Origin of the sequence: Pseudomonas sp. GX19020 (assembly GCF_023371075.1) — a bacterium.
Classification (GTDB): Bacteria; Pseudomonadota; Alphaproteobacteria; order Rhodobacterales; family Rhodobacteraceae; genus Pseudogemmobacter.
Window position 1 is genome coordinate 1 of sequence record NZ_JAMCCR010000008.1, and the last position, 57,040, is coordinate 57,040.

Below are 57,040 nucleotides of genomic sequence, written 5' to 3' on the forward strand. Positions count from 1 at the left end.
CCGCGGGTTCGGCGAGGCCGAATTCCGCCAGATCTCGCGCTGGATCGTCGAAGTGGTTGATGGGCTCGCCGCCAATGGCGAAGACGGCAACGGGGAGGTCGAGGCCAAAGTGAAGGCCGAGGTTCAGGCGCTCTGCGACAGGTTCCCGCTTTACCCGACACTCTGACCAGATCCGAAAATCAAAAAAGCGCCGGGTTTCCCGGCGCTTTTTTTATCGTGATATGAGGTCTAACTGAGGTCAGGCGCGACCGACTTGCAGGTTCGCCGCAACCGGGCGTCCGGTATAGGTGCGATCATCCACCCGGATCACTACGGTACCATCCGCGTTCTGGCTGACCATCAAACCCTGCACCGAAATGCAGCTGCCGATTGAGATTGTGCGCAACATTCCTAACCTTCTCCCCCACAGGAATTTAATTAAGTTTCACTCAACATGATCATTTTTGAAACAGAAAAGTTAAAGAAGCGGAAACAAAAATGGCAGAAAAATGACGATTGCTGCGCAACCGCTCACAACCAGTCGCGCAAAATCGGGATCAGGGGCAGATCAGCAGGCGGCATCGGGTAGTCACGCAGCCTGTCAGGCGCAACCCAGGCGAGAACCTGGCCCTCGCGCGCCACCGGAATACCATCCCATTTGCGGCAGGCGAAAAGTGGCATCAACAGGTGGAAATCATCATAGCTGTGGCTGGCGAAGGTCAGCGGCGCAAGGCAGCTTTTCCAGGTATCAATGCCGATTTCCTCTTTCAGCTCGCGGATCAGGCAGGCCTCCGGGGTCTCCCCCGGTTCGACCTTGCCGCCGGGAAATTCCCACAACCCGGCAAGGCTTTTGCCTGGTGGGCGCTGTGCAAGCAGGATGCGCCCATCGGCGTCAATCAGGGCGACGGCGGAAACGAGAAGGGTTTTCATGCAGGTCTCGGTCTGGCCGGGGCCGGGGGCGCTGCCCCCGGACCCCCGGGATATTTACGGACAGAAAATGGTCAGGAACGATAATCGGCGTTGATCGAGACATAGCGGTCGGTCAGATCGCAGGTCCAGACCGTGCGCCTCGCGCGGCCCATGCCGAGGCCGACATCAATCACCAGCTCCTGGCCCTTCATATAGCTTGCCCCGGCGTCTTCGCTGTAGCCCGGTGATTTCCAGCCCTTTTCCGCCACAAGGATGTCTCCGAAACGGATGGTAAGCCGATCACGCTCGGCCTGGGCGCCGGATTTACCGACCGCCATTACGATGCGGCCCCAGTTCGGATCCTCGCCGGCAACCGCGGTTTTCACCAGCGGCGAATTTGCGATGGCGAAGGCCACCTTTGCCGCATCCGCATCAGTTGCGGCGCCAGAGACCCGCACCTCGATCAGCTTGGTCGCGCCCTCGCCGTCGCGCACGACCTGAAGCGCGAGATCCTGCATCACCTGCGCCAGCGCGGCCTCGAATGCCTTGAGCACTGCGCCTTTCAGCGGCGCGGCCTCTGACTGGCCGGTCGCGGCGACCAGCAGCGTGTCAGAGGTCGAGGTATCACTGTCGACGGTGATCGAGTTGAAACTGCCATCGACATGGCGCGAGACCAGTTTCTGCAGGTTCGTCTGGCTGATTTTCGCATCGGTAAAGATATAGACCAGCATCGTCGCCATATCGGGCGCGATCATACCCGAGCCCTTGGCGATGCCGGCGATATGGATCGGACCGCCTTCGCCTTCGATCGTCGCGGTGGCACCTTTTGGGAAGGTGTCGGTGGTCATGATCGCCTGGGCGGCACCTTCAATCGCGGCCTCGGTCAGCCCCCCTGTGAGGTCACCGATCACGGCGGTAATCTTTTCCGCCGGCAGCGGCTCGCCGATCACGCCGGTCGAGGAAGAGAACACACGCGTGGCCGGGATGCCGAGCGCTTTCGCGACAGCCCCGGTCACATCCGCCACCGCCTTATCGCCGACCTTGCCGGTGAAAGCGTTGGAATTGCCCGAGTTCACGATGATCGCCGCACCGATGCCGGGCGCCGCCTTCAGGGCCAGCTTCGCCTCGCAATCCCGCACACAGCCCGAACGGGTGGTCGAACGGGTGAAGGCCCCGGCCATCACCGTACCCGGAGCAAGCCGCACCAGCATCACATCCTTGCGATTGCGATACTTGATCCCGGCCCCGATCGAGGCAAATTCCGCCCCCCGGATCACTGGCAGTGCCGGAAAACTGGCCGGAGCCAGCGGCGACACCGGATGCGCGGCCTTATGGACCACCGCCGCGACCTCGTTCAGCGCGCCCGAGGCCGCGCCGGACACCGCTTCGGTCACGCGGTCTTTCAGCTTACGCACCTTCTTCTTCAGGTTCTTCGCTTCGGCTTTCCAGTCAGTCTTTGCCATTTTATCCCCCCGCCGCTCAGTCAATCAGAGCGTTGTTCTTCAAAAGAGCCGGATCAATGCCTTCACCCGGCTTTGTGATCGTCGCCGCGCCGGTCAGCTCTGTGATCTTCGCCGCGATGGCACGTTCCTCGACTTCGCCCGCGAGCACATCGCGCACCTCATCCAGCGTCGGCGCCGGGCGGTCGCGGCTTTCATGAACCAGGATCAGGTGCCAGCCGAAATCGCTCTGCACCGGATCGGTCACTTTGCCGGGGGTCGCAGCCGCCACCCCATCCGCGAAGGGCTTCACCATGCGGTTCAGCGTGAACCAGCCCAGCTCGCCCCCCTGCTCTCCCGACCCCGGGTCATTCGATGCTTCCTTCGCGAGGGCCGCGAAATCCGCACCGCCATCCAGTTCGGCCTTCAGCTCCTTCGCCTCGGCCTCGGTCTCAACCAGGATATGCGCCGCACTGTATTCTTTTTGTGGCACGTAATCTGCGTATTTCTCATCCCAGGCCTTTTGCAGGGCAGCATCCGTCACCGCCGCACTGGCCACGTCTGAAATCACAAGACCCGAGAAATAGCCGCGCTCGGTATTGATGATCACCGCCTTATCGCGCGGACTTTTCTGGCTATGGGCCTGGGCCAGGGCCTCCTGCTGGATCAGTTGTTCCAGAATGCCATTGAAGAGAACGTCATCGGCGAGGCTCAGATACTGGTCGGGCAGGCTTTCCCGCAGGGCGATCATCTGGCCAAGGGTGATCTCGGTCCCGTTCACGGTTGCGACCACGGTCGCGGCGGTTTCCCCCTCTGCCAGGGCCGGCCCGTTCGCAAGCCCGGTCGCGAGCCCGGCGAAAGCGGCGGCCACCCAGAAAACGGCAGCCCCCAGACGCTTTTCTATGGCCATTTCAGCTTCTCCCGATCTGCCGCAGAGCCTGCGAACGTTGACTATGATCCTTGCAGCCCTTACATCGCGACAGTCGCGTGATCGGGGCACAAATACGGACCTACCCGGCTTTTCTATGGAAGGCGTTAAGGGCGGGCAAGTCACAGCCTCACGAGATCACGCAGGAACGACCGCACGGAGAGATCATGCTGGGTCTGGGAACGCTCGCGAAAAAGGTCTTTGGCACCGCCAATGACCGCAAGGTCAGGGCCACTCGGTCGCTGGTCGCCAAAATCAACGCGCTCGAGCCGGAATTTGCCGCGCTGAGCGATGAGGGCCTTGTCGCGAAGACCCGGGAATTTCAAAAGCGCGTGCAGGACGGCGGCGAAAGCCTCGACGATATCCTGCCCGAAGCTTTCGCGAATTGCCGCGAAGGGGCGAAACGTTCGCTGGGGCTGCGCGCCTTTGATGTGCAGCTGATGGGCGGGATCTTCCTGCATCAGGGCAATATCGCCGAGATGCGGACCGGTGAAGGCAAGACGCTTGTCGCGGCTTTCCCGGCCTATCTCAATGCCCTGACTGGCAAGGGCGTGCATGTCGTGACAGTGAACGACTATCTCGCGAAACGCGACGCTGACACTATCGGCAAGGTTCATGCCAAACTCGGCCTGACGACCGGCGTGATTTACCCCTGGCAGCCCGACCCGGAAAAGCGCGCCGCCTATGCTGCCGATGTCACCTATGCGACCAATAACGAACTCGGCTTCGACTACCTTCGCGACAATATGAAGGGCTCGATTGAAGAGATGATGCAGCGCGGCCATAATTTCGCGATTGTGGACGAGGTCGACTCGATCCTGATCGACGAAGCCCGCACCCCGCTGATCATCTCAGGGCCGAGCCAGGATCGCAGCGACCTTTATCTCTCGGTCGACCGGCTGATCCCTTCGCTGGTCGAGGAGGATTTCACCCTCGACGAAAAAGCCCGCAACGTCACCTATACCGAAGCCGGCAACGACCATATCGAGGAACTTTTGCGTGAAGCGGGCGTGCTGCCGGAAGGCCAGCACCTTTTCGCACCGGAATCGACCTCGATCGTTCACCATATGAACCAGGCGCTGCGCGCCCATAAGATGTTCCACCGCGACCAGCAATATATCGTCCGTGACGATGAAATCGTGCTGATCGACGAATTCACCGGCCGCATGATGAAGGGCCGCCGGTTGTCGGACGGCCTGCATCAGTCCATCGAGGCGAAAGAGGGCGTGACGATTCAGCCCGAAAACGTGACCCTCGCCTCGGTGACGTTCCAGAATTATTTCCGCCTTTACAACAAGCTGGCCGGCATGACCGGCACCGCCGCGACCGAGGCCGAAGAATTCATGCAGATCTACGGGCTGGGCGTGGTCGAAGTGCCCACGAACCGCCCCGTGGCGCGCAAGGACGAACACGATCAGGTCTACCGCACCGCGCGCGAAAAGTTCCTCGGCATTGTCGAGACAATCCGCGAGGCGCATGAGATCGGTCAGCCGCTGCTGGTCGGCACGACGTCTATCGAGAAATCCGAAGAGCTTTCGGCCATGCTGAAAGCCGAAGGCATCGCACATAACGTGCTGAATGCCCGCCAGCATGAGCAGGAGGCGAAGATCGTCGCCGATGCCGGCCGTCTGGGTGCGGTGACGATTGCGACCAATATGGCCGGGCGCGGCACCGATATTCAGCTTGGCGGCAATGTCGAGATGAAGGTGATCGAAGAGCTCGACGCCAATCCGGATGCGGATCCGGTGGCGCTGCGCGCCAGGATCGAAGCAGAACATGCCGATGAAAAGGCCAAGGTGCTCGATGCCGGTGGTCTCTTTGTCCTCGCCACCGAACGCCATGAATCGCGCCGGATCGACAACCAGCTGCGCGGCCGTTCGGGTCGCCAGGGTGACCCGGGGAGATCATCGTTCTTCCTGTCGCTAGAAGATGACCTGATGCGGATCTTCGGGTCCGAACGGCTCGACAAGATCCTCTCGACGCTGGGGATGAAGGAAGGCGAGGCGATTGTTCACCCCTGGGTCAATAAATCGCTGGAAAAAGCCCAGGCGAAAGTCGAAGGCCGCAATTTTGACGTGCGCAAGTCGCTCCTGCGGTTTGACGACGTGATGAATGACCAGCGCAAGGCCGTGTTCAGCCAGCGCCAGGACATCCTCAGGGCCGAACATGTCTCGGAAATCGCCGAGGATATGCGCCATCACGTGATCGACGACATGGTCGACGAATTCATGCCGCCGAAAACCTATCCCGACGCCTGGAACCTTGAGGGCCTGCGCGAAGCCGGCCGCCAGCGGCTGAACATGGATATGCCCATCGAGACATGGGCCGCCGAAGAAGGTGTCGATCAGGCCGCGATGGCCGAGCGCATCATCGAACATTCCGACCGCTATATGGCGGAAAAGCTTGAGGCTTTTGGCGCCACAACCATGGTGCAGATCGAAAAGCAGGTGCTGTTGCAGGCAATCGACGGGAAATGGCGCGATCATCTCCTGCGGCTGGAACATCTGCGGTCGGTGATTCATTTCCGCCAATATGCGCAGCGCGACCCGCTGAATGAGTATAAGACCGAAGCCTTCCAGCTGTTCGAGACGATGCTCGGCAGCCTGCGTCTGCAGGTGACGGAACAGCTGTCGCGCATCCGCCCGCTCTCGAAAGAAGAGCAGGAGTCGATGATGGCGCAATTGCTGGCGCAGCAACAGGCCGCCGCCGGGATCGAGGTCGGGCCGGCCACTGCGCCTGCAGACCCCGCGCCCGCCGAACCTGCGCCGGCAGTGCCGCTTGCGTCAGGCTTTGACGAATCGGACCCCTCCAGCTGGGGCAATCCGGGCCGCAATGATCCCTGCCCCTGCGGCTCAGGCGAGAAATTCAAACATTGCCACGGCAAACTGGTCTGAAAATCCGGAGAAAATAGTATGTAAGGGGCGGCATTAACCGCCCCTTTTCAATTCGGTGTTTCCCTGATGGGAAACATTCCACAGGCTCGCCACGGGATTGCCGCGATCTCTTGCGATACTGGCACCAATGCGGGCGATTCCGGGTATGCTGACTATGGGTACGAAACGCACTATACTGCGCGTGACGATGGTTCTGTTCCTTGCTCTGGGGGCGGGGCATCTTGTGCAGAGCATGCATAAGAACCAGCCCGGGGAGATGGCAAAGTCCGGCGCGCTTGGCGGGCTGCAACAAGTCGTCGCCGGGGCAGAGCACAGGGCCCGACCGAAATCAGGGGCCGGGGCGCGCGCTGCTGAGACGGTAATCCATCCGCCGCTAATCCAGGATGAACCCCTCGCTGTTCCGGCCCGACCTGAGCGCCGCGATGATCAGTCCGCGCTGCCCCCTGGCAAAGACAGATTTGCAGATATTGCCCCCCGCGCGCTCTGAGCGCTGTCACACCTGCTGGCATCTGACATATCTAGGCGCTTGGCCTGACTCGCCTATGGCCGGTTCTCGCCATTAAGGTGTTGAAGAATCCGGTAGCGCAGCGGAAAATGGCGCTGCTGAACTAATCCCGGTGGGAAAAGATGCTAACGCGGCCAGGCGCGGCGATTTTCTTCGCTTTGCTGTTTTTCCTGTCTCAGTCGCCTGTCGTGCAGCCCGCCCAGGCGCAGGATATCACGCTGACCTCGCGTGAGGGGAATATCGTCCTGCCCGGCAGCCTGCAGGGCTATGATGGCGAGTTTTACCGGATCGAAACCGCCTGGGGGCTTCTGACCGTCGATGGCCAGGGCGTGATCTGCGAGGGTCCGGCCTGTCCGGATCTGACCACGCCACATGCCGATATCCGCGTCGTCGGCGCCCCGGATGCCGGGGCACGGCTGTTGCCTGGCCTTTTCAGCAGTTTTGCCGCCGTGCGCGGTTTGGCCTTTCGCGAAGTGACGCCGCAGAATGGTGCCGCATGGGCGGCGCAGATCTACAAGGCACAGGATGATACCGTCCTTGCTGATGTCTCTTTCTCGCCGATGCTGCCGGGCCCGGCCCAGGCAGCGCTGGCAAGTGGCGCCGCTGAAATGGAGCTCTCCGCCTCGCCCTCGCGTGCTTCGGGCGCGAGACCGATTGCGCTGGATGCCCTTGTGCCGGTGATGGCGCCGGGCAATCCGACGCCGAAAATCTCAACCGTAAATCTGGCGAAAGTTCTCGCCGGTCAGCTGAAGAACTGGCGCGACCTCGGCGGGCCGGATATGCCGATCGTCCTTCACGCACTGGCGCCGGATACCGATATGACGCGCGCATTGTCGGAACGGCTCGGTGCGCCGATAAAGGCCGATATAGTTCACCCCGATATGCAGCACCTCGCCGAGGCGGTGGCAAAAGATCCCTGGGCGCTGGCAATCACCGGACGTGCCGAGATGGCCCCGGCGATTCCCGCACCGCTTGTTGACAGCTGTGGCTTTCCCCTGCTGCCATTGCCGATTTCTGTCAAAGCCGAGGACTATCCCCTGGCCTTGCCGCAATTCCTGATCCCCGCCCCGCGTCGTATTCCGGTCTTCGCGCGCGAGTTTCTGGAGTTCACCGCCACCCCCCGCGCCGGCCATGTTGTGTCTGCGGCCGGCTTTATCGACCGCTCTGTCGAAGCCGCACCGATGACCCAGGACGGTCTGCGGCTGATCAATGCGATCCTTGGCGCCGGCGATGACGTGACGCTTGGTGATCTGAAACGGCTGGCCGAAGTGATGAATGGTGCAGACCGGCTGTCGCTGACCTTCCGGTTTGAAGAAAACACCTCCATTCTGGATGCGACCAGCCAGGAGAACCTGGCCCAGCTGGCGCGGATGATCGCGTCCGAGAGCTTTCCTTCCAAAACGCTGATTCTTGCCGGCTTTTCTGACGGCAAGGGCGAAGCGAGTGCCAATAAAGCACTTTCGGCAGAACGTGCCGAACGGGTGGCTCAGGATCTGGCCGATCTCGCACCGGATCTTCGGGCCGATCAGATCCCGGTGACCGAGGGCTTTGGCGAGGCGCTGCCGATGGCCTGCGACGAGACCGTCATTGGCCGCCGGCTGAACCGCCGTGTCGAAGTGTGGATCGTGCCGAATTTCACGCCGGAACCGCTCTGATCAGAGATAGCCCAACGAGCGGAAGCTCATTTCCCTTCCCTTGCCGATTACCAGGTGGTCGTGAAGCGTGATGTTCAGCGTGCGACAGGCATCCTGAACCTGAAGGGTCATGGTCACATCGGAATCCGAGGGCGTCGGATCGCCCGACGGGTGGTTATGGACCAGGATCAGCGCCGAGGCGTTCAGTTCCAGCGCCCGTTTCACAACCTCGCGCGGATAGACCGGAACGTGATCGACTGTGCCCCTCGCCTGTTCCTCATCTGCGATCAGCACATTCTTGCGGTCGAGAAACAGGATGCGGAACTGTTCGGTCTCGCGATGCGCCATGACCGTATGACAATAATCCAGCAGCGCATCCCAGGAAGAGAGCACTGGCTGGTTGATCACCCGCGCCCGCATCATCCTCTGCGCCGCCGCACCGACGATATGCAGGTCCAGCGCCACCGCCTCGCCAACACCCTTCACCTGCATCAGCCGGACCAGCGGCGCGCTCACCACCCGGTTAAAATCACCAAAGGTCTCAAGCAGCAGGCGCGCCAGCGGCTTTACATCCTGGCGGGGAATCGCCCGGAACAAGAGCAGCTCCAGCAATTCATAATCCGGCATCGCCGCCGCCCCGCCTTCGAGAAAACGGGTGCGCAACCTTCGGCGGTGGTCCTGGATATAGCTCGGAAGCCGCCCGCCAGGCGCAATTGCCACAGGCGTCGCAAGGGCCTCATCCCCGAAGGGAAGGAAGGGCGGCAGGGGTGATTCTGCGAAGGAATGATGCTGAGCCATGCCAGCAGATTGCGCCCGACTGGTTTAGAAAGACTTAATACCACAGTTAAACACAGAAATGTCCACAGCCGCATGCGGGCAACAAAAAGGCCGGCCCCGCATGCGGAACCGGCCCCAATATAGCCAGGACTGAACAGGTCAGCCCTTCATCCCATCCCAGAAGCCTTTGACTTTCGAGAAGAAATTTGACCCCTCCGGGTTATTTTCTTCTGATAGCTTCTCGAATTCGGTCAGCAGTTCTTTCTGGCGCGAGGTCAGATTGACCGGCGTTTCGACCCGCAGCTCGATCACCATATCGCCGACCCCGCCACCGCGCAGCGCCGGCATGCCCTTGCCCCGCAGTCGCATCTGTTTCCCGGATTGCGCCCCGGCGGGCACCTTCACCCGGCTCCGTCCGCCATCGATGGTCGGCACTTCGACCTCGCCGCCAAGCGCGGCGCGGGCCATGGAAATCGGCACCGGGAAGAAAAGATGCACGCTGTCGCGCTGGAAGAGTGCGTGCTCCTTCACCTCGATAAAGATGTAAAGATCGCCCGACGGCCCGCCGCGCAGCCCTGCCTCACCCTCTCCCGCGAGCCGGATACGGGTGCCGGTTTCGACGCCTGCCGGGATATTCACCGAAAGCTGGCGGTCTTTCTCAAGCCGCCCTGCCCCGTGGCAGTTCTTGCAGGGGTTCTTGATGATCTGACCGGTGCCCGAGCAGTTCGGACAGGTGCGCTCGACGGTGAAAAAGCCCTGCTGCGCCCGTACCTTGCCCATGCCCGAACAGGTCGGGCAGGTCTGCGGCTCGGCGCCGCCTTCGGCCCCCGACCCATGACAGATATCGCATTGCACCGAGCCCGGCACCGAGATCGTCTTATGAACGCCCTTCCAGGCCTCCTCCAGCGACACCCGCAGATTATAGCGCAGATCCGAGCCGCGCTGCGCCCGTTGCCGGCCGCCACCGCCGCCGCCCTGGCCACGCCCGCCCATGAAATCGCCAAAGAGGTCCTCGAACACATCCGAGAACGCGCTGGCGAAATCGCCCTGCTGATTAAAGCCGCCGCGCTGGCCGCCGCCACCCATGCCGCCCTCGAAAGCCGCATGACCAAAGCGGTCATAGGCGGCCTTCTTTTCGGCATCCTTCAGCACGTCATAGGCCTCGTTCGCCTCTTTGAACTGAGCCTCGGCCTCGGGATTGTCAGAGTTGCGGTCGGGATGAAGCTCTTTCGCCTTCTGGCGATAGGCTTTCTTCAACTCATCGGCGCTGGCCCCGCGGGATACCCCGAGAACCTCGTAGTAGTCGCGTTTTGCCATAGCAAAAGCCCTCTCCTGACCGGCGAAGGGCGACCCATTGGGCCGCCCCCGTTTCCGGTCAAATCGGAATTACTTCCGCTTGTTGTCGCCAAGATCCTCGAAGTCGGCATCGACGATGGTGTCATCATCAACCGGCCGCGCCGCATCTCCGTCATCGTCGCTGGCCTCGCCGGCCTGCGCCTTATAGATCGCTTCGCCAAGCCGCATCGCGGCCTCGGTGAGGTTCTGGATCCCGGATTTGATCTTGCCGGCATCTTCGCCTTTCAGCGCCTCTTCCAGCGGGACCATAGCGAATTCAATCGCCTCAACCGTCGACGGATCGACTTTTTCGCCGTGATCCTTCAGCGATTTCTTCGTGGAATCGAGCAGGCTTTCACCCTGATTCTTCGCTTCGACCAGTTCACGCCGTGCCTTATCGGCATCGGCATTGGCCTCGGCGTCGCGGACCATTTTCTCGATATCCTCATCCGACAGACCGCCCGAGGCCTGGATGGTGATCTTGTGCTCGCGATTGGTGCCCTTGTCTTTCGCCGACACCGACACGATGCCGTTGGCGTCGATGTCAAAGGTCACCTCGATCTGCGGCACGCCGCGCGGTGCGGGCGGGATCTGTTCCAGGTTGAACTGGCCGAGGATCTTGTTATCCGCAGCCATTTCACGCTCGCCCTGGAAGACGCGGATCGTCACGGCCGACTGGTTGTCCTCAGCGGTCGAGAAGACCTGCGATTTCTTGGTCGGGATCGTGGTGTTGCGGTCGATCAGGCGGGTGAATACCCCGCCCAGCGTCTCGATACCCAGCGAAAGCGGGGTCACGTCGAGCAGAACCACGTCTTTCACGTCGCCCTGCAACACGCCGGCCTGAACGGCTGCGCCCATCGCCACGACTTCGTCCGGGTTCACGCCTTTATGCGGCTCTTTGCCGAAGAACTTGGTGACCTCTTCGATCACGCGCGGCATCCGGGTCATACCGCCGACCAGAACCACTTCGTCGATATCGTCCTTGGAGAGACCGGCATCTTTCAGCGCGGCCGCACAGGGCTTCATCGACTTGACGATCAGATCGCCGACAAGGCTTTCCAGTTTCGCGCGGGTCAGCTTGACCACCAGGTGGAGCGGCTGGCCGGTGTTCTTGTCCATCGAGATGAACGGCTGGTTGATCTCGGTCTGGCTTGCGCTCGACAGCTCGATCTTGGCCTTTTCAGCCGCCTCTTTCAGGCGCTGCAGGGCCATTTTATCCAGCGTCAGATCGACGCCGTTGTCCTTTTTGAACTCATCGGCCAGATACTGGACGATGCGCATGTCGAAATCTTCGCCACCAAGGAAGGTGTCGCCATTGGTCGATTTGACCTCGAAGAGGCCGTCATCAATTTCCAGAATGGTGATATCGAAGGTACCGCCGCCAAGGTCATAGACCGCGATGGTCTTGGTCTCTTTCTTGTCGAGACCATAAGCCAGCGCCGCAGCGGTCGGCTCGTTGATGATGCGCAGCACTTCGAGGCCAGCGATCTTGCCGGCGTCTTTGGTGGCCTGACGCTGAGCGTCGTTGAAATAGGCGGGAACCGTGATCACGGCCTGGGTGACGGTTTCACCGAGGTAGGATTCAGCGGTTTCCTTCATCTTCTGCAGGATGAAGGCAGAGATCTGCGAGGGCGAATATTTCTCGCCGCGCACTTCGACCCAGGCGTCGCCATTGCCGCTGTCGACAATATCATAGGAGACGAGCTTCTTGTCTTTTTCGACTTCGGCATCGCCGATGCGGCGGCCGATCAGACGCTTCACCGCAAAAACGGTGTTCGAGGCATTGGTCACAGCCTGGCGCTTGGCGGCCTGGCCGACCAGACGCTCGGTCTCGGTGAAGCCGACGATGGACGGGGTGGTGCGTGCGCCTTCCGCGTTTTCGATGACGCGCGGTTGCGAGCCATCCATGATGGCGACGCAGGAGTTGGTGGTGCCGAGGTCGATACCGATGACTTTGGCCATATTTGTATCCCTTTCTTCAGGCGATCTCCCCTGTCGCTGCCCGGAAACTTCGGCACAGGATCAGGGTTATGGATTGGAATGGGTGACGCATCACCCTTTGACTGGCCGTATATAGGCAGGGGCAATTCCGCCTGCAACGGGACATGGGCGGAGTCGGCCGCGATTTTTCACGATCCTGTGCCTGATCTGCACGCAATCGGGCGCCTCGCAGGGCAAGGTTCAGCGCATGTCAAGGGTGCAGCAGCCCTGAAAGGCCCGCCCCTCGCCCTTCGTTTGCCGCGCGACAAAGGCTTCGAAGCCGTAAACCCGGTCGGACATACCGTCGGAACAGGTGCCGCGCGTGACGGTCAGGCTGAAGATTTCGGTCGCCCCGCTTGCGGCTCTTCCGGCAAGGGTCACGAACCAGACCATCTCTCCCGAAGGCGTGGCAAAACGGGGCTCGGACAGATCCAGCGCAGACAGAACCACAAGGGATTGCGGCCTGTCCTCCGGTGCGGCCCATGCGCCGCTTTGCGTGCCTGTCCCGGCGCCGCTGTTCAGGCTCCAGAACGGTTCCGTGCCGTGACAGAGGAAGGGGCGCGGCGCGCTGCCGGTCGCCACCGGAAGCGGGCGCAGATAGCGCATCGCAACCCAGCCATTGCCCTCAGCGGTGCCGACCTGGCCCCAGGCACCGCTCTCACTCAGCCGGATCACCTCGACCCCTTCGGTGTCGGGCGCGATGGTGCCGAGGATCGCCGCCCCTGCCTCGGGCGCGGCCCGGATATTCAGCTCATCATCAGCGGCCACACCCTCAACAGAATAGAGCGCGGGAAGGGTCTCGGCCTGCAAAACCGCACCCGGAGCCAGCGCAATAATGGCCAGGACGGCAACGGCGAGACCCGTGAGACAGCGTCGGATCACCGGCGTTTCCCCCAGCTGGCCGAGGCATATTTGCGGGTGAAGAACTGGCCCATCAGCCCGATCATCAGACAGACCAACACCGCCCAGATCGGATATTCGATATTGGTATAGCGCGGTTGATAATTCAGGAAAATATCGCCACGCGCCTGGTCAATCGTGTGATAGAGCGGGTTCCAGTCGAACTTGCTGCGCAGCCAGGCCGAGGCCTGATTGGCCACGAACATCTTGCCCGAGGCGATCATATTCGCGCGCTGATAGATCGTCGACAGGATGCCCACCAGATCCGGCTGCCAGGGCTTTGCGGCATAAAAGATCAGACCAATCGCCGCACCCGAGGCCCAGGACAGGATGAACATTCCCATAGTGCCGATCGGGTCGAAGATTGTGATCGGCTGCATCACCGCATGATAGACGAACAGGATGACCCCGGCCGCGAATGTCTGCTTATACAGCGCGGCCAGCGCGGCCGAGACCACTGCGATGATCGGGTTCATCGGCGCATGCATCATCATCGCCGAGGCCGGGCTGTCGGCCGCTGCCACGGCGCCAAGCGCTTTCACATGGGTCAGGAACATGAAGACGCCCGACATCACGTAAAGGATGAAATCGCCGCGCAGCGCAAGGCGTCGCATCCCCAGCAGATCGAACATCACCACAAACAGCACCAGCACCAGCACCGCCTGCAGCACATTCATCACCAAAGCGACCACCGCATTGGAATGCGAGCCGCGCAGCTGGCGCACGGTGGCGTGGTAGATCACCTCGATAAGCTCGAAGCCGGTCCGCATATGCGAGATCCGTTGCGCCTCTGGTCGGAACATGGATGATGCCCTTGCTGCCTCTGGCCGTCGCGCCGTGTCTCGGTACCGAACCGCGGGCAGCGCCCCCTGCGGTTGGCCGACTATCCCCTGGAAAAGCGTCTGAAACGGGGCAGTTCCTGGAATTCTGGCAGCGATTGCTTGCCGATCCCTTTCCGCGCGAAGATAAAGGGCTGCAAACCCTGTGGCAACAGGCGCCATTTCGCGCCCCATCAGACCCGACCGGAGCATTTCATGGACTTTGACCGCCTCGTCACCGTCATCCGCCGCCTCGCGCTCGAGGCCGGGGACCGGATCATGGAAGTCTATAACGGCCCGGATTTCGAGGTTAAGGCCAAGGGCGATTCGAGCCCGGTGACCGAGGCCGACGAGGCCGCCGATGCACTGATCTCGGCCGGGTTGCGCGCGGAGTTTCCGGACCTGGTGCTGATCACTGAAGAACAGGCCGCGAGCCATGCGCTGTCCGCCTCGACCTTCCTGATCGTCGATCCGCTGGACGGGACCAAGGAATTCGTGCAGCGCCGCGGGGATTTCACCGTCAATATCGCTTATGTCGAGAATGGCGTGCCGCGCCATGGTGTCGTCTATGCGCCCGCAAAGGAACGGCTTTTCTATACTCTGGCCGATGGCACCGCCGTCGAGGAGGCCGGGCCCTTCGACAAAACCCGGCCCGGCGCGCTGACGCCGCTGCGGGTCAATGCGGCGCCGGATAACGGCGCGCTGATGGTTGTAGCCTCGAAATCGCACCGCGATGCGGCAACGGATGCTTACATCGGTCGCTATGCGGTCAGAGATTCGAAAAGCGCCGGTTCCAGCCTGAAATTCTGCCTGGTCGCGACAGGTGAGGCAGATCTTTATCCGCGCCTGGGACGTACCATGGAATGGGACACTGCCGCAGGGGATGCCGTGCTGCGCGGGGCCGGCGGCGAGGTGCTGCATTTCGACAGCCACGCCCCCCTGACCTATGGCAAACCCGGCTGGGACAATCCTTTCTTCATTGCCCGCGCGCCCGGGGTCTCTCTGAAATTTCCGTACTGACCCGCATTGCCTGAGATTTGCGCAATTCAACCTGAGGCAGAATTCTCCACACGCTTTCGCGCTGTACTTTAGCAGAATCTCGCCTAGAAACACGTTGGCGCCAAATTCAGGACAAATTGTTCTGGGAAGAGCTCAAATTGAGGTGCAAATGCTGCGCCGGAATAAACACGAGTGCGATCATGAAGCCCCAAAAAGTCACTAAAGCCGTCTTCCCTGTCGCTGGCCTCGGTACCCGTTTCCTGCCTGCCACCAAGTCGGTGCCAAAAGAGATTATGACCCTCGTCGACCGCCCGCTGATCCAATATGCGATCGACGAAGCGCGGGCCGCAGGGATTACAGAGTTCATTTTCGTGACCTCGCGCGGGAAATCCGCGCTCGAGGATTATTTCGACCGCGCCCCCGAGCTTGAGAGCGAGCTGAACCGCAAGGGCAAGACCGAGCTGCTGAAGGTGCTGGAAGACACCAATATGGATTCCGGCGCCATCGCTTATGTCCGCCAGAACCGCCCGCTTGGCCTTGGTCACGCCGTCTGGTGTGCCCGCCGCCTGATCGGCGATGAGCCTTTCGCCGTGCTTCTGCCCGATGACGTGATCGCGGCAGAGCAATCCTGCCTCGCGCAGATGGTCGAGGCCTATCAGGAAACCGGCGGCAATATGGTTGCGGCGATGGAAGTCCCGCCGGAGAAAGCATCGTCCTATGGCATGCTCGATATTGCCGAAGACCGTGGCTCTATCGTGCGGGCGAAGGGGATGGTCGAGAAGCCGAAGGCCGAGGATGCACCCTCGAACCTCGCGGTGATCGGACGTTACATCCTTGACCCGAAAGTGCTGCACAACCTGCATGAAACCAAGCTTGGCACCGGCGGCGAGATCCAGCTGACCGATGCCATCGCGGAAGAGGCGGGCTGGGGCGGTACCGGGGTTTACGGCTACCGCTTCCGGGGCATGCGCTATGACTGCGGCTCGAAAGCGGGCTTCCTGCAGGCAACCGTGGCTTTCGGCATGTCGCGCCCCGATCTGCGTGATGAGTTCACCGCCTACCTCAATGACATGCTGGTGCAGCTGAAAGCGGCTGAGTAACCTCATGACGGCGGGCGCAGCCCCCCGCCTGACATATGCGATCGGCGAATTGCCGGCCGCTGAAGACAGCCGCCAGAGCCTTATCGGGGCCTGGCGGTTGCGCAACCGGCGCCGCATCTTGCTGGCGCGCGCGCTGCGCAAAAGGCGCGAGCTGACCCGCCTGGCCGACCGCACCGGTGCGATCCGAAAAGGTGCCATCCTCTGTGCGATGGTGGTCAGGAACGAGGCGGCGCGGCTGCCCTGGTTTCTGGCGCATCACCGCCGGCTCGGCGTGGATCATTTCCTGATTATAGACAATGCCAGCACGGATGGCAGCGAAGCCCTGCTGCGCGACCAGCCGGATGTCTCGCTCTGGTCCACCGCCGGCTCTTACCGCAAATCTCGCTTTGGTCTGGACTGGCTGAACTGGGTGCTGATGCGGCACGGGAATGGCCATTGGTGCCTCGTGCTCGATGCCGATGAGCTGCTGGTCTACCCCTGGCACGAGACCCGGCCTCTGCCCGCGCTGACCGCCTGGCTCGAAGGCAAGGGCCACCGGTCGATGCCCGCGATGATGCTGGATCTCTACCCCGAAGACCGGCTGGGAGAGCGGCCCTATATCCCCGGCACCGACCCGCTTGACCTGTTGCAATGGTTTGATTCCGGCAATTACAGCCTCCAGGTGCAACAGCCGCTGCGCAGCCTCTGGATCCAGGGGGGCCCCCGCGCGCGGACGTTCTTCGCCGATGATCCCCGCCGTGCGCCAACCCTGAACAAGATCCCGCTGGTGAAATGGTCCTGGCGCTATGCCTGGCATAACTCGACCCATTCACTGCTGCCGGCGCCCCTTAATCATGTCTTCGACGAAACCGGAGGCGAGATGACCTCGGGCGTTTTGCTCCACACCAAATTCCTGCCTGAAATCATTGAAAAATCCGGCGAGGAGAAAGAGCGCCGCCAGCATTTCGCCGATCCCACCCGCTTTGGCAGCTATTATGACGGGCTGATCGCCGCGCCACTGCTGAAGAGCGCGCAATCGCGCCGCTATACCGGCTGGCGGCAGCTGGAAGCGCTTGGCCTCCTGTCACGCGGGGGCTGGGTATGAACCATTGCCCGCGACCATCTTTCAGCCTGGTGAAATGTTTACTTTGTGACGGCATTTCTCTAGCTATCAACACAGCAATTTCCATAATGGAAACAATGCCAGAAGACAAAAGCAAGGCTATGGTGCCGGTTCATGTAAAACGCAGCCCGGGCCGTCAAGGTGCGGGACGAATACAGGCCCGACGCCCGGCGTTCGGGGGCAGCCCTGCCGGCTGCGACCGGAGGCCCGCATGAGCCTGACCGGATCCTACCGCCTGCGCCTGCGCCGCAAGCGGCTGATCGGCCGCGCGATGTTGCGAGGCCGCGAGCTGCGCCCGATCGCGCTGCGCACGGATGCGGTCCGCGGCGGCGCCGTCCTGCTTTTCTGCACGCTGAGAAACGAGCGGGTCCGCCTGCCCTGGTTTCTGAGCTACTACCGCGATCTCGGCGTCAGCCATTTCTTTTTCGTGGATAATGACAGCGACGATGGCAGCCGCGACTATCTCGCGAGCCAGCCGGATGTCTCGCTCTGGACCACGAAGGCAAGCTATAAGAACAGCCGTTTCGGGATGGACTGGATCACCGCGCTGCTGCGACGCTACGGTCATGGCCACTGGTGTCTGACCGTCGATGTCGATGAATTCCTGATCTACCCGTTTTGCGAGACGCGGCCCCTGCGCGCGCTGACCGACTGGCTCGACACCAGCGGTATCCGCGCCTTTTCGGCGATGTTGCTGGATATGTATCCCAAAGGCCCGGTCCAGGATCAGCCCTACCGCGAGGGCCAGAACCCGTTCGAGATCGCGGAATGGTTCGATTCCGGCAATTATACGATCAGCCGCAACTGGGGCTATGGCAATCTCTGGATCCAGGGCGGCCCGCGGGCGCGCACCTTCTTTGCCGGCAATCCGCGCGCTGCACCGGCGCTGAACAAGGTGCCGCTGGTGCGCTGGCACAAAAGCTATGCCTATATCAGCTCGACCCATATGCTGCTGCCGCGCGGGCTGAACCTCGCTTTTGACGAATGGGGAGGGGAAAAGGCCTCTGGCTGCCTTCTTCACGCCAAGTTCCTGGATACATTTGCAGCCAAGGCGCAGGAAGAGATGGCGCGCGGCGAACATTATGCCGACAGTCGTGAATACAAGGCCTATCTGGAGGGGCTGAAGGATCAGCCCGATTTCTGGTGCAAATGGAGCGAGAAATACATCAACTGGCGCCAGCTGGAGATTCTGGGCCTCATGTCCAAGGGGAACTGGGCATGAGCACCGGAAAAAGCAGCACGGGGAAAAGCAGCACGGGGCAGAACAGTCTGGGCTTTGTTATGCTCTGCCATACCGCGCTGCACCGCGCGGCCCAGGTGGCGCGCTACTGGGCAGAACGCGACTGCCCGGTGGTGATCCATGTCGACCGCTCGACCCCGGATGCCAAATTCGACTTCCTGCGCGATGCGCTTAAGGATCTGGAAAACATCCGCTTTTCGCCGCGCCATATCTGCGAATGGGGCACCTGGGGGATTGTGGCCGCCACGCAGGAGGCCAGCGAGCTGATGCTGAAGGATTTCCCCGAGGTGCGCCATGTCTGCCTCGTGTCGGGATCCTGCCTGCCGCTGCGCCCGATCGAAGAACTGCGCGACTATCTCGACGCCCGCCCGCGCACCGATTTTATCGAAAGTGTCACCACCGCGGATGTCGGCTGGACGGTCGGCGGCCTGAATGCCGAACGGTTCACGCTGCGCTTTCCGTTCTCCTGGCGCAAGAATCGCTGGCTTTTTGACACCTATGTCGAGCTGCAGCGCCGGCTGAAAGTACGGCGCAGAATGCCGCTGAACCTTGTGCCGCATCTGGGCAGCCAATGGTGGTGCCTGACCCGCCAGACGCTTTCGGCAATCCTGGAAAGCCCCGACCGCGCCAGCTATGACACCTATTTCCGCCGCGTCTGGATCCCGGATGAAAGCTATTTCCAGTCGCTGGTGCGGCTGTTTTCCACCAGCGTCGAAAGCCGCTCACTGACCCTGTCGAAATTCGATTTCCAGGGCAAACCGCATGTTTTCTATGATGATCACCTGCAGCTCCTGCGCCGCTCGGATTGCTTTATCGCGCGCAAGATCTGGCCACAGGCAAACCGGCTCTATAACACATTCCTGCATCCCGACGCCGCCAGCCAGCCCCGGGCCGAACCCAATCCCGGCAAGATCGACCGGCTTTTCGCCAAAGCGGTAGAGCGCCGCACCATGGGCCGCGCCGGGCTTTACATGCAGTCGCGCTTTCCCAATCGCGAACAGTCAAACGGCCGGACCGCCGCAGCCTATTCGGTGTTTGAGGGCTTTTCCGAACTGTTCGAGGATTTCGACACCTGGCTTTCCCGGGTCTCGGGCACCAGGGTCCATGGCCATCTCTTCGCGCCCGAAGGTGTCGAATTCGCCGGCGGCGAGGTAATCTATAACGGTTCGCTGAGCAATTCCGCGCGGCTGCGCGACTACAACCCGCGCAGTTTTCTGACCAGCCTGATCTGGAACACCAGGGGCGAACGGCAATGTTTCCAGTTCAGCCCGCGTGACAGCCAGAAGATCATCCCTTTTATCGCCGGCGATCCCCATGCGCAGATTTCGGTCGTTTCCGGCGCGTTCTCGGTGCCCCTGTTCCACTCCAATCTGAATTTCAGCGAGATCAGGGCCGAAGCGGCGCGGCTTCAGCGCATCGAGGCCGAACTGCTGACCCTGTTGCGCGCGCCCGATGTGAAGGCGCGCGTCCGGGTCTGGAACCTCGCGGAATTCGTCGAGAACCCGATGGAACCGCTGCAGATGATCGTTGATGAAATCAGCCCGCGTTCGCTCCGGCGCCTGACCGAGGTGCCACGCCTCAGGGATCTGACCGGCTTTGGCCGGTTCCTGCAAAACCTGCGCAACCAGGGGATGAAGCCCGAACTGATGGGCGATTTCCCCGCCGGCGGCGAGATCCCCGGCCCCGGCAACCGCCGTCCGCGCCCCTATCTGGTGAAGTGACCGTCCATGTCTGACACAGCAGCGGCGGGGCCGCGCTTTACCTCATTCGTCATGCTGGCCGAGATGCGGACCGGCTCGAATTTCCTCGAGGCCAATCTGAACGCGCTCGACGGCGTCACCTGCCTTGGCGAAATGTTCAACCCGCGCTTCATCGGCGGCTCAAAGCGGCAAGAGGGCTTTGGCTATGATATGGAGGCGCGCGAGAAAGATCCGCTGGGCCTGTTGCATGCCATGCGTGACCAGACCCCGGGGCTTTCGGGCTTTCGCTATTTCCACGATCACGACCAGCGCATCCTGCCCGCCGTGATGGAAGATCCGGCCTGCGCCAAGATCATCCTGACCCGCAACCCGCTGGAAAGCTACATTTCCTGGCAGATTGCCCGCGCGACCGAGCAATGGCGGCTGACCAATGTGAAGAACCTGAAAACCGCCCGTGCCGAATTTGATCCGGCCGGGTTTGAGGCCCATCTGGAAAATGTGCAGGATTTCCAGATCCGCCTGATGCATATGCTGCAGGTCTCGGGCCAGACGGCATTTTTTATCGATTATGAGGATATCCAGGATCTTGATGTCCTGAACGGGCTGGCAGCCTGGCTGGGCGTCAGCGCCCGACTTGAGGCGGTTGACGCATCGCTGGTCAAACAAAATCCCGGCGCAATGTCCGACAAGGTGACCAATCCGCAGGTGATGGAAGAGGCACTGTCGCGGCTGGACCGTTTCAACCTCGCGCGGACGCCGAATTTCGAACCCCGCCGCAGCGCAGCCGTCCCGTCTTACATCGCCTCTGACCAGAGCCGCCTGCTTTACATGCCGGTCAAGGGCGGGCCGGTGGCCGAAGTGACGGCCTGGCTTGCGGCACTTGGCGATGTGACAGGCGAATTCACCCGCAAATCGCTGCGCGACTGGGAATTGGCGCATCCCGGAAATCTCAGCTTTACAGTGCTGCGTCATCCGCTGCGGCGCGCCCATACCGCTTTTACCGACCTGATCGTCTCGGGCCGTCTGAAAGAACACCGCAATGCGCTGGTCCGTGCCCATCATGCCGAACTGCCGCCCAGGGGCCAGGATTTCGCCGATACTGACAGCCACCGCGCGGCCTTCCTGGCGTTTCTGCGTTATGCGAAACTCTCGCTGAGCGGCCAGACCAGCCAGCGCGTCGATCCGCACTGGGCGAGCCAGACCGCTATTTTGCAGGGCTTTGCCGCTATTCGCAGCCCCGATCTGGTGATCCGCGAAGAGCGGCTCTCTGCCGGCCTCGCGCATCTCGGGGCGGAACTAGGGTTCAGATCGCCCCCCGTTGCCATCGCCCCCGAACCCACAGGTGCACTCGAAAACATCTGGTGCGAAGAGCTGGAAACCGCCGCGCAAGACGCCTGGCCAAGGGATTATTCCGCATTTGGCTTCGGCCGCTGGAAGGTCTGAGGCTTCTGCATCTGACACCGCCGGATGATGTGCCTGAGATGCCGGCGCAAAAGGATTGCCGCAGTTGACCGGGACCGGGTGGAGGATTAGTTCCATCTGGCATCCGTGTGAAAGTGACCCAATTGGCTATTCATCTGCATCAGAACGACCTGCCCGACGGGCTCGACCTTGGCGCGGTCGTCGCTATCGACACCGAAACCATGGGGCTTGATCCGCGCCGCGACCGGCTGTGCGTGGTGCAGCTTTCGGATGGCAAGGGGGACGCGCATCTGGTGCAGATCGCGCGCGGCCAGACTTCGGCCCCCAATCTGGAACGGCTGCTGACCGATCCGGCGGTGCTCAAGCTCTTTCATTTTGGCCGGTTCGACATTGCCGCCATGAAGCGCGCTTTTGGCGTCACCACCGCGCCGGTCTGGTGCACCAAGATCGCCTCCAAGCTGATCCGCACCTATACCGACCGTCACGGGCTGAAATACCTGCTTGCCGATCTGGTTGGTGTCGATGTGTCGAAACAGCAGCAGACCTCGGACTGGGGCTCGGAGCAGCTGACCGAGGCGCAAAAGGAATATGCGGCGTCGGATGTGCTTTACCTGCACCGGTTGAAAGCAGCGCTGGAAGAGAAGCTGATCCGCGAGGACCGTCTGGCGCTGGCGGAAAAGCTCTTTGCCTTCCTGCCGGTGCGGGCTGAAATGGATCTGCTGGGCTGGGATGATCTGAATGACATCTTCCACCATTGATCCGGCCGCCCTGCTGGCCACCGGCCAGCGGGTGATCCGGCGCGAAGCCGGGGCGCTTGACACTCTGGCCGCGTCGCTCGGCCAGAGCTTTACTGATGCGGTCGCGCTGATCCTGAAGGCACGCGGGCGCGTTGTCGTCTCGGGCATGGGGAAATCGGGCCATATCGGCAAGAAGCTGGCCGCGACTTTTGCCTCGACCGGCACGCCGGCGCAATTCGTGCATCCGGCCGAGGCCAGCCATGGCGATCTTGGCATGATTGCCGAAGGCGATGTCCTTCTGATGCTGTCGAATTCCGGCGAGACGCCGGAGCTTGCCGATATGCTGGCCCATGCGCGCCGCTTTGGCATTCCGCTGATCGGCATTGCGGGCCGCGAGGGTTCGACGCTGCTGCGCGAGGCCGATGTGGCGATCCTGTTGCCCACTGTGCCTGAGGCCTGTGAGACCGGCATCGTTCCGACCACCTCGACCACGATGACGCTGGCACTTGGCGATGCGCTGGCGATTGCGCTGATGGAACACCGCCGGTTCACCCCCGAACATTTCCGCACCTTTCACCCGGGCGGCAAGCTGGGGGCGCGGCTGCTCAGGGTGCGTGATCTGATGCATCGCGACCCGCCGCTGATTGCGCCCGACACACCGATGTCTGACGCGCTGATTTCCATGACCCGCGCGGGCTTTGGCGTGGTTGGCGTGGCCGGTGCCGACCGGCATCTGCAGGGCATCATCACCGATGGCGACCTTCGGCGGCATATGGACGGGCTTTTGAGCCTCAGCGCCGGTGAGGTGATGACCGCCCGCCCGCTGACCATCGCGCCCGAGACCCTGGCGGTCGAGGCGCTTGGCCTGATGAATGAGCGCAAAATCACCTGTCTGATGGTGACCGACCCGACCGGGCTGGCGGAGGGGACCCTGCATATCCATGATTGCCTGCGCGCAGGCGTGGCCTGAAACCGGAGGACGGATGCCAAGGCTCGACCGACATTCCCGGCTGGTCGGCTGGCTGAAAGTGGCGCTGCCGCTTTCGGCGCTGGCGCTCTTGTCGACGCTGTTCCTGCTGGCCGACCGCATCGATCCGACCGCCGCGATCCGCTATGCCGAAGTTGATGTCGAAGATCTCGTGCGTGACCCCCGGATGACCGCGCCGACCTATGCCGGCACCACCTCGGATGGCAGCGCCATCACCATGACCGCCAGTGCGGCGCGACCCGCCAATGGCACCCGCACCGCCGGGGCCAGCGATGTTGTGGTGCGCCTTGATATGCCGGGCGGCGGCAGCACCGATATCCGCGCCAAAGATGCCGAACTCGACACCGGCTCCGATCAGCTGCGGCTTTCGGGCGGGGTCACGATCGACACATCCTCGGGCTTTCATATCGTTACCGAGCGGCTGACAACCGCGCTTGACCGGTCCGGCGCCGCAAGCGACAGCGCGGTCACCGCGAGCGGCCCCCAGGTTACCATTGACGCCGACAGCTTCACCCTGACACAGCAAAGTGACACCAGGGCCGCCTCCCCCTATCTTCTGGTTTTCTCAGGCTCGGTAAAGCTGGTATATGAGCCAGGCGCACCAGGACGCGAAACGGATACGCCATGACACCGATTGCCCGCCTTTTGCTTTCGCCGCTGACGCTCATTCTGGCGCTGGCCGTATCGCCCGTCTTTGTGCAGCCCGTTTTGGCGCAGGGGGCGACGATCTCCTTCGGCCCGATGACCCAGGACACCAGCCTGCCGGTCGAGATCAAGGCCGATACGCTTTCGGTGAACAATGCCGATGGTTCAGCGGTGTTTTCCGGCAATGTGCTTGTGGGCCAGGGCGAAATGCGCCTGACTGCGGCCGAGGTGCGGGTCGAATATGCCGCCGACAGCCGGGCGATCAGGCGCCTGCATGCCACCGGCGGTGTGACTATTGCCAGCGCGCAGGATGCCGCCGAATCACGCGAAGCGGTCTATGAGATCGACAGCGGCCTTGTCGTCATGACCGGTGATGTGCTGCTGACCCAGGGCGCCAGCGCCCTTTCCGGGCAAAAACTGACGATCCGGATGAAATCCGGCACCGGCCTGATGGAGGGCGGCGTTTCGACCACCTTCCTGCCCGGAGCCAACTGATGGTTCTTGCCGATAATGTGCAGCCGCCGGCCGCCCGGACCGCGACCGAATCCGCCGGGCTGCAGATCCGCAACCTCAGGAAAAGCTACAAGAAACGCCCCGTTATCCGCGATGTGACGATGGATCTGCGGCGGGGTGAAGTGGTGGCGCTTCTGGGCCCCAATGGCTCGGGCAAGACCACGTGTTTCTATTCCATCGCCGGCCTTGTGACGCCCGAGGGCGGCCAGGTGCTGATTGACGGGCGTGATGTGACGCCTTTGCCGATGTATCGCCGCGCGCGGCTTGGCATCGGTTATCTGCCGCAGGAGGTCTCGATCTTTCGCGGCCTTTCGGTCGAGGACAATATCCTCGCCGTCCTGGAAATCGCCCATGCCGACCGCCACAAACGGCGCGAGCGGCTCGAAGAGCTGCTGTCGGAATTCTCGATCACCCATCTGCGCCAGGCTCCGGCACTGGCACTCTCGGGCGGCGAGCGCCGGCGTGTCGAGATCGCGCGCTGCCTTGCCGCCGATCCGAAATATCTCCTGCTTGATGAACCCTTCGCCGGGGTCGATCCGATTGCGGTGAATGAAATCCGGCATCTGGTCCAGGACCTGAAATCGCGCGGCATCGGCGTGCTGATCACCGACCATAACGTGCGTGAAACGCTGGGCATCGTCGACCGCGCCTATATCCTGCATGACGGCAAAGTACTGATGTCGGGAACCACGGATGAAATCATCCGCGACGAGACCGTCCGACGCGTCTATCTGGGCGAAAATTTTCGTATGGCCTGAGCCATTTGCGCGATCACGTGCAGAGGTCAGACGATTCTGTTGACAGGCCGCGCGCGCTGTCACCAAATGGTCATATGAGCGCAAGCATTGCCCACCGCAACCAAGGTCAGGGCGGCCGTAAATGGCCCCGCCGCCTTGCGGTCTTCCCCGCCAGCCCCCAGATCAGAAAGACGACCCGACAGACGACATGTCTTTGAAGACCCGGGTTCGTGACAGCATGTTCACAGACCCGGCCCTGAAAGCAGAGGAGTTATCATGCGCTACCAGATCAGCGGCAAACAAATCGACATCGGTGAGGCCCTGACCACTCATGTCAAAGCCGAAATTGGCGAGTTGATCGAGAAATACGCGCAGCGTGCCACCGATTGCCTGGTGGTCTTCTCGCGCGCGGCGCATGAATCCGTCTGCGAGACGACGATCCACCTGGCCACCGGTCTGAATGTCTCGGCCAAAGGCAATGCAACGGAAATCTATGCCGCTTTCGAGAGCTGCCGCGAACGTCTGGACAAGCAGGTGCGCCGCTACAAGCGCCGGTTGCGCAGTCACCATGTCGATCGCAAGGGGCCAGTTGAATTCGGCGCCGCCTCGTCCTATATCCTCGCCCCATCCGAGGAACACGAGGATGCCGAGCCAGAAACCCTTGCTCCGGTCGTAGTTGCAGAGATGGAGACGAAGATTCCTTCGATCACCGTCGGCGAGGCCGTGATGCAAATGGAGCTGGCGGGGCAGAAAATGCTCGTGTTTCGCAATGAAGGCCATGGGGGCGTGAACGTGGTGTATCGTCGAGACGACGGCAACATCGGCTGGATTGACCCTCGCAACAGCGGGTGAAGGGCCGGTGCCCTTCCCTGCCTGACCACAGGATTTCTGCTTTCTCATGGAACTTTCCAGTCTTCTCGTCCCCTCTGCCGTCCGCGTGGTCGGCCAGTTCACTTCGAAGAAACGCCTCTTCCAGGAGTTGGGGGATATCGCGCAATCGGCCTGGGGCATCCCGGCCGATCCCGCAGTAGACGGGTTGCAGGAACGTGAGACGCTGGGTCCGACCGGCGTGGGGCATGGCATCGCCCTGCCCCATGCCCGGATCGAAGAACTCGACCGTATCGCTGGTATTTTCATCCGGCTGGAAAAGCCGCTGGATTATGATTCAGTCGACCGCCAGCCGGTCGATCTGATCTTCTGTCTGCTGGCGCCAAAGGATTCCGGCGTCGACCACCTGAAAGCACTGGCCCTGGTCAGCCGCACCATGCGCGACCAGGGCGTGGTCTCGAAACTGCGCTCCAATACCGATCCCGCAAAACTGCATGCGATCCTCGTAGAGGCCCGCAGCACTCAGGAAGCGTAATTTCGCGCAACCGGCCGGGCGGCAGCCGGGGGCTCCCCCCGGACCCCAGAGTATTTTCTTCATGAGGAAGCAGGCCATCTTCCTCATGACCTTCTGTCTCAGGCACCTGCTGAGCTGAGGCTTCCCTCTTCGGGGAAAGGGGCGGCGGGGTCCGCGACGTCTGCTCCTTGTGGCCTGACCAAGCTTCTTAGCCTGTTTGCACTACTCCTCTTCATCCTCCCGGACTGGCGATTGCGAGCACTCAAGACCGCGCACCAGAAGGAAGTGAGGCTGCACAATCTGTCACATGGCAGCGGTATCGGCACAGCTGTCAGCCGCGATTGGCCTCGCGTTCATTGCCTCCCGTAAGGATATCTCTGCAAAACTCCAAATGCCCCGGCAGATCATGCTGAGGTGGCAGCTCAGGATGGTTCCTGAAACAGAAGCTGTTGTCGCCCGCCAGCTGACCCCGACTCAGGTGAGGGCTTTTGCGCAAAGCCGCGGCACAGGTGCCGGGCCCGACCGGAACGATGCCGGAGTTACTGCCCGCTTCTTCGCCACCCGCGCGAAGCAAACCGCAGTCTTTCTGCGGAAAAGATACGCTTTCTCAGCGCTTTGACGACCAGGAGCGTGCAAACAGCTTCTGATCCAAATCCGTGCACGTCAGAAGCCCGGCACCTGCGATATTCCAGGATGTACATGCCGGGTTGAAGCACCGGATCGACAGGCCGATCAAAGAAGCGGAAGACTGCATCACCCTGGCCAGTGCGCGGGGGGAACACCTGTCAGAAACTACCGGTCTTCTCTGCTCTGTCCCAGGGAGAGGCCCTGGTCGCGGCGCGTCACGGCCCGAGCCCGAAATCCTTCGCAGATCGCCAGAGCAAGGCCGGAAAACCGCTCAAGGTCATCCCCCTTGCCCTGGACCCAGAATGACAGCTCCAGTGAAAAAGCCGCGCAGAGACCCGCCACGAAGATGATCCCCCAGCCAGCCTCAGCGGGCGCGCAATGACGCGGACGGTAGCGCGGGCGGTTGCGCCGTGATCTCCGCTGATCATCTTTACCGCGATGCCTGCGCAGCGGCATCCCGCCATGGACTGTTCCGCCCCACCGCACAGCGCCAGCCGCGTCGCGGCAGGTCGGCGCGCGCCGCCTCCGACGCCATGCGGGTCTTCAGCGCGAGTGTCAGCAGCGTGCTATCGGCGCCCATCAGCCGCCACAGCCCCAACTCGTTGCGGGTCAGCATGCCGTTCTTTCACCGCAGAATGCCGGGCCCCCGGTGGCGCTGCGGCAGGGGCGGTTGCGGTGGATTTCCCGCTGCGGACTGATTCTTTCGTCAGGATCACCTCGTCCAGGGTCAGATGGACGGGCAGAGGCGCGCCCGCGTCATCACATCACCGAATTGCGGGCGGAAACGGGCGATCCTGCCCTGGCGCCGCCCTTCGGGAAGCACGCTCCGCCCGGGACGGCGCAGCCGGTGGTGCGTATAGCAACCAAGACGCGAATGTGATGCCGGCCTTTTATCCTGATCAGACCCCGAGCCGCCCGGGCACGCGGAGAGGGTGTCGCCCAAAGGAGGCGGCCTTTGTGATCACAACTGGGTACAATCCCCGGTCCGCAGAGGCTCTTTGATCATCACAATCTCGCGCTGACGCTGCGAAACCATGGAAAAGCCGACATTTTCCTGCCGGTTTCGTCTGTTATGGGGTTGTAATCCAGGGCCAGTATCTTCCATTTTGGAAACAACTTCCCCCCCGGTTTTCCCCGGAAACCTTTCGCGCCTTGTCTGTCATGACAAGCGAACCGCCGCAGCCGATCCCTCCGGGGCATGGATAGCGGTGTGTCAGAGCGTGGTTTCAGGCGCGCGCGGGGCCTTGGATATGACACGCTACAAAACAGGAGTGACGGCCACAGAATGATCGAGCAGAACCTGATCCTCATTCTCGTGTTGCTGCCGTTTCTGGCAGCGATTGCCGCAGCCACGCTTCCGGTGAATTCGCATGGCGCGGCCGCCTGGGTCTCGGGCCTCTCGCTTGCCGGCGGCCTTGTGATCCTGATCACGCTTTACCCGCAGGTCTCGGAAGATGAGGTGGTGCGCAGCCTGGTGCGCTGGTTGCCAATCCTGTCGATCAACCTGAATTTCCGGATGGATGGTTTCGCCTGGATGTTCACCTTCATCGTGCTGTCGATCGGCATTCTGGTGGTGATCTATGCGCGGTTCTATCTGGCAAAAACCGATCCGGTGCCACGGTTTTACAGCTTTCTGATGGCGTTCACTGGCGCGATGATCGGGATGCTCCTTTCCGGCAATATCCTGATGCTGGTCGTGTTCTGGGAACTGACCTCGATCATGTCCTTCCTCCTGATCGGCTACTGGCATCAGAGTCAGTCGGCCCGCGACGGTGCCCGCATGGCGCTGATCGTGACGGCGGGGGGCGGCGTCGCGCTGACGGTTGCGATGCTGGTTCTGGGCCAGATCGTCGGCGGCTATGATCTTGATCTGGTGCTGCGCTCGGGCGCGATCATCACGGCGCATCCCCTTTATCCGGTGGTGCTGGTGCTGTTCCTGATCGGCGCATTCACCAAATCGGCGCAGTTCCCGTTCCATTTCTGGCTGCCCGGTGCCATGGCCGCGCCGACGCCGGTTTCGGCCTATCTGCATTCCGCGACCATGGTGAAGATGGGGGTCTTCCTGCTGATCCGCTTCCAGCCCTCGCTCGGCGGCACCGATCTGTGGTTCTGGCTGGTGTGTGGTATCGGGATGCTGACCTTCACGCTGGGCGCCGTAATCGCGCTGTTCCGACATGACCTGAAAGGGTTGCTGGCCTATTCCACCATTTCGCATCTTGGCCTGATCACCGCGCTTGCGGGCATGGGGACCGAGGGCGCGATCATCGCCGCCATCTTCCACATCTGCAATCATGCCGCCTTCAAGGCATCTTTGTTCATGACCGCCGGGATCATCGACCACGAGACCGGGACCCGCGATCTGCGCAAGCTTTCGGGCCTGCGAAAGGCGCTGCCGGTGACCTGCGTGCTGGCGGTGATCGCCTCGGCCGCAATGGCCGGTGTGCCGCTTCTGAACGGGTTTCTCTCGAAAGAGATGTTCCTGACCGAGACCATGGCCTCGCATGGCGGAAGCTGGCTGGACAATGCTTTGCCCTGGATCGCGGCCTTCGCCTCGATCTTCTCGGTCGCCTATTCGCTGCGCCTCGTGATGGAGGTGTTCTTTGGCCCCGAGGCAAAGAACCTGCCCAATGAGCATGTGCATGAGCCGAAACACTGGATGCGCTTCCCGGTCGAGCTGCTGGTCGCGGTCTGTGTGGTGGTGGGTCTCCTGCCATGGCTCGCCGATCCGATCCTGAATGTCGCGGGCCGCGCGGTTCTGGGACCGGATATGCATGACGCGCATGTTGCGATCTGGCACGGGTTCAACACGCCGCTGATGATCAGCATTTTCGCGCTCGCCGCAGGCGCGGCGCTTTGGGTCACGGCACGGGGCCGGATCAATGCCGGACCCGAGGGTCCGCCGGTGTTGTACCGGATCCGGGCACAGAAGATTTACGAATGGCTGCTGCTCAGGCTCACCTGGGTCTGGCCACGCGCGCTGCACCGGCTCTTTGGCACCGAGCGGCTGCAGACGCAGCTCAGGCTTCTGGTGGTGCTGGGGATCTGTGCCGCTGCGGTGGCGGTCTGGGGCAACCTCGCCCCGGCGCAAAAACGGATCGGCAATGACCTGAACCCGGCCTTCGCGATCATGTGGCTGGTTGGTGGCGCCTGCGCCATTGGTGCGGCCTGGCAGGCGAAGTACCACCGCTTCGCGGCGCTGGTGCTGCTGGGCGGCGCCGGACTGATCACCTGTGTCACCTTCGCCTGGTTCTCGGCGCCGGATCTGGCCGTGACCCAGCTGGTGGTCGAGATCGTGACGACGGTTCTTCTCCTCCTCGGGCTGCGCTGGCTGCCGAAACGGCGCGAAGAGATCGCGGGTGATGACCTTCTGATATCAAAGGCGCGGCGCGGGCGCGATCTCATCATCGCGGCCATTGGCGGCGGCGGGCTTGCCGCCCTGGCCTGGGTTGTGATGACCCGGCCGCTGGTCCCGAATATCGGCGACTGGTTCCTCAGGAATGCCTATTACGAAGGCGGCGGCACCAATACGGTCAATGTAATCCTCGTCGATTTCCGCGCCTTTGACACTTACGGCGAAATCACGGTTCTGGCGATTGTGGGCCTGACGGTCTATGCGCTGCTGCGCCGCTTCCGTCCCGGATCCGAAAGCATCGGCGCGCCCGAGCAGCAACAGGGCTATGCCGCCGACCGGCTTGAGAATTTCATGCTGATCCCTTCGGTGATCATGCGCTGGATGTTCCCGGTCACCCTGGTGATCGCGGCCTATCTGTTCTTCCGCGGCCATGACCTGCCCGGCGGGGGCTTCTCGGCCGGTGTTACGGTCGCGATTGGCCTTCTCCTGCAATATATCGCGTCGAATGTGCGCTGGATCGAGGCACGGATCATCATCCTGCCGATCCGCTGGATGGGATTTGGCCTGCTGATCGCCACCGCAACCGGTATCGGGGCCTGGCTTTTCGGCTATCCGTTCCTGACCGCCCATGCGCGCTATCTTGATGTGCCGCTGATCGGCAAGGTGCCGATGGCGACCGCGATGGCCTTTGACCTTGGCGTCTTCCTTGCGGTGGTTGGTGCGACCGTGCTGATGCTGATCGCAATTGCTCACCAGAGCCTGCGCGCCGCGCGTCTGCGCGAGCTGGAAGAGGAAAAGGCCGAAGAGAAAGCCGCGAAACAGAAGGGAGCCGCCTGATGGAAATCGTGCTTTCCGCCGCCATCGGGGTGTTCGCCGCATCGGGCATCTGGCTTTTGTTGCGCCCGCGCACCTTTCAGGTGATCATCGGCCTGTGCCTTTTGTCTTACGCGGTCAATATCTTCATCTTCTCGATGGGGCGCCTGACCATAGGCAAGCCCGCGATCATGCCGAAAGGCGGCTGGATCAATGCCGCCGAATATGCCGACCCGCTGCCCCAGGCGCTGGTGCTGACCGCCATCGTCATCAGCTTTGCCACCACAGCGCTGTTTCTGGTGGTGATGATCGCCTCGAAAGGGCTGACCGGCACCGACCATGTCGATGGCCGCGAACCCGACCGCAGCGGTGAGACCAAATGATGCTTGCGACTGAACACCTGATCATTGCCCCGATCCTGATCCCGCTGATCGCGGGTGCCCTGATGCTGCTTTACGATGAGAGCCAGCGGAAGGCGAAGCTGGGGATCTCGATCGGTTCGACCATCGCGCTTTTGTTTGTCGCGATTGAACTGCTGAACCGCTCCAAAGGCTCGCCTTTGTCTGGCGGCAATGAGATCAGCTTTTACCTGCTGGGCGACTGGGCGGTGCCCTTTGGCATCATCCTGGTGCTGGACCGGCTGTCGGCTTTAATGCTGCTTCTGGTCGCGCTGCTGGCGATCCCGACAATGATCTATGCCGGCGCCAACTGGCACAAGCAGGGCCAGCATTTCAATTCGATGTTCCAGTTCCTTCTGATGGGGCTGAACGGCGCGTTTCTGACCGGCGACATCTTTAACCTCTTCGTGTTTTTCGAGGTTCTGTTGGCGGCATCCTACGGGCTGTTGCTGCATGGATCGGGCCAGGTGAAGGTGCGCGCCGGCATCCATTACATCGCGATGAACCTGGCGGGGTCTTTGTTCTTCCTGATCGGTGTTGCGCTGATCTATGGCGTCACCGGCACGCTTTCGATGGCGCATCTGTCGCAGATGGTGGTCAATATCCCGGCGAGCGAGCGGCCCCTGTTCCATGCAGGGGCGGCGATCATGGGGGTCGCGTTTCTGGTGAAGGCCGGCCTCTGGCCTTTGTCCTTCTGGCTGCCGATCACCTATATGGCCTCGGCTGCGCCGGTCGCAGCGATGTTTTCCGTGATGACCAAGGTGGGCGTCTATGTGATCCTGCGCCTTTCCATGCTGTTTTTCGGGCTCGGCGCAGGGGCCTCGGCCGGTTTTGGCGCCGAAGTGCTGATCTGGGGTGGCATGGCCACGATGGTCTTCGGGATGCTGGGCGTCCTGAGCAGTCAGAGCCTTGGCCGCATGGCCGCACATCTGGTGCTGATCTCTTCGGGGACCGTGCTGGCAGTGATCGGCCTCGCGCTTTCGGGGGGCGGCAGTTCGATGCTGTCGGGCGCGCTTTACTATATGGTGTCTTCGACGCTGGCGACCGCGACGCTGTTCCTGCTGCTGGAACCGATGAGCCGCGAAGAAGGCGGTATCGCCGCCATGCTGGCCCTGACCGCTGACGCTTACGGGCTGGAAAAAGACGAGGATGAGGATGAAGAGGTCGGTCTGGCGATTCCCGGCACCATGACCATTCTCGGGCTGAGCTTTGGCGTCTGCCTGCTGGTGCTGGCGGGGCTGCCGCCTTTGTCGGGCTTTATCGGCAAAGTGGCGATCCTGTCGGGGATGCTCGGGGTCGGAGGCGTGCCCGCCTATCTGACCTGGACTTTCCTCGCGGTATTGATGATCTCGGGCTTTGCCACCATCCTTGGCCTCGTGCGGATCGGGATCCAGACCTTCTGGGCCTCGGATTCGAAACCACCCAAGGTGCTGGCGATGGAATTCGCGCCGGTGATCCTGCTGGTCGCGATGATGCTCGCCATCACGGTGCGCGGTGATTCCGTGCTGCGCTATACCGATGCCACTTCGCGCGCACTGCATGATCCGCTGGTCTATTCCGACGGGGTATTTTCGACCAGGCGAACCGTGGGCGCGGAGGACCAGGAATGACCAGGCTCTTCCCGCATCCCCTTCTGACCCTGGCGCTGATGCTTTTGTGGCTTTTGCTGACCAGCTTCTCGCTGGGCAATCTGGTTCTGGGCTTTGGCGTGGCCGCACTGGCCTCGCGCGCCTTTGCGGCCATCGAGCCGGATCGGGTGAAATTGCGCGCGCCCATGGCCCTGCTGAGGCTCTTCTTCATCGTCGGGCTCGACATCATGCGGTCGAATTACGCGGTGGCCCGGCTGATCCTTTCGGGTGGCCGGCATGGCAAACGCCATTCCGGCTTTATCGAAATCCCGCTGCAGCTGCGCGACCCGGCGCCGCTGGCACTTTTGGCGATGATCATCACTGCCACGCCGGGGACCGCCTGGGTGGAATATGACGAAGAGACCAGCACGCTTTTGCTGCATGTCTTCGATATGATCGAAACCGATGACTGGGTGGAACTGATCGGCACCCGCTATGAGTCCCTGCTGCTGGAGGCCTTTCCCGCATGAGCGCCCTCATCATGTCCCTGGCCCTGGGCTATGCCCAGATCGCCCTCGCACTGGCCGCCTGTCTTGGCGGCTACCGGCTGCTTTACGGGCCGCGCGCCCAGGACCGGGTGCTGGGGCTTGATACGTTTTACGTCACCGCGATGCTTTTGTTTGTCGTGACCGGGATCCGGGTCGGATCGCCCTTTTTCTTTGAGGCGGCGATGGTGATCGGCGTGCTGGGCTTTGTCGCCACGGTCTCGCTTGCGAAATTCCTGATCCGGGGCGAGGTGATCGAATGACCTATCTCGAAACGCTTCCAGCCTGGATCGCACTGCCGGTGGCTTTCTTCCTGGTGCTTGGCTCTACGCTGACGCTTTTGGGCACCATCGGCCTTGCGCGGTTGCACAGCTTTTACGACCGGCTGCATGCCCCGACGCTCGGCACCTCCTGGGGGGCGGCGGGCATCCTGCTCGCCTCGATGATACTGGTCAGCTGGACCGAAGGCCGCGCGGTTCTGCACGAGCTGGTGATCGGAATTTTCCTGATGATCACCACGCCGGTCACGCTGATGTTCCTTGGCCGTGCCGCCCTGCACCGCGACCGGATCGAGGGCACTCCCGGCATCCCCGGGGCCGTCGCGAGATCGGATGTGCCGATCGGGCCAGTGTCGCCGCCCGAGGGAGAAGCCGCCTTTGCCGATCCTGCCGATGCGCCGGGTGAAGACTGAGAGCAAGATCCGAGGCGGCGTCTCACATCTGCCGGAAATGACAAAGGGCAGCCCCCGAACGGCTGCCCTTCTGCATTGTGGTCTGCAACTTTCAGAATCGTCAGGAATCCCAGGACTGTCTGGCTCGGGCTTAGTGGCGCGGGGGCGACTGGCTGCCTGCTGCGAAGCTTGCGGGATGGTTGGCTGCCTGGCTGGCCGGACCACCAGAGGCGGTCTTTCGCGTGCAGGGAGGCGAGGAGTCCTGTCTGTCCGACTGGCGGGATGATCATGGGGGCTGGCCTGGGTGGCTGTAAGCTGCCGGGCGTGCTGCCGTCATCCTGCTGGCGGGAATTTTGTCGAGAGCTGGCTGACCCTGGCGCTTTGGCTAACGGCTGGCTTGCTGTCGTTGAGAATCATTCTAAACCGGAAAATCGCATCCGTCAAGAAAAAAGCGAATGGATTCAAATAGTTGACTATTTTACTTGGGTGGTTGGCAAAAAGCGAAACACTCGGAAATCTGCCGAATCGGGTCTGCACTGTGGCCCTGCCCCGATACAGGCACCCATCCTAAGAACCTGGGCCTGACAGCTAGGCAGACCAACAAGCACCGGTTAAGGTGATTCAGACAAAACCTGTTACACATCCGTTACATCGTGGTTATGTCCCCGATACATACCGGCTCTAGGCAGGCGGCGTCAGACATTCAATCCGGCCCCGGCCAATCCCGGCCAGGGCAGGTAAAGCGGAGATCATAACAGTGACCCTCATCAACCGCCGTTCATTTGTCCGGGGCGCCGCTGTCGCCTCGCTCGCCGCCCCCCTCGTGTCGCGTGGCGCATTGGCGCAGGGCTCGTCGGGCTCGGTCAATGTCTTTGCCTGGGCCGGCTATATTTCCGACGACCTGCTGGCCGCCTTTGAAAAGGCCACCGGCATCAAAGCGACCTATACGCCCTATGGCACCAATGACGAACTTCTGAACCAGATGCGCGCCTCGAATGGCACCGGCTATGACATCATCTGGCCGGCGGTCGACCGCGTGCCGAACTATGTCGAATTCGGCCTCCTGAAAGAGATCGACGATTCGAAAGTCGAATGGGACAAGTGCCTTCCTTCGGCTGCGAAATCCTCGGAAGTGCTGGGCGCCGTGGTTGACGGCAAGCGCTACCAGGTTCCGACCGACTGGGGCACCGAAGCGCTGGCCTTCGACAAGAACGACAACCCGCTGGAATATGGCACCGCATCCTACGGCGATATCTGGAAGCCGGAATCGGCTGGCAAGGCCACCGTGCGCGGCCATTCCGGCCTTGTCGGCCTGGCGCTGTGGATGGAATCGGAAGGCAAACTGCCGCATCCCTTCCTCGACAGCTTCAAAGACGAAGCCATCATGAAGGCCAATTACGACGTCGTGCTGGCCGAAGCGATTGCCCGCAAGGGAAATATCATCCAGTTCTGGTCGAATGAGAACGAGGCCCAGGGCGCGTTCCGCACCAATGGCGCCAAGATCGGCCAGACCTGGGACAGCTCGGCGGCAACTCTTGCGAAGGAAGGCCTGCCGGTTGGCTTCATCGCCCCGAAAGAAGGTGCCCTTGCCTGGATGGAAGGGATCTCGATCCCGACCGGCGCGCAGAATGTCGATCAGGCCTATGCCTTCCTGAACTTCATGCTGACGCCCGAGGCCGGCGCGCTTTATGCCAATCACACCTCGATCAACTCGACCGCCGTCGGCGCCGAGGCCCATCTGTCGGAAGCCTCGCGCACCTTCTTCACCGGCGCCTATCCGGGCGATGCGCTGGAGAAGCTGTGGTGGTGGCCGGTGCAGGAAAACTGGTTTGTTGCCCTGCGCAACGAATACCAGGACAAGTTCCTTTCGGCCTGATCTGTCGACCTCAAGACCCGCTGCGGCGCGCATCATCGCGCCGCAGCCTTTCCATTAAGCAACTGGTGAGAGAACCCGCATGTCGCATTCGGTCGAACTGATCGACGTTGAACAGGCTTTTGGCGATGTGAAGGCGGTTCACCACTTCTCTGCCCATATTGCGGGGGGCGAATTCTTTTCGATCCTGGGCCCTTCGGGATGCGGCAAGACGACACTGTTGCGCCTGATCGCGGGCTTTACCGAGCCAACCGCGGGCCGCGTGCTGATCGGCGACAAGGATATGGCCGGCATTCCGGCGGACCGGCGCCCGACCGCGATGATTTTCCAGTCGCTCGCTTTGTTCCCGTTGATGCCGGTCTGGGAAAACATCGCCTTCGGGCTCGAGGCGCGCGGCGTTCCAAAAGCGCAGCGCCGCAAGCGCGCCGAAGAACTGCTCGAACTGATCGCGCTCCCGGGTTATGGGACGCGCATGGTGCATGAGCTTTCCGGCGGTCAGCGCCAGCGGGTCGCCATCGCCCGCGCGCTGGCGGTAGAGCCGCAGGTCCTGCTGCTGGACGAGCCGCTTTCCGCGCTGGATCTGAAACTTCGCCAGCATATGCGGGCGGAACTGCGCGCCTTGCAGAAACGCACCGGCGTCACCTTCATCTACATCACCCATGACCAGTCCGAAGCGCTGGCCATGTCTGACCGTGTGGCGGTCATGAATGCGGGCGTGTTGCAACAGATTGCAACCCCGCAAGAGCTTTACGCCAATCCCGCGACCCCCTTCACCGCGCGGTTTGTGGGCGAAACCAATGGTATCATCGGCACGGTGCGCGGGCTTGAGGGTGGCCTTGCCACCCTTACCACCGCCGAAGGCCGTTTCACCGGCCGCGCCGGCGCGGGTCTGGAAGATGGCGAGAAGGCCAGCATCTTCATCCGTCCCGAAGCCATGGCGGTGAGCCGCATCGCGCTGCCGAACAGCCTGAGCGCGCGCGCCGTTTCGCTGGAATATGAAGGGGCAAGCGCCATGCTGCGCGCCGTCTCGGAACATGGTCAGGAATTGCTGGCCACCGTCCCGAACCGCCAGCTTGGCGAGGCACCGCAAGCGGGCGAACAGGTCTGGCTGAGCTTCCGGCCCGACGAAGCGCTGATCCTTTCGGAAAAGGCGGGCGCCGCATGAATGAGATGATCAAACGGTTCGGGCCGGGCCTGGGCGGGTTTTTCATCGCCCTGGTCGCGCTCTGGATCATCGGGATGGTGCTGGCGCCCAATCTGATGATGCTGAATTTCTCGCTGAAACCGATGCTGTTCCCCAATGACATCGGCGGGCCGAAGGATGTTTATACGGTCGACAATTACACCGCGCTGTTTGGCGACAAGGTCCATCGCGCGATCTTTCTGAAAACCGTCTGGGGCTCGGGCCTCGTCATGATTGCGACGCTGGCGATCACCTATCCGCTGGCCTTCTGGATGGCGAAGGTCGCGACCATCCGCGGCGCACGCGCCATGCTGATCGCGCTGATCATTCCCTTCTGGATCAATGAGGTGCTCCGGACGCTGGCCTGGTTCATCATCCTTTCCTTCAACGGGCCGCTGAACGCTTTCCTGCTGTCGATCGGGTTGATCGACGCGCCGGTGCGCTGGCAGGGCGATTTCGGCGTGCTGGCCGGGATGGTTTACGCCTATATCCTCTTCATGCTCTTCCCGATCTACAACTCGATCTCGACGCTGGAGACGGCACAGCTTGAGGCCGCCAAAAACCTCGGCGCCTCGACCTGGCGGATCCACTGGCGTATCGTGATCCCGCATGCCAAAGCCGGGATCGCGACCGGCTGCGTCTTTACCTTCATGCTGGCGGCCGGGTCCTATGTGGCACCTGCGCTGCTCGGATCGCCCGGCTCGCGCTGGTTCACCGAGATCATCTATAACTGGTTCTTTGAAGGCGGAAACTGGAACCGCGGCGCGGCCTATGCGCTGGTGCTGCTGGTCCTGTGTATGGCGGTGGTGATGGTCACGCTGAAGATCTTCCGCGTCAATCTGGCGGATGTTGCGAAATGACCATGGCAAGCCCCTCCCCCGCCCGCCCCGTCACGGCCCTTGACCGGCTGTCGCGCGCTTTGCCGAAACTGCTGTTCATCGCCTATCTGACGCTGTTTCTGGCCTATCTCTTCCTGCCGCTGATCATCATGTCGGCGGCAACCTTCAACACCTCGAAATTCCCGACGGTCACGCCCTGGCTTGGCACCACGCTGGGCTGGTTCCAGGAGTTGTGGAACGACAGGGCCATGTGGAAGGCGCTCTGGCTCTCCCTCGGGATCGGCCTTGCCGTGGTTGCTTTCGCTTTGCCGGTCGGCACAGCAGCCGCCTTGTTCCTCACGAGCCTCGACGCGCGCGCAAGGGGGATTTTCTACGCGATCATGGTATCGCCCCTGCTGACGCCCGGCGTCGCCATCGGGATCGCCACACTGATCCTGTGGCGCCAGGCCGGGATTGGCGGCGGCACCTTCCTGATCGTGCTGGCCCAGGCGACATTCATCACCGCCTATGTCATGCTGATGGTGGTGGCGCGGCTGCAGCGGTTCGACCGCACCCAGGAAGAGGCCGCGCTTGGCCTCGGCGCGTCGAAATGGATGATCTTCCGCCGGGTTCTGCTGCCGTTCCTGAAGCCGGCACTGATTGCGGCGGCGTTCATCGCCTTCCTGCAATCCTTCGAGAACTACAATACCACGCTGTTTGTCCGTGGCACCGACACGCCGCTGACCGTCTATATCGCGACCAAGGTCCGCACCGGGCTGACGCCAGCCGTCAACGCCCTTGCCCTGATCCTGATCGCGCTGACGATCGTCACAGCCCTGGTGATGGAGTTGAACCGCCGCCGGAAAGAGGGCGGGCGCAAGGAGGTCTAGCATCTGTCTTTTTCAGGCTGCTGCAGAGGTCCGGCTCTGGTGGCTCTGAGAGAGCGCATTTGCGAAGGATTTCAGGCTCGCCCCCTGACGCGCCGCGACCAGGGCCAATTCGTGGGACAGGGCGGAGAAAACCGGCGGTCTCCGACAGGCGTTCACCCCGCGCCCTGGCCGGGGTGATACGGGCTTCTGATGCGCAAGGATTTGGGCCAGAAGCCGTTTGCGCGCTCCTCGGCGTCAAGGTTCAGAGATGCGTTGAAGGGCAAGGGCATAAGAGCCAGCTGCCCGGGCAGGAAAACCCCGCAAGAACACAGTCCGATACCACAGGCGCCACAACAAACGCCGAAACCGCATCGGGGTCATAATCGCAAGGTCAAGGACCGGAGGCGCCTCTCCCCAGGCACGACACATGCCCATCATCTTCCATTGAGCTATCCGTCTCGCCGCCCCCCTCGTCTTCGGGCTGTCAGGGTCAGTGAGTCCGGAGCCTATGTCAGTGAGGCGGCAATGCGCTCTGCAAGCTGCCGCGCGACCTGCTCTTTGAGCATCCGGGGCCAGGTCTCGGCGCCCTGATCCGTGATCAGCACTACGGCGTTTTCCGTCCCGCCCATGATCCCGGTGGCGGGCGAGACATCATTCGCGACGATCCAGTCGCAGCCTTTCCTGAGCCGTTTCGCCGTCGCGTGTTGCACCACATCGGTGGTCTCGGCCGCGAAACCGACCACCAGGCGCGGGCGCGGGCTGCCCTTGGACACGCCCGCCAGAATATCTTCATTCTCGGCAAATTGCAGCGCGGGCAGGTTCCCGGTACCATCCTTCTTGATCTTCTGCGCGCCCTGATTGTCCACGCGCCAATCGGCCACCGCCGCCGCCATCACCGCCGCATCCGCCGGAAGCGCAGCCTTCACCGCGCGCGCCATCTCTGCCGCCGTCTCGACCGCGACCACATCCACCCCCTGCGGCGGCGGCACGCTTGCCGGGCCGGTGACAAAGGTCACCCTCGCCCCCAGATCCCGCAGCGCGCCCGCGATCGCCGTGCCCTGTGCGCCGGAAGAACGGTTCGCAATATAGCGCACCGGGTCAATCGGCTCATGCGTCGGGCCGGAGGTCACCAGCACATGTTTGCCACGCAAGGGCTTTGGCCCGAAAGCGGCCTCAATCGCCGCAAGGATCTGCGCGGGTTCTGCCAGTCGCCCGGCGCCGAACTCGCCACAGGCCATCTCGCCCTGATCCGGGCCAACCACCAACACACCATCCTCTTGCAACGTCGCGAGATTGCGCTGCGTCGCCGGGTGGTGCCACATCCGCACATTCATCGCCGGCGCGATCATGACCCGTTTGTCGGTCGCCAGAAGCAGGGTCGAGGCCAGGTCATCCGCCCGGCCGGTCGCCATCTTCGCCATAAGATCAGCGGTCGCGGGCACGACGACCAGCAGATCCGCCGCCCGCGACAGCTGGATATGGCCCATCTCGGCCTCATCCATCAGATCGAACAGCTCCTGGTAATGCCGTTCCCCCGCCAGCGCCGACAGCGACAGAGGGGTTACGAATTCCGCCCCGGCTTTTGTCAGGACCGGGGTCACCGACGCACCCGCCTTGCGCAGCAGCCGCACCAGCTCCAGCGCCTTATAGGCCGCGATGCCGCCACCCACGATCAGAAGAATGCGTTTACCGGCAAGCATTACTGGCCCTCCATTGCGAAAGGGAACTTAGGTTGCATGCGGCGGGAACTCAATCGTCACGCCGCTGGCACATCGCCGCGCCCGCGCTATAGTCGCGCCATGACCCTGCTCCCTCCCTTCACCCTGATCACCGGCGGCGCCCGTTCCGGAAAATCCGCCTGTGCCGAACGCCTTGCCTTCGGGTCGGGGCTGAAGCGGCGCTATATCGCCACCGCCCAGGCCTTTGACACCGAGATGGCCGAGCGTATCCGCCAGCACCGCGAAGACCGTGGTCCGGATTGGGAGACCTTCGAGACCCCGTTCGACGCCGCCCCTGCCGTCGCCGCCGCGCCCGGGGGCAGTGTGACGCTGTTTGACTGCGCCACGCTCTGGCTGACCAATCATCTGCTGGCGGAAAATGACATTGGCAATGAGACCGAGGTGCTCCTGATCGCACTGGCCGCCGCACGCGGTCCGGTGATCATGGTCACGAATGAGGTCGGTCAGGGCATTGTTCCCGGCGACGCGCTGTCCAGGCGGTTTCGCGACGAACAGGGGCGGCTGAACCAGCGCCTGGCGCAGCAGGCCGGGCTGGTCGTCGCGGTGATGTGCGGCCTGCCGCTGGCTCTGAAAGGCACGCTCCCGGAGATGGCGCCATGAGCCGCTTCTGGCTGGTGCGCCACGGCCCGACCCATGCGAAAGCGATGGTGGGCTGGACCGATATTCCCGCCGATCTGTCGGATCATGCGCAGATCGCGCGGCTGAACGCTTATCTGCCGGATGTCCCGGTGGTGTCCTCGGATCTGTCGCGCGCGATCTGCACCGCCGACTGTCTCGCGCCCCGCTTGCGCCTGGCCCATGATCCGGGCCTGCGCGAGATCAATTTCGGCGCCTGGGAGATGAAAACCTATGCCGAGGCCGAAGTCTCCGACCCTATCCTGATCCGCGCCTTCTGGGACCAGGCTGGTACCCCACGCGCGCCGGGCGGAGAAAGCTGGGACGACCTGACCGCCCGGATCGGAACCGCGCTGAACCGCTTGGCCGAACAGGCCGATGAGCTGATCATCGTCGCCCATTTCGGCGCGATCCTTGCAGCGGTGCAGCTGGCAGCCGGTCTCACCACGGCTGAGGTACTGTCGCATAAAATCGACAACCTCTCGGTGACCTCGATCGGTTTCCGCCCGGGCCAGCTGCATCGCATCAATCACATTCCGTGATGGATCCGCACACAAAACAGCATTTCCCTTCCCGGTGCCGCCACCCCAGGCTGCGCGCCAAAGGAGACAGGGATGACTTACGATCTGGTGATCGGCGACCGCGCCTATTCCAGCTGGTCACTGCGTGGCTGGCTGCTGTTTGATGCATTTCGAATTCCGGTGCGGGTGCACACGGCCCGGCTCTATTCAGACGAATTGCCGCGCCTGCTTGCCAGTTATGCACCCTCGCGCACCGCGCCGACCGCACGGATGCCCGAAGGCACAGTGGTCTCGGAAAGCCTCGCCATCGCCGAGGAGCTGGCCAGCCGCCACCCTGAGGCCGGTCACTGGCCGACAGATCCCGCGCACCGCGCCACGGCGCGGATGCTGGCCTCCGAAATGCATGCCGGTTTCGAAGCGCTGCGCAATTATTGCCCGATGAACCTGAGGGTGTCTTATCAGGATTCGCAGCCACCCGAGGCAGTTCTGAAAGACCTCGCCCGCCTTGACGTGATCTGGGATCACGCGCGCCGGGTTTGCGGCGGGCGCGGACCCTGGCTTTGCGGCGACTATTCGGCAGCAGATGTGTTTTTCGCGCCGGTTGCGGCCCGGATCGCAGGCTACAACCTGCCGGTCGGTGCGGCGGCCAGCGCTTATGTGAACGCGCATCTCGCGCATCCCTCATTCCGGCGCTGGCGCGCAATGGGGCTGGTGGATGGCCCCGATCAGACGGTTTACCGCCGCGACTGGCCGCGCCGCGACTGGCCCGGCCCGGTTCCGCTGCCCGCGAAGGCCGTCACGGGAACCGAAGCCGAGAACGTGGCCTGCCCCTATTCCGGCAAGCCAGTGACGCATGTTCTGGAACTGGCCGGGCGCCGGCTCGGGTTTTGCAATGCGTTTTGTCGCGACAAGACCGCGGCCGATCCAGAAGCCTGGCCCGCATTCGTACCGCTGCTCCGGGGTGTTGCGGCGTGACAGGTCCGCGCCGTTTCGGAACGTGATGTCGTTAACCCTTCGCTAACCAGTCTTCGCGCAAGCTGACCCTCTTCGGGCAAGGGGAAGCGCGCATGATCGCCAGCGCCTATAGCGTGGCTTTTGAAGGGGTTGAGGCGCGGCTGGTCGAGGTGCAATGCGCGGTCCAGGGCGGGGCTGCGGCCTTCACGCTTGTCGGTATGGCCGACAAGGCGGTGAGCGAATCCCGTGAAAGGGTGCGCAGCGCGCTGCAATCTTTGTCCATCGCGCTGCCGAACCGGCGCATCACCATCAACCTCGCGCCGGCGGATCTGCCGAAAGAGGGCAGCCATTTCGACCTGCCGATTGCGCTGGCACTGCTGGCGGCGATCGACATCCTGCCCCGCGATGAGGTCGCGAGGGTCCTCGCCCTGGGAGAGCTGTCGCTGGATGGCCGCCTGCTGCCGGTCGCCGGCGCCCTGCCTGCGGCGCTCGCCGCTGCCGAAGAGGAATGCGCCCTGCTCTGCCCCAGTGCCTCCGGTGCGGAAGCGGCCTGGGTTGGCGCGACCGAGGTCATCGCCGCTGTGTCACTGGCCGAGGTGGTACGACATTTCACCGGTCAGGCGGTGCTGACGCCACCGCGCCCGGGAGAGATCCGGCCTTGCACCGCCGCGCCTGACCTGCGTGAGGTCAAAGGCCAGGAACGCGCCAAGCGCGCGCTTGAAATTGCGGCCGCCGGGCGCCACCACCTCATGATGACCGGCACGCCAGGATCGGGGAAAAGCATGCTCGCCGCGCGCCTCCCCGGGCTTTTGCCCGGGATGAGCCCGGCCGAGGCACTGGAAACCTCGATGATTCATTCCCTCGCGGGGCTGCTGACCGGCGGTGGGATTTCGCGCAGCCGCCCGTTTCGCACGCCGCATCACACCGCATCGATGGCGGCAATGTCAGGCGGCGGGCGTGGCGCGAAACCAGGCGAGATCAGTCTTGCGCATAATGGTGTCCTGTTTCTTGATGAATTGCCTGAATTTTCGCGCCAGGTGCTGGAAGTGCTCCGCCAACCGATCGAGACCGGCGAAGTGACTGTCGCGCGCGCAAATGCGCATATCCGCTATCCCAGCCGTTTCCAGCTGGTTGCTGCCGCCAATCCCTGCCGCTGTGGCTATCTGACCGACCCTTCCCGCGCCTGCGCCCGGGTGCCGGTCTGCGGTGCGGAATACCTGGGGCGGATCTCTGGCCCGCTGATGGACCGGATAGACCTGCGAATCGAAATGCCGCCGGTCGCTTTCACGGATCTTGACCTGCCGGCGAATGGCGAAAGCTCGGCCGTGGTCGCAGCCCGGGTGCAGGCCGCGCGCGATGTTCAGGCGGAACGGCTCGGGGCAGAGGGGCAGACCAATGCCGATCTCTCCGGCGAATCACTGGAGAGATTCGCCAGCCCCGATGCCGGGGGCCGTGCGCTGATCGGTGTGCTGGCCGACCGCATGGGATTGTCCGCGCGTGGCTATCACCGGCTGTTGCGGGTCGCCCGGTCAATCGCGGATCTCGAGGGCAGTGACGCGCTGCGCCGCAACCATATAGCCGAAGCCGCCTCTTACCGGCTTTCGCCCGGCGCCCTTGGATAGGGTCAGCCGGCGCGCTTCGCTTCGATCACCTGCCAGATTTTCTCGGCGGCATTGGTGCCGTCAAACCGCTCCAGCTCCTGGATGCCGGTGGGCGAGGTCACGTTGATCTCGGTCAGCCAGTCTCCGATCACGTCAATACCGACGAAGATCTGGCCATGTTCGCGCAGCGTTGGGCCGATGCGGCGGCAGATCTCCAGATCGCGGTCGCTGAGCCCGATCTTCTCGGGTCGCCCGCCCACATGCATATTAGAACGCGTCTCTCCCGCCTGCGGCACCCGGTTGATCGCACCGACAGGTTCACCATCAACCAGAATAACCCGCTTGTCGCCCCTGGCCACGGCGGGAAGGAACTTCTGGACGATCATCGGTTCACGCGACATCGAGGTGAACAGCTCGTAAAGCGACGAAAGGTTGCGGTCATTCTCATCCAGCCGGAAAACGCCGGCGCCGCCATTGCCGTAAAGCGGTTTGAGAATGATGTCGCCATGTCGGGCTTTGAAGGCGCGAATCGTTTCAAGATCGCGGGCGATGGCCGTTGGAGGGGTGAGGTCGGGGAACCGCAGCACGAGCAGCTTTTCCGGGAAGTTCCGGACCCAGAACGGGTCATTGACCACCAGCGTTTTCGGCTGGATCAGGTCGAGCAGATGGGTTGTGGTGATATAGCCCATGTCGAAAGGCGGGTCCTGGCGCAGCCAGACAACATCGAAATCTGCAAGATCGACCTCGGTTTCTGCGCCGAAACTGACGTGATTGCCCTGTTCACGGCGCAGTTCGATCCATTGGCCACGTGCGAGGACCCGCCCCTCGACAAAAGCCAGCCGGTCGGGAGTATAGAAAAACAGCCTGTGCCCACGGATCTGGGCCTCCAGCGCGATGCGGAAAGTGGAATCGGCGTCGATATTGACCGACCCGATCGGGTCCATCTGAAAGGCGACCTTGAGTGCCATAACATGCTCCGGCTGTTCTGCCCCTTTGATGCCGCAAGGACGCAGCCGATGCAAACCCGTCTGTGCCCTTTGCCGCGCTTTGGATCAGAGAAAAAAGGCGGCCTCGGCGATGTCGACGCGCCCCAAGCCATCAACCAATGCCAGATCGAATCGCATATCCACGATTGTCATAGGATCGCGGGCGCTCAGATGGATTTCCCGGAGATATTCCTCGGCGCAGGCACCAAGCCGGATCTGCTGCGCGCGCCCGAAATACCCGGCTGCGATATCATGATTGCGCGCGCTTTTGACTTCGACAATCGCGAGATCATCGCCTTTGCCGGCAATAATGTCGACCTCGCCAGCCGCCCCGCGCCAGCGCCTTGCGAGGATCTTATAGCCCTGCGCCTGATATTTGCGGGCAACCGCCTCTTCGGCCGCGAGGCCGGTCAGATGGCTGCGCAACCCGCGTCTCGCCCTGGCGGACGCGACAGGATCATTCTGAACGAAATCAAGGGGCATGGCAGGTCCTGCGTCATTGCGGTTTCTGACTGCGCGCAAGGGCCATCTGATAGACCTCACGGCGCGGCACATTCAGAGTTTGCGCGACAAATGCTGCTGCTTCCTTAACGCGCATCGTTGCAAGGGCATGATCCAGAGCGACAGCGATGGTTTCCGGCCCGGCCTGTTCGGGCGGGCCGCGATCAACAACCAGCACGATCTCGCCCTTCGGATCCTGGTCTCCAAGCTGTGCCAGCACTTCGGCCAGCGATCCACGCAGGATTTCTTCGTGCCTTTTGGTCAGTTCGCGGCATACGGCGACCGGCCGGTCCGGCCCGCAGATCGCGATCAGTTCCGCAAGTGTCTTGCGGATTCGGCGGGGCGATTCGTACAGCACCAGGGTCGCGTCACCCCGCGTGGCCCCGGTGAGAAACCGCTGCCTTTCCCCTGCGGCGGCCGGCGGAAAGCCCGCAAAAAGGAAACGGTCGGTCGGCAAACCTGCCACCGCCAGAGCGGCCAGCAGCGCCGAGGCTCCGGGGGCGGCCAGCACCTTTGCGCCCGCCTCCACTGCCGCCCGCGCAAGGCCAAAGCCCGGATCAGAAATCAGCGGTGTCCCCGCTTCCGAGGCATAGGCCACCGATTTCCCCTCGGCGAGCAGACCGGTGATCCGCGACGCGATGCCTTTCTCGTTATGGTCATGCACCGCGATCAGCGGCCGCCCCTCCAGCGCGATGCCGTGAATCTCCATCAGATGCCGGAGCGTCCTGGTGTCCTCGGCTGCCAGCACATCGGCCCCGGCCAGGATATCCAGTGCCCGCAGCGTGATGTCGCGCGCCGCCCCGATCGGCGTGGCGACCATATGCAGACCAGGCTCAACCCGACCGGCGGAGGCCCGCCAGCGGGGAGAATTTTCCGAACTTCCCACCATCTCATCCCTCTGCGCGCGTTTACTTCGATCCCGGAAACAACTAACCTTCGCGCTGTCGTCGCGCCCTTGTTCAGGGCGGTTCCCGCGTGAGGAGACCTGATGTTGTCCGCATTCCCGATGGCCCGCAAGTCCCTGGGCCGGTTCCTTTTTGTCTTCTTCGCGCTCTTTGCCGCCGCCTGCGTTCCGCAAGACGGCGGCGGCGGCACGCCCGGCAAATCCGACCGTTCAAAGCCGGTACAGATTGCATTGCTGGTGCCGGGCGGGTCGGGCCAGGCCAGTGATCAGGTCCTGGCCAACAGCCTGACCAATGCCGCGCGCCTTGCCGCAGCCGATCTCTCGGGCGTTAAAATCGACCTTCGCATCTATCAGACCGGCGGCAACCCGTCCCAGGCCTCGGCGGCTGCAATCCAGGCCGTGGCCGAAGGCGCCGAGATCATCCTTGGCCCGGTTTTCGCGCAGGAGGCCAATGCCGCAGGCGTCGCCATGGCCGGCAAGGGCATCAATGTTCTCGCCTTCTCGAACAATGTCGATATCGCCGGCGGCAATGTCTTTGTGCTGGGCCCGACCTTCGACAATGCGGCCCGCCGCATGGCGTCTTATGCGGTCAGACAGGGCCGCAACCGCATCATGATCGTGCATGAAAAGAACAGCGCGGGCGAGGCCGGCAAACGCGCCATCCAGCGTGGTGTCTCGGCCGCAGGCGGCACTGTCGTAGGTGTCTCCGGATATGATTTCAGCCAGCAAGGCGTGTCGGCTGCTGCACCGGGCATCGTTTCCACCGTGCGTGACACCGGGGCATCGGCCGTATTCCTGACTGCGGATACCGCGGGCGCACTGCCGCTTTTGAGCCAGCTGTTGCTGGACAATGGGCTTGACCGCAATGCCGCGAAATTCCTTGGTCTGACCCGTTGGGATGTGCCTGCACAGACGCTGGGCCTGCCGGGCGTCCAGGGCGGCTGGTTCACCCTGCCCGACCCCAATCTTTATGCACAGTTCCAAAATCGCTACCAGGCCTCTTACGGCGCGGCGCCGCATCCGATTGCCGGTCTCGCCTATGACGGGATCGCTGCCATCGGCGCGCTTGCGCGGCAGGGCAACGACCTGTCCGCAGGCTCGCTGACGCAGAATGCCGGTTTCGTAGGCGTCTCCGGCATCTTCCGGCTGCGCAGCAATGGCACCAATGAACGCGGCCTCGCCGTCGCCGAAATCCGCAACAATCAGGTGGTCGTGATTGACCCTGCGCCCCGCAGCTTCTCCGGCGCCGGGCTCTGATCCCGCCCCGCGCAAGCGGGCAGGACAGGGCGCCTCCGGAACCGGCCCTGAACCGGACGACAAGGCAGCCGGATTTGTTCCGGCTGCCGTCCCGCTTTTGCTGCCCGAAGACGCGATCATCGACACAGAGGCCGTGACGGCAGCGATCCTTGCCGATCTTGCGCCCGGGCTTGACGGAAAGGCCTTGCGCGCCGTTGCGGTCGCGCATCTGGCTGCGGCAAAAACCCGCGCCAATGCCGCCCTGGCCGAGGCATTCCGCGACCATCCGGCCGAGGCAAGGCCGCTGATCTCGGCCCAGGCCTGGCTGACGGATCAGCTGGTGATCATCGCCTTCACCATCGCGCAAAAGCTGCATCCGGTGGCGCTCCCGACCGATGCCGAACGGCTCGCGATCCTCGCGGTCGGCGGTTACGGCCGCGCCGAGATGGCGCCGCATTCCGATATCGACCTTCTGTTCCTGACCCCGATGAAAACCACGCCATGGGCGGAATGCGTGGTTGAATCAATGCTTTACATGCTCTGGGATCTGAAGCTGAAGGTGGGCCATGCGGTCCGGACCATCCGCGATTGCCTCCGCCTTGCGCGCGAAGACATCACGATCCGCACCGCGATGCTCGAGAAACGCTTTATCACTGGTGACAAGGCGCTGGCCGGGGAACTGGCCGAAAAGCTCTGGAATGAGGTTTTCCGCAAAACCGGCCCTGAATTCATCGAGGCAAAACTCGCGGAGCGGGCAGAGCGCCACCGCCGCCAGGGCGGCCAGCGCTATGTGCTGGAACCCAATGTCAAAGAGGGCAAGGGGGGGCTGCGCGACCTCCAGACGCTGTATTGGATCGGCAAATATCTGCACAGGGTGCCGAAAGCGGCGGGCCTGGTGAATGCCGGTCTCTTCACCCGCGAGGAATATGAGACCTTCCGCGCCGCTGAGGATTTCCTCTGGGTGGTGCGCAGCCATCTGCATTACATCACCGGCCGTCCGACCGATCAGCTGACCTTCGATCTCCAGCCCGAGGTGGCTTTGCGCATGGGCTATAAGGATGCCCGTGGCCGGCGCGCGGTCGAGATCTTCATGCAGGATTACTTCCGCCACGCCACCCGCGTCGGCGAGCTGACCCGCATCTTCCTGACCGGGCTCGAGGCACGGCATGCCAAGCGCGAAGCCTCGCTGATGGGGCTGTTCAAGCTGACCAAACGCGTCCGTCCGGGCTATCGCCTGGTTCAGGGCCGGATCGACGTGGTGAACCCTGCAGAGTTCCTGAAAGACAAACTGAATCTGTTGCGGGTTTTTGAGGAAGGGCTGCGGACCGGCTATCTGCTGCATCCGAATGTCATGCGCCTGGTCACCGCGAACCTCGCACTGATCGATGACGAGATGCGCGAAGACCCGGAAGCGGCGCGGATCTTCCTCGATCTGTTGCTGAAACATGGCAACCCGGAACGCAGCCTGAGGCGGATGAACGAGCTGGGCGTACTGGCCGCATTCATCCCTGAATTCGAACCCATCGTCGCGATGATGCAGTTCAACGTCTACCATTCCTACACGGTGGATGAACACACGATCCAATGCATCTCGACACTGGCGCAGATCGAGCGCGAAGAGCTGATCGAAGAACTGCCCTTGTCGTCGGAAATCCTCAAGACCGGCGTGAGCCGCAAGGTGCTTTATGTCGCGCTTTTGCTGCATGATATCGGCAAGGGCCGGCCCGAGGATCATTCGATCCTCGGCGCCCAGATCGCCCGGCGGGTGACGCCGCGCCTCGGGCTGAGTGATGAAGAATGCGAGACGGTCGAATGGCTGGTGCGCTGGCATCTTCTGATGTCCGATATGGCGCAGAAACGCGATATCGGCGATCCGCGCACGGTCAGGGATTTTGCCAAAGCGGTAAAGACCCGCAAACGCCTTGACCTGCTGACGGTGCTGACGGTCTGCGATATCCGGGGTGTCGGGCCGAACACCTGGAACAACTGGAAAGCGATGCTGCTGCGTCAGCTCCACCAGGTCACCGCCGAGGCGCTGGAGGCGGGGCTGGAAACCGTCAATCGCGAGAACCGTGCCGATGAGGCAAGGCGGGCCCTGCGCGAGGCCCTGCCCGACTGGGACGCCAAAGACCTGCGTGCCGAGACGCAGCGCCATTATCCGCAATACTGGCAGGGGCTGGAAACTTTGACCCAGGCCGTTTTCGCGCGGCTCCTGCTCGGGATCGGCGATGACGAGATCCGCATCGACCTGGAGCCGGATCTCTCGCGTGATGCCACCCGCGCCTGTTTCGCACTGGCCGATCACCCCGGCATTTTCTCGCGGCTCGCGGGCGCACTGGCGCTGGTGGGCGCGAATGTGGTCGATGCCCGCACCTATACGTCAAAAGACGGCTATGCCACGGCGGTGTTCTGGGTTCAGGATGCCGAGGGCCACCCTTATGAGATTTCCCGCCTGCCCCGGCTGCGCGGCATGATCGAAAAGACGCTGCGTGGTCAGGTTGTGGCGCGCGAGGCCCTGAAAGATCGCGACAAGGTGAAACGGCGCGAGCGGGAATTCCGCTTCCCGACCCATATCACCATCGATAACGAAGGCTCGGATATCTACACGATCATCGAGGTCGATACCCGCGACCGCCCGGGTCTGCTTTATGACCTGACCCGGACGCTGGCGAATAACAACATCTCGATCGTTTCCGCGGTGATCGCGACTTACGGTGCCCAGGTGGTCGACACATTCTATGTGAAAGACACGTTCGGGCTGAAACTGCACGAAAAACGGCGCCAGGAAGCGCTGGAAAAAAAGCTGCGCCAGGCGATAAGCGATGGTGCGGAACGGGCGCAGGCCCAGGGCTGAACGAAACAGATCGCAGGCGCGAGGAGCAGATCCCGAAATGAAACCGATCCGGCTGGTGGCGGGGTTCCTCACCGTAGGCTTCTGGACGCTGATTTCACGCGTCGCGGGCCTCGTGCGAGATATGTTCATGGCGGCCTATCTTGGCGACGGGCCCGTCAGCCAGGCGCTGGTCGCGGCGCAATCCCTGCCAAATATGTTCCGCAGGCTCTTTGCCGAGGGCGCCTTCAACATGGCATTCGTGCCAATGTATGCCAAAAAGCTTGAAGCAGGCGAGGATGCCAATGGCTTTGCCCGCGATGCGTTCTGGACAATGGCGGCCTTTCTCGCGGTCTTTTCGGCGGTCTGTATCGTGGCCATGCCGGTGCTGGTCTGGATCCTCGCAGCCGGCTTCGAGGTGGATACCCGCTTTGATCTGGCGATCACCTATGGCCGGATCGCGTTCCCCTATATCCTCTTCATCTCGCTGACCGCCCTCTTGTCAGGGGTGCTAAACTCGATGGGGCGCTTCCTTGCGACCTCGGCGGTCACCGCGCTTTTGTCGCTGACGATGATCGCCGGCATGATCTTTGCGCGCCGGTTCGACTGGGACATGGGCATCACGCTGGCCTGGGCGATCTCGATCTCGGGCGTGTTGCAGCTTGTGGCCGTCTGGTTCGCGCTGAAGCGGCTCGGGTTTTCGCTGCCCTTCCAGCTGCCGAAATGGACGCCCGAGCTGAAACGCCTTGCCATCATCGCCGCGCCGGCAGCACTTGCTGGGGGCGTGGTCCAGGTCAATCTCGTCGTGGGCCGCCGGGTGGCGAGCTATACCGATGGCGCCATGACCTGGCTTTACAATGCCGACCGGCTTTATCAGCTGCCGCTGGGGGTGGTGGGGATCGCGATTGGCGTGGTCCTGCTGCCGGAACTGGCGCGGCGGCTGCGCGCCTCGGATGCCGAAGGCGCGCGGTTCAGCTTTTCGCGCGGGGCGGAATTTGCGCTTTTGCTGACCCTGCCGGCAGCGGTCGCGCTGATCGTGATCGCGCGGCCCATCATCGGCGTGATTTTCGAGCGTGGCGCCTATAGCGCCCATGCCGCCGACAATACCGCCCTGGCATTGGCGATCTACGGCGCGGGCCTGCCGGCCTTCGTGCTGCATAAAGTCTTGCAACCGCAGTTTTACGCCCGCCATGACACGCGGCGCCCGTTCAATTATGCGGTGGTCGCGATGGTAGTGAACCTGGTTGTTGCCGTCGCGCTGATGCCCCTGATCGGCTTTCTCGCGGCGGCGATCGCGACCACAGTTTCGGCCTGGATCATGGTGGTTCAGCTCTGGCTTGGCTCGCGCAGCATGGGGATCTCGGCCACGATGGATGACCGGTTCCGCCAGCGGCTGCCCCGGATCATCCTGTCTTCGCTGCTGATGGGCGCGGTGCTGCTTGGGCTGGTCTGGGTCATGGGCGATGCCGTGACCGAAAAAGGCACCCGGACGCCTTTGCTTCTGGCCCTGGTTCTGGCGGGAATGGTGAGTTACTTCCTCGCCGCGACGCTTACCGGTGCCATGAACCTCGCCGATCTTAAATCCTCGCTCAGGCGCGGAAAGCGGGCGTGAACCTCAGCGCGCCACCATGGCGCGCTGATTGATCAGAAGTGATGCGATCACCACCACAACCCCGGCGATTTGCAGCGCCGAGGGCATGATCTGCAACAGAGCCGCATCCAGCACCAGCGCCGTCACCGGCGTCAGCAGGATCAGCGGCATGATCGCGACCGCCCCCACGGCCTCGATCCCCCGGAACCACAACAGGAACGGGATCCCGGTCAGCACGATGGCAAGGATCACAAAGGCCACGATGTTCAGCCCGGTCAGCGGCCCCTGGAAATCGCCGATCAGAAGCGCGACCAGCGTCAGCTCGATACCGCCGATCAGAAGTTGCCAGGCGGTGAAAGAGGTGATGCTGATCCCCGGGCTGCCCCAGCGGCTGAGCAGCACGCCCCCGAGCGAGATCGACAGCACACAGCCCAGCATCGCGGCGACGCCGATCCCGTCAATCGCAGCTCCGTCCTTGAGTACCACCATCGCCACGCCCAAAAGACCCAGAAGCACCGCGAAGAATTGCAGCCCCGTCGGTCTTCGGTGCAGGATCCCCCAGGCCATCAGCAGCACGAGCACGGGCCCAAGCGCCTGAAACACCGCCGCGACACCGCCCTGGAGCCGCATCGCGCCGATGAAAAACAGCCCGAAGAAAAACCCGACATTCAGCGTGCCGAGGACGATCATCCGACCCCACCAGCCCGGCAGGGGCAGTTCGCGGCTCAGAAGAAACAGAAAGCCCGCACCGCCCACCGCCCGCACTGCACCGGCCATTTCCGGATGCGGCGGCAGCCAGCGCCCGGCCAGCATATAGGTAAAGCCCCAGAGAATGGTGCAGATGGCGGCTCCGGTTTTTGGTCCGATCATGGGTCTTTCCTGCGGCGCTTGTGATGCGCCCCTCTGTCACCCATCTCCGCCACAGGCGCAACCGACCGCCGCGCGCAGCCAGAATGCCCGGGCCGCACCATGCACGCTCAGCGGTTGCGCAGCCGCGCGCGAACCCGCCCCCAGCCGCCGGGACTGACAAGGAAGGACAGCGCAAAACCGGCGGCGAAACCGGCCACTTCGGCGATCCATTCAAAGCCGCCGCCGAACAGCACGCCGAACAGAAGCTGCACAAACAGAAGCATCCCGATCAGCGTGAAGGCGCGATAGCCATTCGAGCCGGTCCCGATCAGCTGCACCCATAAAAGGAAGGTAAAGGCGCCGATCAGCCCGTAAACCCCGGAATAGGCGCCGATCAGCGGGTAATTGTCATAGGGCACCAGGGCGATAAAGGCGAAGGCCCCGGCCCAGCTTGCCCCGTAAAACACGCCGAGGACAGCCCACCAGCGGAAAACCTCACCGACCATCTTGCCAAGCGCCAGCAACAGGACCACCGCAAACAGCGCGCTGGTCGTGGTCTGATGCACGAAGGGGAAGGCGACAAAGCGCAGAGCCAATTCGTCCCAGACCCGGTTGGCCCAGAAATACTCAACGACATTGCGCGCCACCGCGTAATCCATCAGGGCGCTCTGGCGCCAGCCAATGCCGCCCGGCCCTCCGATCACCCCGGCCTCGGCGAGACCCAGTACGATCTCGGCCGCAATCATCGGCAACGCCAATGCCCAGACAACCCAGGGCAGCTGGTTGATCGGGCTGGCATTCGGATCGGTATCATACATGCGGCACGCATCCCCTTCGGGCGCGATGTTGACGCCCCTCCTGCGAAGCCTTACGCCGTGCAGGTCAGTTTTTCCAGACGGAGAGCATCATGTCCTCGCAAGACATCCAGGGTCAGGGCGGCTCCAATCCAGGTTTCACGCCGCGGATCTTTTCCGGCATCCAGCCCTCGGGCGGGATGACGCTGGGGAATTACCTCGGCGCGCTGAAGCGCTTTGCCGAAAAGCAGGATGAGGGGATCGAGACGATCTATTGCGTCGTCGATCTGCATGCGATCACCGTCTGGCAGGACCCCGAAAAACTGCGCCACCAGACGCGCGAGATCACGGCGGCCTATCTGGCCAGCGGCATCGACCCGGCGCGCTCGATCATCTTCAACCAGAGCCAGGTGACGGGACATGCCGAGCTGGCCTGGATCTTCAACTGCGTCGCCCGCATCGGCTGGATGTACCGGATGACCCAGTTCAAGGACAAAACAGCCGGCAAGAATGCCGAGAATTCCTCGCTGGGCCTGCTGGCCTATCCCTCCCTGATGGCGGCGGATATCCTGCTTTATCACACGACCGGCGTGCCGGTGGGCGAAGATCAGAAACAGCATCTCGAACTGACCCGCGACATCGCGGCCAAGTTCAACCATGATTACGGTGTCAATTTCTTCCCGATCACCGAGCCGCTGATTGAGGGCACCGCGACCCGCGTGATGTCCCTGCGCGACGGCACGAAGAAAATGTCGAAATCCGACCCGTCAGATGCCAGTCGGATCAATCTCACCGATGATGCCGATACGATCGCGAAGAAGATCCGCAAGGCCACCACCGATCCGAACCCGCTGCCCGAGACCGTGGAGGGGCTGAAGGACCGCCCCGAGGCAAAGAACCTCGTGAATATCTACGCGGCCCTGGCCGGGATCAGCGCCGAATCGGTGATCCGGGAGTTCGCCGGCGCGCAATTCGGCACCTTCAAGCCGCGTCTCGCCGATCTGGCGGTGGCAAAGCTTTCGCCGATCACCGAGGCAATGAACCGCTATATGCAGGACCCGGCCGAGATCGACCGCATCCTTGGCGAAGGCGCTGCCCGCGCCGATGCCATTGCCAGCCCGATCCTTGCAAAAACGAAAGAGATTGTCGGCATGATCGGCTCGCGCGGCAGGTGATCGCGGCAGGCTGTCGGGCACAGGCCCGGACAGCCCCATTGTCATAAGCCTGAATCGAGGCGCTGGCAGGATCGGAGTCGCTTCGGGAGGTCCTGTCCCCCCTTTGCCGATGGGTCATCCCCTGCCCCTCCGGCACCACCCGATGACCTGGCCCCCGTGCAATCTGTACGGGGGTCACTTTCTGCCTGCGGGTACCTTTTCCATTTACACCGCCCCGGGCGGAGGCCATGATAAGTACGTTGTAACAACAGGCCGCGCCTCAGCGGCTATCTCCCATGAAAATGACAGGTTTTGACCGGCTGGCACGCGAAGTCTGTGCCAAATACGGTTTCTGCGGCTCTGGCCATACCGGGGTCTTCGTGCATTTTACCGATTTTCTTCCGGAAACCGGTCCGGTCACAGCCGAAGACTTCATCGACTGGCTGCTGATCGCCGACGGTTACGATCCGGAAAGGCAGGCAGAGGTCTTTGAAGAGTTCAGAGCCATCTTCCGTCCCATATTCGTAAAGCATATGGGCGCCGACTGCGTGGATGCCGGCTTGCTTTATTATTCTCCGGGCAGCAGCGACGGCCCCTTTCATCCATGCCGCTGGGCCAGACCGGGATCTTGGCCGAAACGCTGACCCGGATTGCGGCCTGCCCCGCAAGAATCGCAATTACCTGTGGAAACCCCGGTTTTCCACAGGATCCTCCACAACAAACTGCTTTACATGATTCGCGGAACGAATCAGGATAAATCAATATCTGGTGGGAGCTGTGGATAAATCCGCATAACCTTGCAGGTTCCCCAGCTTCTGGTGGTTATCCACAGGGCAGAAGCGTCATGATGAGGCCGGGCATGTCACTTTCCGAAGATTATCTGCTCTCGGATGAGATCCATCCCATCGATATCGTCGAGACGCTGGCCGCCAGCAATGCCTGGGAATTCGACCGCGTCACCGATGATCAGATCGCCATGGCGGTCGAAGGCCTGTGGCGCACCTATTCGCTGACCCTTGCCTGGTCCGACCAGGACGAGACATTGCGCCTGATCTGCACCTTCGAGATGGAGCCCCCCGAGGGCCGCATGGCCGAGCTTTACGAGCTGATCAACCGCTGCAATGACACGGTCTGGACCGGCGGTTTCACCTGGTGGGATGACCAGAAACTGATGGTCTGGCGCTATGGGCTCTGCCTTGCCGGCGGCCAGACGGCCGGGCCGGAACAGATCGACAAACTGATTTCCTCGGCGGTGCTGGCGGCCGAGCGCTTTTACCCGGCCTTCCAGCTGACCCTTTGGGGTGGCCGCGCGCCGGCGGATGCGATGAAAGTCGCCATTGCAGAGGCTTACGGCCGCGCCTAACCTCGCCGCCCGAACGGGCGGAAAGGCAGGACCATGTCAGCTGATATCAAAATCGAACACGGG

Annotated in this window: 51 protein-coding genes and 2 pseudogenes (1 of these 53 cut by a window edge); 37 read left to right on the top strand and 16 right to left on the bottom strand. The window is 62.5% G+C overall.

The annotated features are described in order from the left end of the window. Nucleotides 1-238: 238 nt before the first annotated feature. From M3484_RS13520 to M3484_RS13535, 4 genes are all read right to left on the bottom strand, one after another. Complete coding sequence (locus M3484_RS13520; protein WP_092899647.1) at nt 239-388, bottom strand: hypothetical protein; 150 nt, start codon at nt 386-388, stop codon at nt 239-241. Nucleotides 389-510: 122 nt separating this feature from the next. After that, complete coding sequence (locus M3484_RS13525) at nt 511-909, bottom strand: (deoxy)nucleoside triphosphate pyrophosphohydrolase (RefSeq protein ID WP_092899649.1); 399 nt, start codon at nt 907-909, stop codon at nt 511-513. Nucleotides 910-980: 71 nt separating this feature from the next. Continuing rightward, a complete protein-coding gene (gene argJ / locus M3484_RS13530; protein WP_249497287.1) occupies nt 981-2,351 on the bottom strand; it encodes a bifunctional glutamate N-acetyltransferase/amino-acid acetyltransferase ArgJ in 1,371 nt (456 codons plus the stop codon). Between the two features lie 16 nt (nt 2,352-2,367). After that, nucleotides 2,368-3,237 (bottom strand): peptidylprolyl isomerase, encoded by an 870-nt coding sequence (locus M3484_RS13535; RefSeq protein WP_249497288.1) that lies wholly within the window; start codon nt 3,235-3,237, stop codon nt 2,368-2,370. A 185-nt stretch (nt 3,238-3,422) separates the two neighbouring features. Here M3484_RS13535 and secA point away from each other — a divergent pair, with 185 nt between their 5' ends. Continuing rightward, the gene (gene secA, locus M3484_RS13540) at nt 3,423-6,149 is read left to right on the top strand and encodes a preprotein translocase subunit SecA (protein ID WP_092899655.1); all 2,727 of its coding nucleotides are present in this window, start codon (nt 3,423-3,425) and stop codon (nt 6,147-6,149) included. Nucleotides 6,150-6,776: 627 nt separating this feature from the next. Further along, nucleotides 6,777-8,309, top strand: coding sequence for a phosphate ABC transporter substrate-binding/OmpA family protein (locus tag M3484_RS13545; RefSeq protein WP_249497289.1), 1,533 nt, complete (start codon nt 6,777-6,779; stop codon nt 8,307-8,309). Here M3484_RS13545 and radC read toward each other — a convergent pair whose 3' ends face one another. The 5 genes and pseudogenes from radC to M3484_RS13570 all read right to left on the bottom strand — a co-directional run bounded on the left by radC (nt 8,310) and on the right by M3484_RS13570 (nt 14,083). Then, nucleotides 8,310-9,086: a RadC family protein gene (gene radC / locus M3484_RS13550; RefSeq protein WP_249497290.1), complete on the bottom strand. Its 777-nt coding sequence runs from the start codon at nt 9,084-9,086 to the stop codon at nt 8,310-8,312. A gap of 138 nt (nt 9,087-9,224) precedes the next feature. Beyond that, on the bottom strand, nt 9,225-10,382 hold the full coding sequence (gene dnaJ / locus M3484_RS13555; protein ID WP_092899663.1) for a molecular chaperone DnaJ: 1,158 nt from the start codon (nt 10,380-10,382) through the stop codon (nt 9,225-9,227). Between the two features lie 69 nt (nt 10,383-10,451). Beyond that, nucleotides 10,452-12,368 (bottom strand): annotated as a pseudogene (gene dnaK, locus M3484_RS13560) (molecular chaperone DnaK); the annotation flags it as partial. Nucleotides 12,369-12,581: 213 nt separating this feature from the next. Beyond that, on the bottom strand, nt 12,582-13,262 hold the full coding sequence (locus tag M3484_RS13565) for an SH3 domain-containing protein (protein WP_249497292.1): 681 nt from the start codon (nt 13,260-13,262) through the stop codon (nt 12,582-12,584). Continuing rightward, entirely contained in the window at nt 13,259-14,083 is an 825-nt protein-coding gene (locus M3484_RS13570) for an ABC transporter permease (RefSeq protein ID WP_249497293.1), read from the bottom strand. Before M3484_RS13570 ends, M3484_RS13565 begins: the two co-directional genes overlap by 4 nt. 231 nt (nt 14,084-14,314) lie before the next feature. Between M3484_RS13570 and cysQ the strand changes: the two genes are divergently transcribed. The 13 genes from cysQ (at nt 14,315) to M3484_RS13635 (ending at nt 26,644) form a co-directional block, all read left to right on the top strand. Then, the gene (gene cysQ / locus M3484_RS13575; protein ID WP_249497294.1) at nt 14,315-15,118 is read left to right on the top strand and encodes a 3'(2'),5'-bisphosphate nucleotidase CysQ; all 804 of its coding nucleotides are present in this window, start codon (nt 14,315-14,317) and stop codon (nt 15,116-15,118) included. Nucleotides 15,119-15,297: 179 nt separating this feature from the next. Then, a complete protein-coding gene (gene galU, locus M3484_RS13580) occupies nt 15,298-16,197 on the top strand; it encodes a UTP--glucose-1-phosphate uridylyltransferase GalU (RefSeq protein WP_092899672.1) in 900 nt (299 codons plus the stop codon). Nucleotides 16,198-16,201: 4 nt separating this feature from the next. Continuing rightward, nucleotides 16,202-17,281, top strand: coding sequence for a glycosyltransferase family 2 protein (locus M3484_RS13585; RefSeq protein WP_249497295.1), 1,080 nt, complete (start codon nt 16,202-16,204; stop codon nt 17,279-17,281). Nucleotides 17,282-17,510: 229 nt separating this feature from the next. Beyond that, nucleotides 17,511-18,521: a glycosyltransferase family 2 protein gene (locus tag M3484_RS13590; protein WP_092899676.1), complete on the top strand. Its 1,011-nt coding sequence runs from the start codon at nt 17,511-17,513 to the stop codon at nt 18,519-18,521. Further along, a complete protein-coding gene (locus M3484_RS13595) occupies nt 18,518-20,260 on the top strand; it encodes a DUF5927 domain-containing protein (RefSeq protein WP_249497296.1) in 1,743 nt (580 codons plus the stop codon). Before M3484_RS13590 ends, M3484_RS13595 begins: the two co-directional genes overlap by 4 nt. A gap of 6 nt (nt 20,261-20,266) precedes the next feature. Next, nucleotides 20,267-21,682, top strand: a complete 1,416-nt coding sequence (locus M3484_RS13600) for a hypothetical protein (protein ID WP_249497297.1) — start codon at nt 20,267-20,269, stop codon at nt 21,680-21,682. A gap of 122 nt (nt 21,683-21,804) precedes the next feature. After that, nucleotides 21,805-22,419, top strand: a complete 615-nt coding sequence (locus tag M3484_RS13605; RefSeq protein ID WP_092902037.1) for a ribonuclease D — start codon at nt 21,805-21,807, stop codon at nt 22,417-22,419. Then, nucleotides 22,400-23,368, top strand: coding sequence for a KpsF/GutQ family sugar-phosphate isomerase (locus tag M3484_RS13610; protein ID WP_249497298.1), 969 nt, complete (start codon nt 22,400-22,402; stop codon nt 23,366-23,368). The genes M3484_RS13605 and M3484_RS13610 overlap by 20 nt, the downstream gene beginning before the upstream one ends. Nucleotides 23,369-23,381: 13 nt before the next feature. Then, nucleotides 23,382-24,014 (top strand): LPS export ABC transporter periplasmic protein LptC, encoded by a 633-nt coding sequence (gene lptC / locus M3484_RS13615; RefSeq protein ID WP_249497299.1) that lies wholly within the window; start codon nt 23,382-23,384, stop codon nt 24,012-24,014. Next, nucleotides 24,011-24,526 carry an LptA/OstA family protein gene (locus M3484_RS13620; protein ID WP_249497300.1) on the top strand — a complete coding sequence of 172 codons (516 nt, stop codon included), beginning with the start codon at nt 24,011-24,013 and terminating at the stop codon, nt 24,524-24,526. The genes lptC and M3484_RS13620 overlap by 4 nt, the downstream gene beginning before the upstream one ends. Next, nucleotides 24,526-25,302, top strand: coding sequence for an LPS export ABC transporter ATP-binding protein (gene lptB, locus M3484_RS13625; protein WP_092899686.1), 777 nt, complete (start codon nt 24,526-24,528; stop codon nt 25,300-25,302). Before M3484_RS13620 ends, lptB begins: the two co-directional genes overlap by 1 nt. Before the next feature lie 255 nt (nt 25,303-25,557). After that, nucleotides 25,558-26,133 (top strand): ribosome hibernation-promoting factor, HPF/YfiA family, encoded by a 576-nt coding sequence (gene hpf / locus M3484_RS13630; protein ID WP_092899688.1) that lies wholly within the window; start codon nt 25,558-25,560, stop codon nt 26,131-26,133. 46 nt (nt 26,134-26,179) lie between these two features. Further along, the gene (locus tag M3484_RS13635; RefSeq protein ID WP_092899690.1) at nt 26,180-26,644 is read left to right on the top strand and encodes a PTS sugar transporter subunit IIA; all 465 of its coding nucleotides are present in this window, start codon (nt 26,180-26,182) and stop codon (nt 26,642-26,644) included. 1,036 nt (nt 26,645-27,680) lie between these two features. On the opposite strand, the gene M3484_RS13640 is transcribed toward M3484_RS13635, so the two are convergent. Next, a complete protein-coding gene (locus M3484_RS13640) occupies nt 27,681-27,866 on the bottom strand; it encodes a hypothetical protein (protein ID WP_249497301.1) in 186 nt (61 codons plus the stop codon). Between the two features lie 669 nt (nt 27,867-28,535). Between M3484_RS13640 and M3484_RS13645 the strand changes: the two genes are divergently transcribed. The 11 genes and pseudogenes from M3484_RS13645 to M3484_RS13690 all read left to right on the top strand — a co-directional run bounded on the left by M3484_RS13645 (nt 28,536) and on the right by M3484_RS13690 (nt 39,360). Next, complete coding sequence (locus M3484_RS13645) at nt 28,536-31,439, top strand: monovalent cation/H+ antiporter subunit A (protein WP_092899696.1); 2,904 nt, start codon at nt 28,536-28,538, stop codon at nt 31,437-31,439. After that, nucleotides 31,439-31,798 (top strand): Na+/H+ antiporter subunit C, encoded by a 360-nt coding sequence (locus tag M3484_RS13650; protein WP_092899698.1) that lies wholly within the window; start codon nt 31,439-31,441, stop codon nt 31,796-31,798. The genes M3484_RS13645 and M3484_RS13650 overlap by 1 nt, the downstream gene beginning before the upstream one ends. Next, nucleotides 31,795-33,423, top strand: coding sequence for a monovalent cation/H+ antiporter subunit D (locus M3484_RS13655; protein WP_092899700.1), 1,629 nt, complete (start codon nt 31,795-31,797; stop codon nt 33,421-33,423). The genes M3484_RS13650 and M3484_RS13655 overlap by 4 nt, the downstream gene beginning before the upstream one ends. Then, the gene (locus tag M3484_RS13660; RefSeq protein WP_092899702.1) at nt 33,420-33,911 is read left to right on the top strand and encodes a Na+/H+ antiporter subunit E; all 492 of its coding nucleotides are present in this window, start codon (nt 33,420-33,422) and stop codon (nt 33,909-33,911) included. The genes M3484_RS13655 and M3484_RS13660 overlap by 4 nt, the downstream gene beginning before the upstream one ends. Continuing rightward, nucleotides 33,908-34,189 (top strand): K+/H+ antiporter subunit F, encoded by a 282-nt coding sequence (locus M3484_RS13665; protein ID WP_092899704.1) that lies wholly within the window; start codon nt 33,908-33,910, stop codon nt 34,187-34,189. The genes M3484_RS13660 and M3484_RS13665 overlap by 4 nt, the downstream gene beginning before the upstream one ends. Further along, nucleotides 34,186-34,617, top strand: coding sequence for a monovalent cation/H(+) antiporter subunit G (gene mnhG, locus M3484_RS13670; protein WP_092899706.1), 432 nt, complete (start codon nt 34,186-34,188; stop codon nt 34,615-34,617). The genes M3484_RS13665 and mnhG overlap by 4 nt, the downstream gene beginning before the upstream one ends. 736 nt (nt 34,618-35,353) lie before the next feature. Next, nucleotides 35,354-36,472, top strand: coding sequence for an extracellular solute-binding protein (locus M3484_RS13675; protein ID WP_092899708.1), 1,119 nt, complete (start codon nt 35,354-35,356; stop codon nt 36,470-36,472). A gap of 79 nt (nt 36,473-36,551) precedes the next feature. Continuing rightward, a pseudogene (locus M3484_RS24010) lies at nt 36,552-37,059 on the top strand (ABC transporter ATP-binding protein); the annotation flags it as partial. Between the two features lie 113 nt (nt 37,060-37,172). Next, nucleotides 37,173-37,634 (top strand): TOBE domain-containing protein, encoded by a 462-nt coding sequence (locus M3484_RS24015; protein ID WP_502942466.1) that lies wholly within the window; start codon nt 37,173-37,175, stop codon nt 37,632-37,634. After that, a complete protein-coding gene (locus M3484_RS13685) occupies nt 37,631-38,512 on the top strand; it encodes an ABC transporter permease (RefSeq protein WP_092899712.1) in 882 nt (293 codons plus the stop codon). The genes M3484_RS24015 and M3484_RS13685 overlap by 4 nt, the downstream gene beginning before the upstream one ends. Continuing rightward, on the top strand, nt 38,509-39,360 hold the full coding sequence (locus M3484_RS13690) for an ABC transporter permease (RefSeq protein ID WP_249497303.1): 852 nt from the start codon (nt 38,509-38,511) through the stop codon (nt 39,358-39,360). The genes M3484_RS13685 and M3484_RS13690 overlap by 4 nt, the downstream gene beginning before the upstream one ends. Nucleotides 39,361-39,845: 485 nt before the next feature. Here M3484_RS13690 and coaBC read toward each other — a convergent pair whose 3' ends face one another. Continuing rightward, nucleotides 39,846-41,039 (bottom strand): bifunctional phosphopantothenoylcysteine decarboxylase/phosphopantothenate--cysteine ligase CoaBC, encoded by a 1,194-nt coding sequence (coaBC, locus tag M3484_RS13695; protein ID WP_249497304.1) that lies wholly within the window; start codon nt 41,037-41,039, stop codon nt 39,846-39,848. A 99-nt stretch (nt 41,040-41,138) separates the two neighbouring features. On the opposite strand from coaBC, the gene cobU reads away from it, so the two are divergent. The 4 genes from cobU to M3484_RS13715 all read left to right on the top strand — a co-directional run bounded on the left by cobU (nt 41,139) and on the right by M3484_RS13715 (nt 44,790). Further along, entirely contained in the window at nt 41,139-41,678 is a 540-nt protein-coding gene (cobU, locus tag M3484_RS13700; protein WP_249497305.1) for a bifunctional adenosylcobinamide kinase/adenosylcobinamide-phosphate guanylyltransferase, read from the top strand. After that, entirely contained in the window at nt 41,675-42,235 is a 561-nt protein-coding gene (locus tag M3484_RS13705) for a histidine phosphatase family protein (protein WP_092899716.1), read from the top strand. Before cobU ends, M3484_RS13705 begins: the two co-directional genes overlap by 4 nt. A 72-nt stretch (nt 42,236-42,307) precedes the next feature. Then, nucleotides 42,308-43,189, top strand: coding sequence for a glutathione S-transferase (locus M3484_RS13710; RefSeq protein ID WP_249497306.1), 882 nt, complete (start codon nt 42,308-42,310; stop codon nt 43,187-43,189). Nucleotides 43,190-43,281: 92 nt separating this feature from the next. Then, nucleotides 43,282-44,790, top strand: a complete 1,509-nt coding sequence (locus tag M3484_RS13715; protein ID WP_249497307.1) for a YifB family Mg chelatase-like AAA ATPase — start codon at nt 43,282-43,284, stop codon at nt 44,788-44,790. A 2-nt stretch (nt 44,791-44,792) separates the two neighbouring features. Here M3484_RS13715 and gshB read toward each other — a convergent pair whose 3' ends face one another. The 3 genes from gshB to rsmI all read right to left on the bottom strand — a co-directional run bounded on the left by gshB (nt 44,793) and on the right by rsmI (nt 47,145). Next, nucleotides 44,793-45,737, bottom strand: coding sequence for a glutathione synthase (gene gshB, locus M3484_RS13720; RefSeq protein WP_249497308.1), 945 nt, complete (start codon nt 45,735-45,737; stop codon nt 44,793-44,795). Between the two features lie 84 nt (nt 45,738-45,821). Further along, nucleotides 45,822-46,238: a YraN family protein gene (locus tag M3484_RS13725; protein WP_249497309.1), complete on the bottom strand. Its 417-nt coding sequence runs from the start codon at nt 46,236-46,238 to the stop codon at nt 45,822-45,824. A gap of 13 nt (nt 46,239-46,251) precedes the next feature. Beyond that, nucleotides 46,252-47,145 (bottom strand): 16S rRNA (cytidine(1402)-2'-O)-methyltransferase, encoded by an 894-nt coding sequence (gene rsmI / locus M3484_RS13730; protein WP_249497310.1) that lies wholly within the window; start codon nt 47,143-47,145, stop codon nt 46,252-46,254. 99 nt (nt 47,146-47,244) lie between these two features. On the opposite strand from rsmI, the gene M3484_RS13735 reads away from it, so the two are divergent. From M3484_RS13735 to murJ, 3 genes are read left to right on the top strand one after another with little or no spacing between them, the layout of a single operon-like run. Continuing rightward, nucleotides 47,245-48,417 (top strand): penicillin-binding protein activator, encoded by a 1,173-nt coding sequence (locus M3484_RS13735; RefSeq protein ID WP_249497311.1) that lies wholly within the window; start codon nt 47,245-47,247, stop codon nt 48,415-48,417. Continuing rightward, on the top strand, nt 48,377-51,250 hold the full coding sequence (locus tag M3484_RS13740; protein WP_249497312.1) for a [protein-PII] uridylyltransferase: 2,874 nt from the start codon (nt 48,377-48,379) through the stop codon (nt 51,248-51,250). Before M3484_RS13735 ends, M3484_RS13740 begins: the two co-directional genes overlap by 41 nt. 37 nt (nt 51,251-51,287) lie before the next feature. After that, nucleotides 51,288-52,838 carry a murein biosynthesis integral membrane protein MurJ gene (gene murJ / locus M3484_RS13745; RefSeq protein ID WP_249497313.1) on the top strand — a complete coding sequence of 517 codons (1,551 nt, stop codon included), beginning with the start codon at nt 51,288-51,290 and terminating at the stop codon, nt 52,836-52,838. Between the two features lie 3 nt (nt 52,839-52,841). Here murJ and M3484_RS13750 read toward each other — a convergent pair whose 3' ends face one another. After that, nucleotides 52,842-53,687: an EamA family transporter gene (locus M3484_RS13750; protein ID WP_092899734.1), complete on the bottom strand. Its 846-nt coding sequence runs from the start codon at nt 53,685-53,687 to the stop codon at nt 52,842-52,844. Between the two features lie 107 nt (nt 53,688-53,794). Beyond that, entirely contained in the window at nt 53,795-54,484 is a 690-nt protein-coding gene (locus M3484_RS13755; protein ID WP_249497314.1) for a rhomboid family intramembrane serine protease, read from the bottom strand. 89 nt (nt 54,485-54,573) lie between these two features. Here M3484_RS13755 and trpS point away from each other — a divergent pair, with 89 nt between their 5' ends. The 4 genes from trpS to proC form a co-directional block, all read left to right on the top strand. Next, nucleotides 54,574-55,635 carry a tryptophan--tRNA ligase gene (gene trpS, locus M3484_RS13760; RefSeq protein WP_249497315.1) on the top strand — a complete coding sequence of 354 codons (1,062 nt, stop codon included), beginning with the start codon at nt 54,574-54,576 and terminating at the stop codon, nt 55,633-55,635. Between the two features lie 281 nt (nt 55,636-55,916). Next, nucleotides 55,917-56,258: a hypothetical protein gene (locus M3484_RS13765; protein WP_249497316.1), complete on the top strand. Its 342-nt coding sequence runs from the start codon at nt 55,917-55,919 to the stop codon at nt 56,256-56,258. A gap of 215 nt (nt 56,259-56,473) precedes the next feature. Continuing rightward, nucleotides 56,474-56,977 carry a type III secretion system chaperone family protein gene (locus M3484_RS13770; RefSeq protein ID WP_249497317.1) on the top strand — a complete coding sequence of 168 codons (504 nt, stop codon included), beginning with the start codon at nt 56,474-56,476 and terminating at the stop codon, nt 56,975-56,977. A gap of 33 nt (nt 56,978-57,010) precedes the next feature. Continuing rightward, a protein-coding gene (gene proC, locus M3484_RS13775; protein WP_249497318.1) for a pyrroline-5-carboxylate reductase crosses the window boundary here: on the top strand, nt 57,011-57,040 show its beginning. Its footprint extends 783 nt past the window's final position; only the first 30 of its 813 coding nucleotides appear in the window; its start codon is at nt 57,011-57,013; its stop codon lies off the right edge, out of view.

What these genes read in the sequence shown, in the direction of transcription:
- M3484_RS13520 (WP_092899647.1), bottom strand. Translation starts at nt 388, where the DNA reads ATGTTGCGCACAATCTCAATCGGCAGCTGCATTTCGGTGCAGGGTTTG.
- M3484_RS13525 (WP_092899649.1), bottom strand. Translation starts at nt 909, where the DNA reads ATGAAAACCCTTCTCGTTTCCGCCGTCGCCCTGATTGACGCCGATGGG.
- argJ (WP_249497287.1), bottom strand. Translation starts at nt 2,351, where the DNA reads ATGGCAAAGACTGACTGGAAAGCCGAAGCGAAGAACCTGAAGAAGAAG.
- M3484_RS13535 (WP_249497288.1), bottom strand. Translation starts at nt 3,237, where the DNA reads ATGGCCATAGAAAAGCGTCTGGGGGCTGCCGTTTTCTGGGTGGCCGCC.
- secA (WP_092899655.1), top strand. Translation starts at nt 3,423, where the DNA reads ATGCTGGGTCTGGGAACGCTCGCGAAAAAGGTCTTTGGCACCGCCAAT.
- M3484_RS13545 (WP_249497289.1), top strand. Translation starts at nt 6,777, where the DNA reads ATGCTAACGCGGCCAGGCGCGGCGATTTTCTTCGCTTTGCTGTTTTTC.
- radC (WP_249497290.1), bottom strand. Translation starts at nt 9,086, where the DNA reads ATGGCTCAGCATCATTCCTTCGCAGAATCACCCCTGCCGCCCTTCCTT.
- dnaJ (WP_092899663.1), bottom strand. Translation starts at nt 10,382, where the DNA reads ATGGCAAAACGCGACTACTACGAGGTTCTCGGGGTATCCCGCGGGGCC.
- M3484_RS13570 (WP_249497293.1), bottom strand. Translation starts at nt 14,083, where the DNA reads ATGTTCCGACCAGAGGCGCAACGGATCTCGCATATGCGGACCGGCTTC.
- cysQ (WP_249497294.1), top strand. Translation starts at nt 14,315, where the DNA reads ATGGACTTTGACCGCCTCGTCACCGTCATCCGCCGCCTCGCGCTCGAG.
- galU (WP_092899672.1), top strand. Translation starts at nt 15,298, where the DNA reads ATGAAGCCCCAAAAAGTCACTAAAGCCGTCTTCCCTGTCGCTGGCCTC.
- M3484_RS13585 (WP_249497295.1), top strand. Translation starts at nt 16,202, where the DNA reads ATGACGGCGGGCGCAGCCCCCCGCCTGACATATGCGATCGGCGAATTG.
- M3484_RS13590 (WP_092899676.1), top strand. Translation starts at nt 17,511, where the DNA reads ATGAGCCTGACCGGATCCTACCGCCTGCGCCTGCGCCGCAAGCGGCTG.
- M3484_RS13595 (WP_249497296.1), top strand. Translation starts at nt 18,518, where the DNA reads ATGAGCACCGGAAAAAGCAGCACGGGGAAAAGCAGCACGGGGCAGAAC.
- M3484_RS13600 (WP_249497297.1), top strand. Translation starts at nt 20,267, where the DNA reads ATGTCTGACACAGCAGCGGCGGGGCCGCGCTTTACCTCATTCGTCATG.
- M3484_RS13610 (WP_249497298.1), top strand. Translation starts at nt 22,400, where the DNA reads ATGACATCTTCCACCATTGATCCGGCCGCCCTGCTGGCCACCGGCCAG.
- lptC (WP_249497299.1), top strand. Translation starts at nt 23,382, where the DNA reads ATGCCAAGGCTCGACCGACATTCCCGGCTGGTCGGCTGGCTGAAAGTG.
- M3484_RS13620 (WP_249497300.1), top strand. Translation starts at nt 24,011, where the DNA reads ATGACACCGATTGCCCGCCTTTTGCTTTCGCCGCTGACGCTCATTCTG.
- lptB (WP_092899686.1), top strand. Translation starts at nt 24,526, where the DNA reads ATGGTTCTTGCCGATAATGTGCAGCCGCCGGCCGCCCGGACCGCGACC.
- hpf (WP_092899688.1), top strand. Translation starts at nt 25,558, where the DNA reads ATGCGCTACCAGATCAGCGGCAAACAAATCGACATCGGTGAGGCCCTG.
- M3484_RS13635 (WP_092899690.1), top strand. Translation starts at nt 26,180, where the DNA reads ATGGAACTTTCCAGTCTTCTCGTCCCCTCTGCCGTCCGCGTGGTCGGC.
- M3484_RS13640 (WP_249497301.1), bottom strand. Translation starts at nt 27,866, where the DNA reads ATGCTGACCCGCAACGAGTTGGGGCTGTGGCGGCTGATGGGCGCCGAT.
- M3484_RS13645 (WP_092899696.1), top strand. Translation starts at nt 28,536, where the DNA reads ATGATCGAGCAGAACCTGATCCTCATTCTCGTGTTGCTGCCGTTTCTG.
- M3484_RS13650 (WP_092899698.1), top strand. Translation starts at nt 31,439, where the DNA reads ATGGAAATCGTGCTTTCCGCCGCCATCGGGGTGTTCGCCGCATCGGGC.
- M3484_RS13655 (WP_092899700.1), top strand. Translation starts at nt 31,795, where the DNA reads ATGATGCTTGCGACTGAACACCTGATCATTGCCCCGATCCTGATCCCG.
- M3484_RS13660 (WP_092899702.1), top strand. Translation starts at nt 33,420, where the DNA reads ATGACCAGGCTCTTCCCGCATCCCCTTCTGACCCTGGCGCTGATGCTT.
- M3484_RS13665 (WP_092899704.1), top strand. Translation starts at nt 33,908, where the DNA reads ATGAGCGCCCTCATCATGTCCCTGGCCCTGGGCTATGCCCAGATCGCC.
- mnhG (WP_092899706.1), top strand. Translation starts at nt 34,186, where the DNA reads ATGACCTATCTCGAAACGCTTCCAGCCTGGATCGCACTGCCGGTGGCT.
- M3484_RS24015 (WP_502942466.1), top strand. Translation starts at nt 37,173, where the DNA reads ATGAATGCGGGCGTGTTGCAACAGATTGCAACCCCGCAAGAGCTTTAC.
- M3484_RS13685 (WP_092899712.1), top strand. Translation starts at nt 37,631, where the DNA reads ATGAATGAGATGATCAAACGGTTCGGGCCGGGCCTGGGCGGGTTTTTC.
- M3484_RS13690 (WP_249497303.1), top strand. Translation starts at nt 38,509, where the DNA reads ATGACCATGGCAAGCCCCTCCCCCGCCCGCCCCGTCACGGCCCTTGAC.
- coaBC (WP_249497304.1), bottom strand. Translation starts at nt 41,039, where the DNA reads ATGCTTGCCGGTAAACGCATTCTTCTGATCGTGGGTGGCGGCATCGCG.
- cobU (WP_249497305.1), top strand. Translation starts at nt 41,139, where the DNA reads ATGACCCTGCTCCCTCCCTTCACCCTGATCACCGGCGGCGCCCGTTCC.
- M3484_RS13705 (WP_092899716.1), top strand. Translation starts at nt 41,675, where the DNA reads ATGAGCCGCTTCTGGCTGGTGCGCCACGGCCCGACCCATGCGAAAGCG.
- M3484_RS13710 (WP_249497306.1), top strand. Translation starts at nt 42,308, where the DNA reads ATGACTTACGATCTGGTGATCGGCGACCGCGCCTATTCCAGCTGGTCA.
- M3484_RS13715 (WP_249497307.1), top strand. Translation starts at nt 43,282, where the DNA reads ATGATCGCCAGCGCCTATAGCGTGGCTTTTGAAGGGGTTGAGGCGCGG.
- gshB (WP_249497308.1), bottom strand. Translation starts at nt 45,737, where the DNA reads ATGGCACTCAAGGTCGCCTTTCAGATGGACCCGATCGGGTCGGTCAAT.
- M3484_RS13725 (WP_249497309.1), bottom strand. Translation starts at nt 46,238, where the DNA reads ATGCCCCTTGATTTCGTTCAGAATGATCCTGTCGCGTCCGCCAGGGCG.
- rsmI (WP_249497310.1), bottom strand. Translation starts at nt 47,145, where the DNA reads ATGGTGGGAAGTTCGGAAAATTCTCCCCGCTGGCGGGCCTCCGCCGGT.
- M3484_RS13735 (WP_249497311.1), top strand. Translation starts at nt 47,245, where the DNA reads ATGTTGTCCGCATTCCCGATGGCCCGCAAGTCCCTGGGCCGGTTCCTT.
- murJ (WP_249497313.1), top strand. Translation starts at nt 51,288, where the DNA reads ATGAAACCGATCCGGCTGGTGGCGGGGTTCCTCACCGTAGGCTTCTGG.
- M3484_RS13750 (WP_092899734.1), bottom strand. Translation starts at nt 53,687, where the DNA reads ATGATCGGACCAAAAACCGGAGCCGCCATCTGCACCATTCTCTGGGGC.
- M3484_RS13755 (WP_249497314.1), bottom strand. Translation starts at nt 54,484, where the DNA reads ATGTATGATACCGATCCGAATGCCAGCCCGATCAACCAGCTGCCCTGG.
- trpS (WP_249497315.1), top strand. Translation starts at nt 54,574, where the DNA reads ATGTCCTCGCAAGACATCCAGGGTCAGGGCGGCTCCAATCCAGGTTTC.
- M3484_RS13765 (WP_249497316.1), top strand. Translation starts at nt 55,917, where the DNA reads ATGACAGGTTTTGACCGGCTGGCACGCGAAGTCTGTGCCAAATACGGT.
- M3484_RS13770 (WP_249497317.1), top strand. Translation starts at nt 56,474, where the DNA reads ATGTCACTTTCCGAAGATTATCTGCTCTCGGATGAGATCCATCCCATC.